Source organism: Kineococcus sp. GCM10028916 (genome assembly GCF_042674865.1).
GTDB lineage: Bacteria > Actinomycetota > Actinomycetes > Actinomycetales > Kineococcaceae > Kineococcus.
In genome coordinates this window covers 453,718-510,529 of record NZ_JBHTFM010000017.1, presented here as the reverse complement: position 1 = coordinate 510,529, position 56,812 = coordinate 453,718, and the positions used below count along the sequence as shown (strand labels likewise).

General features: G+C 72.9%; 57 protein-coding genes (2 of these 57 running past the window's edge). 19 read left to right on the top strand and 38 right to left on the bottom strand.

Translation table 11 applies throughout. From position 1 onward, the window contains the following. The 4 genes from ACFQ46_RS18940 to ACFQ46_RS18925 form a co-directional block, all read right to left on the bottom strand. Positions 1-537, bottom strand: the 5' portion of a protein-coding gene (locus tag ACFQ46_RS18940; protein WP_380260936.1) for a carbohydrate ABC transporter permease. The gene continues 369 nt to the left of window position 1, outside the view; the window shows 537 of its 906 coding nt (coding positions 1-537); the start codon lies at positions 535-537; the stop codon falls past the left edge of the window. Next, entirely contained in the window at positions 530-1,495 is a 966-nt protein-coding gene (locus tag ACFQ46_RS18935; RefSeq protein WP_380260934.1) for a carbohydrate ABC transporter permease, read from the bottom strand. The genes ACFQ46_RS18940 and ACFQ46_RS18935 overlap by 8 nt, the downstream gene beginning before the upstream one ends. Positions 1,496-1,582: 87 nt before the next feature. Then, on the bottom strand, positions 1,583-2,767 hold the full coding sequence (locus ACFQ46_RS18930) for a Gfo/Idh/MocA family protein (RefSeq protein ID WP_380260932.1): 1,185 nt from the start codon (positions 2,765-2,767) through the stop codon (positions 1,583-1,585). Next, the gene (locus ACFQ46_RS18925; protein WP_380260930.1) at positions 2,764-3,825 is read right to left on the bottom strand and encodes a Gfo/Idh/MocA family protein; all 1,062 of its coding nucleotides are present in this window, start codon (positions 3,823-3,825) and stop codon (positions 2,764-2,766) included. Before ACFQ46_RS18925 ends, ACFQ46_RS18930 begins: the two co-directional genes overlap by 4 nt. A 153-nt stretch (positions 3,826-3,978) precedes the next feature. On the opposite strand from ACFQ46_RS18925, the gene ACFQ46_RS18920 reads away from it, so the two are divergent. After that, a complete protein-coding gene (locus ACFQ46_RS18920; protein ID WP_328292749.1) occupies positions 3,979-5,028 on the top strand; it encodes a LacI family DNA-binding transcriptional regulator in 1,050 nt (349 codons plus the stop codon). On the opposite strand, the gene ACFQ46_RS18915 is transcribed toward ACFQ46_RS18920, so the two are convergent. Then, complete coding sequence (locus ACFQ46_RS18915; protein WP_380260928.1) at positions 5,029-6,942, bottom strand: protein kinase; 1,914 nt, start codon at positions 6,940-6,942, stop codon at positions 5,029-5,031. It abuts the gene before it with no gap. Between the two features lie 151 nt (positions 6,943-7,093). Between ACFQ46_RS18915 and ACFQ46_RS18910 the strand changes: the two genes are divergently transcribed. Together ACFQ46_RS18910 and otsB are read left to right on the top strand one after the other, a co-directional pair. Further along, complete coding sequence (locus tag ACFQ46_RS18910) at positions 7,094-8,545, top strand: trehalose-6-phosphate synthase (RefSeq protein ID WP_328292751.1); 1,452 nt, start codon at positions 7,094-7,096, stop codon at positions 8,543-8,545. Continuing rightward, positions 8,542-9,321 carry a trehalose-phosphatase gene (gene otsB / locus ACFQ46_RS18905; RefSeq protein WP_380260925.1) on the top strand — a complete coding sequence of 260 codons (780 nt, stop codon included), beginning with the start codon at positions 8,542-8,544 and terminating at the stop codon, positions 9,319-9,321. Before ACFQ46_RS18910 ends, otsB begins: the two co-directional genes overlap by 4 nt. Before the next feature lie 23 nt (positions 9,322-9,344). Here otsB and ACFQ46_RS18900 read toward each other — a convergent pair whose 3' ends face one another. The 3 genes from ACFQ46_RS18900 to ACFQ46_RS18890 all read right to left on the bottom strand — a co-directional run bounded on the left by ACFQ46_RS18900 (position 9,345) and on the right by ACFQ46_RS18890 (position 11,406). Continuing rightward, entirely contained in the window at positions 9,345-9,605 is a 261-nt protein-coding gene (locus tag ACFQ46_RS18900) for a hypothetical protein (RefSeq protein WP_380260923.1), read from the bottom strand. Positions 9,606-9,669: 64 nt separating this feature from the next. After that, the gene (locus ACFQ46_RS18895; RefSeq protein ID WP_380260921.1) at positions 9,670-10,854 is read right to left on the bottom strand and encodes a cation:proton antiporter; all 1,185 of its coding nucleotides are present in this window, start codon (positions 10,852-10,854) and stop codon (positions 9,670-9,672) included. Positions 10,855-10,923: 69 nt separating this feature from the next. After that, positions 10,924-11,406, bottom strand: coding sequence for a cation:proton antiporter regulatory subunit (locus tag ACFQ46_RS18890; RefSeq protein ID WP_328292755.1), 483 nt, complete (start codon positions 11,404-11,406; stop codon positions 10,924-10,926). Between the two features lie 289 nt (positions 11,407-11,695). On the opposite strand from ACFQ46_RS18890, the gene ACFQ46_RS18885 reads away from it, so the two are divergent. From ACFQ46_RS18885 to ACFQ46_RS18875, 3 genes are all read left to right on the top strand, one after another. Beyond that, positions 11,696-12,772, top strand: a complete 1,077-nt coding sequence (locus ACFQ46_RS18885) for an ABC transporter ATP-binding protein (RefSeq protein ID WP_380260919.1) — start codon at positions 11,696-11,698, stop codon at positions 12,770-12,772. A 97-nt stretch (positions 12,773-12,869) separates the two neighbouring features. Next, on the top strand, positions 12,870-14,129 hold the full coding sequence (locus ACFQ46_RS18880) for a DUF4032 domain-containing protein (protein WP_380260917.1): 1,260 nt from the start codon (positions 12,870-12,872) through the stop codon (positions 14,127-14,129). Between the two features lie 18 nt (positions 14,130-14,147). Then, positions 14,148-15,035 (top strand): NAD-dependent epimerase/dehydratase family protein, encoded by an 888-nt coding sequence (locus ACFQ46_RS18875; protein WP_380260915.1) that lies wholly within the window; start codon positions 14,148-14,150, stop codon positions 15,033-15,035. 47 nt (positions 15,036-15,082) lie between these two features. Here the strand turns inward: ACFQ46_RS18875 and ACFQ46_RS18870 are convergent, their stop codons facing one another. The 4 genes from ACFQ46_RS18870 to ACFQ46_RS18855 all read right to left on the bottom strand — a co-directional run bounded on the left by ACFQ46_RS18870 (position 15,083) and on the right by ACFQ46_RS18855 (position 18,793). Continuing rightward, entirely contained in the window at positions 15,083-15,583 is a 501-nt protein-coding gene (locus ACFQ46_RS18870; RefSeq protein WP_380161083.1) for a MarR family winged helix-turn-helix transcriptional regulator, read from the bottom strand. Positions 15,584-15,687: 104 nt separating this feature from the next. Beyond that, positions 15,688-16,524: a carbohydrate ABC transporter permease gene (locus tag ACFQ46_RS18865; RefSeq protein ID WP_380260913.1), complete on the bottom strand. Its 837-nt coding sequence runs from the start codon at positions 16,522-16,524 to the stop codon at positions 15,688-15,690. Continuing rightward, positions 16,521-17,456 (bottom strand): carbohydrate ABC transporter permease, encoded by a 936-nt coding sequence (locus ACFQ46_RS18860; protein WP_380260911.1) that lies wholly within the window; start codon positions 17,454-17,456, stop codon positions 16,521-16,523. The genes ACFQ46_RS18865 and ACFQ46_RS18860 overlap by 4 nt, the downstream gene beginning before the upstream one ends. Further along, complete coding sequence (locus tag ACFQ46_RS18855; protein WP_380260909.1) at positions 17,453-18,793, bottom strand: extracellular solute-binding protein; 1,341 nt, start codon at positions 18,791-18,793, stop codon at positions 17,453-17,455. Before ACFQ46_RS18855 ends, ACFQ46_RS18860 begins: the two co-directional genes overlap by 4 nt. A gap of 183 nt (positions 18,794-18,976) precedes the next feature. Between ACFQ46_RS18855 and ACFQ46_RS18850 the strand changes: the two genes are divergently transcribed. Beyond that, the gene (locus ACFQ46_RS18850) at positions 18,977-19,732 is read left to right on the top strand and encodes a DeoR/GlpR family DNA-binding transcription regulator (RefSeq protein WP_380260907.1); all 756 of its coding nucleotides are present in this window, start codon (positions 18,977-18,979) and stop codon (positions 19,730-19,732) included. Positions 19,733-19,813: 81 nt separating this feature from the next. On the opposite strand, the gene rlmB is transcribed toward ACFQ46_RS18850, so the two are convergent. Both rlmB and cysS read right to left on the bottom strand, forming a co-directional pair. Continuing rightward, complete coding sequence (rlmB, locus tag ACFQ46_RS18845) at positions 19,814-20,779, bottom strand: 23S rRNA (guanosine(2251)-2'-O)-methyltransferase RlmB (protein WP_380260905.1); 966 nt, start codon at positions 20,777-20,779, stop codon at positions 19,814-19,816. Beyond that, positions 20,779-22,194 (bottom strand): cysteine--tRNA ligase, encoded by a 1,416-nt coding sequence (cysS, locus tag ACFQ46_RS18840; RefSeq protein WP_380260903.1) that lies wholly within the window; start codon positions 22,192-22,194, stop codon positions 20,779-20,781. The genes rlmB and cysS overlap by 1 nt, the downstream gene beginning before the upstream one ends. A 57-nt stretch (positions 22,195-22,251) precedes the next feature. Here cysS and ACFQ46_RS18835 point away from each other — a divergent pair, with 57 nt between their 5' ends. The 3 genes from ACFQ46_RS18835 (at position 22,252) to ACFQ46_RS18825 (ending at position 25,306) form a co-directional block, all read left to right on the top strand. Further along, positions 22,252-23,346: an S-(hydroxymethyl)mycothiol dehydrogenase gene (locus tag ACFQ46_RS18835; protein WP_380260901.1), complete on the top strand. Its 1,095-nt coding sequence runs from the start codon at positions 22,252-22,254 to the stop codon at positions 23,344-23,346. Further along, positions 23,343-23,984, top strand: coding sequence for an MBL fold metallo-hydrolase (locus ACFQ46_RS18830; RefSeq protein ID WP_380260899.1), 642 nt, complete (start codon positions 23,343-23,345; stop codon positions 23,982-23,984). Before ACFQ46_RS18835 ends, ACFQ46_RS18830 begins: the two co-directional genes overlap by 4 nt. Before the next feature lie 95 nt (positions 23,985-24,079). Further along, a complete protein-coding gene (locus ACFQ46_RS18825) occupies positions 24,080-25,306 on the top strand; it encodes an AI-2E family transporter (RefSeq protein WP_380260897.1) in 1,227 nt (408 codons plus the stop codon). Here ACFQ46_RS18825 and ACFQ46_RS18820 read toward each other — a convergent pair. The 8 genes from ACFQ46_RS18820 to ACFQ46_RS18785 form a co-directional block, all read right to left on the bottom strand. Further along, entirely contained in the window at positions 25,303-25,971 is a 669-nt protein-coding gene (locus ACFQ46_RS18820) for a TetR/AcrR family transcriptional regulator (protein ID WP_380260895.1), read from the bottom strand. The two genes, ACFQ46_RS18825 and ACFQ46_RS18820, sit on opposite strands and share 4 nt — an antisense overlap. Continuing rightward, on the bottom strand, positions 25,968-27,653 hold the full coding sequence (locus ACFQ46_RS18815; protein ID WP_380260893.1) for an allophanate hydrolase: 1,686 nt from the start codon (positions 27,651-27,653) through the stop codon (positions 25,968-25,970). Before ACFQ46_RS18815 ends, ACFQ46_RS18820 begins: the two co-directional genes overlap by 4 nt. After that, positions 27,650-31,258, bottom strand: coding sequence for an urea carboxylase (uca, locus tag ACFQ46_RS18810; protein ID WP_380260891.1), 3,609 nt, complete (start codon positions 31,256-31,258; stop codon positions 27,650-27,652). Before uca ends, ACFQ46_RS18815 begins: the two co-directional genes overlap by 4 nt. Then, a complete protein-coding gene (locus ACFQ46_RS18805; protein ID WP_380260889.1) occupies positions 31,255-31,914 on the bottom strand; it encodes an urea amidolyase associated protein UAAP2 in 660 nt (219 codons plus the stop codon). Before ACFQ46_RS18805 ends, uca begins: the two co-directional genes overlap by 4 nt. Beyond that, on the bottom strand, positions 31,911-32,738 hold the full coding sequence (locus ACFQ46_RS18800; protein WP_380260887.1) for an urea amidolyase associated protein UAAP1: 828 nt from the start codon (positions 32,736-32,738) through the stop codon (positions 31,911-31,913). Before ACFQ46_RS18800 ends, ACFQ46_RS18805 begins: the two co-directional genes overlap by 4 nt. Beyond that, on the bottom strand, positions 32,735-34,327 hold the full coding sequence (locus tag ACFQ46_RS18795; RefSeq protein ID WP_380260885.1) for an APC family permease: 1,593 nt from the start codon (positions 34,325-34,327) through the stop codon (positions 32,735-32,737). The genes ACFQ46_RS18800 and ACFQ46_RS18795 overlap by 4 nt, the downstream gene beginning before the upstream one ends. 197 nt (positions 34,328-34,524) lie before the next feature. Then, entirely contained in the window at positions 34,525-35,175 is a 651-nt protein-coding gene (locus ACFQ46_RS18790) for a GntR family transcriptional regulator (protein ID WP_380260883.1), read from the bottom strand. After that, on the bottom strand, positions 35,172-36,164 hold the full coding sequence (locus tag ACFQ46_RS18785) for an isopenicillin N synthase family dioxygenase (protein WP_380260881.1): 993 nt from the start codon (positions 36,162-36,164) through the stop codon (positions 35,172-35,174). Before ACFQ46_RS18785 ends, ACFQ46_RS18790 begins: the two co-directional genes overlap by 4 nt. Before the next feature lie 113 nt (positions 36,165-36,277). Here ACFQ46_RS18785 and ACFQ46_RS18780 point away from each other — a divergent pair, with 113 nt between their 5' ends. Then, positions 36,278-37,606 (top strand): amidohydrolase family protein, encoded by a 1,329-nt coding sequence (locus ACFQ46_RS18780; RefSeq protein WP_380260879.1) that lies wholly within the window; start codon positions 36,278-36,280, stop codon positions 37,604-37,606. Positions 37,607-37,653: 47 nt separating this feature from the next. Here ACFQ46_RS18780 and ispF read toward each other — a convergent pair whose 3' ends face one another. From ispF to ACFQ46_RS18765, 3 genes are read right to left on the bottom strand one after another with little or no spacing between them, the layout of a single operon-like run. Continuing rightward, the gene (gene ispF / locus ACFQ46_RS18775; RefSeq protein WP_380260877.1) at positions 37,654-38,133 is read right to left on the bottom strand and encodes a 2-C-methyl-D-erythritol 2,4-cyclodiphosphate synthase; all 480 of its coding nucleotides are present in this window, start codon (positions 38,131-38,133) and stop codon (positions 37,654-37,656) included. Beyond that, the gene (gene ispD, locus ACFQ46_RS18770; protein WP_380260986.1) at positions 38,130-38,810 is read right to left on the bottom strand and encodes a 2-C-methyl-D-erythritol 4-phosphate cytidylyltransferase; all 681 of its coding nucleotides are present in this window, start codon (positions 38,808-38,810) and stop codon (positions 38,130-38,132) included. The genes ispF and ispD overlap by 4 nt, the downstream gene beginning before the upstream one ends. Continuing rightward, positions 38,807-39,289, bottom strand: a complete 483-nt coding sequence (locus ACFQ46_RS18765) for a CarD family transcriptional regulator (protein ID WP_012084764.1) — start codon at positions 39,287-39,289, stop codon at positions 38,807-38,809. The genes ispD and ACFQ46_RS18765 overlap by 4 nt, the downstream gene beginning before the upstream one ends. A 310-nt stretch (positions 39,290-39,599) precedes the next feature. Between ACFQ46_RS18765 and ACFQ46_RS18760 the strand changes: the two genes are divergently transcribed. After that, the gene (locus tag ACFQ46_RS18760; RefSeq protein WP_380260875.1) at positions 39,600-40,253 is read left to right on the top strand and encodes a hypothetical protein; all 654 of its coding nucleotides are present in this window, start codon (positions 39,600-39,602) and stop codon (positions 40,251-40,253) included. Positions 40,254-40,314: 61 nt separating this feature from the next. Here ACFQ46_RS18760 and ACFQ46_RS18755 read toward each other — a convergent pair whose 3' ends face one another. Both ACFQ46_RS18755 and ACFQ46_RS18750 read right to left on the bottom strand, forming a co-directional pair. Beyond that, positions 40,315-40,995 (bottom strand): response regulator transcription factor, encoded by a 681-nt coding sequence (locus ACFQ46_RS18755; protein ID WP_328292776.1) that lies wholly within the window; start codon positions 40,993-40,995, stop codon positions 40,315-40,317. After that, positions 40,992-42,302 (bottom strand): sensor histidine kinase, encoded by a 1,311-nt coding sequence (locus tag ACFQ46_RS18750; RefSeq protein ID WP_380260873.1) that lies wholly within the window; start codon positions 42,300-42,302, stop codon positions 40,992-40,994. The genes ACFQ46_RS18755 and ACFQ46_RS18750 overlap by 4 nt, the downstream gene beginning before the upstream one ends. A 191-nt stretch (positions 42,303-42,493) precedes the next feature. On the opposite strand from ACFQ46_RS18750, the gene phoU reads away from it, so the two are divergent. Together phoU and ACFQ46_RS18740 are read left to right on the top strand one after the other, a co-directional pair. Next, positions 42,494-43,159: a phosphate signaling complex protein PhoU gene (gene phoU, locus ACFQ46_RS18745; RefSeq protein WP_380260871.1), complete on the top strand. Its 666-nt coding sequence runs from the start codon at positions 42,494-42,496 to the stop codon at positions 43,157-43,159. Positions 43,160-43,233: 74 nt separating this feature from the next. Further along, positions 43,234-43,911, top strand: a complete 678-nt coding sequence (locus ACFQ46_RS18740; protein WP_380260869.1) for a hypothetical protein — start codon at positions 43,234-43,236, stop codon at positions 43,909-43,911. Here the strand turns inward: ACFQ46_RS18740 and ACFQ46_RS18735 are convergent. Genes ACFQ46_RS18735 through mshA form a run of 3 tightly spaced genes read right to left on the bottom strand, consistent with a single transcriptional unit; the run spans position 43,908 to position 47,167 of the window. After that, a complete protein-coding gene (locus tag ACFQ46_RS18735) occupies positions 43,908-45,092 on the bottom strand; it encodes a glycosyltransferase (RefSeq protein WP_380260867.1) in 1,185 nt (394 codons plus the stop codon). The two genes, ACFQ46_RS18740 and ACFQ46_RS18735, sit on opposite strands and share 4 nt — an antisense overlap. A gap of 8 nt (positions 45,093-45,100) precedes the next feature. Beyond that, positions 45,101-45,853 (bottom strand): phosphoglyceromutase, encoded by a 753-nt coding sequence (locus ACFQ46_RS18730; RefSeq protein ID WP_380260866.1) that lies wholly within the window; start codon positions 45,851-45,853, stop codon positions 45,101-45,103. Positions 45,854-45,862: 9 nt separating this feature from the next. Next, positions 45,863-47,167: a D-inositol-3-phosphate glycosyltransferase gene (mshA, locus tag ACFQ46_RS18725; protein WP_380260865.1), complete on the bottom strand. Its 1,305-nt coding sequence runs from the start codon at positions 47,165-47,167 to the stop codon at positions 45,863-45,865. Positions 47,168-47,200: 33 nt separating this feature from the next. On the opposite strand from mshA, the gene ACFQ46_RS18720 reads away from it, so the two are divergent. Next, positions 47,201-48,052, top strand: coding sequence for a class I SAM-dependent methyltransferase (locus ACFQ46_RS18720; protein ID WP_380260864.1), 852 nt, complete (start codon positions 47,201-47,203; stop codon positions 48,050-48,052). 22 nt (positions 48,053-48,074) lie between these two features. After that, positions 48,075-49,178: a LacI family DNA-binding transcriptional regulator gene (locus tag ACFQ46_RS18715; RefSeq protein WP_380260863.1), complete on the top strand. Its 1,104-nt coding sequence runs from the start codon at positions 48,075-48,077 to the stop codon at positions 49,176-49,178. Here ACFQ46_RS18715 and dtd read toward each other — a convergent pair. Next, on the bottom strand, positions 49,141-49,566 hold the full coding sequence (gene dtd / locus ACFQ46_RS18710; protein WP_380260862.1) for a D-aminoacyl-tRNA deacylase: 426 nt from the start codon (positions 49,564-49,566) through the stop codon (positions 49,141-49,143). The genes ACFQ46_RS18715 and dtd overlap by 38 nt on opposite strands. Before the next feature lie 104 nt (positions 49,567-49,670). On the opposite strand from dtd, the gene ACFQ46_RS18705 reads away from it, so the two are divergent. Next, entirely contained in the window at positions 49,671-50,000 is a 330-nt protein-coding gene (locus ACFQ46_RS18705) for a hypothetical protein (RefSeq protein WP_380260861.1), read from the top strand. 3 nt (positions 50,001-50,003) lie between these two features. Here ACFQ46_RS18705 and ACFQ46_RS18700 read toward each other — a convergent pair whose 3' ends face one another. Both ACFQ46_RS18700 and ACFQ46_RS18695 read right to left on the bottom strand, forming a co-directional pair. Next, the gene (locus ACFQ46_RS18700; protein ID WP_380260860.1) at positions 50,004-50,345 is read right to left on the bottom strand and encodes a DUF2516 family protein; all 342 of its coding nucleotides are present in this window, start codon (positions 50,343-50,345) and stop codon (positions 50,004-50,006) included. 19 nt (positions 50,346-50,364) lie between these two features. Next, entirely contained in the window at positions 50,365-51,927 is a 1,563-nt protein-coding gene (locus tag ACFQ46_RS18695; protein WP_380260859.1) for an FUSC family protein, read from the bottom strand. Positions 51,928-51,983: 56 nt separating this feature from the next. Between ACFQ46_RS18695 and ACFQ46_RS18690 the strand changes: the two genes are divergently transcribed. Next, a complete protein-coding gene (locus ACFQ46_RS18690; RefSeq protein WP_380260858.1) occupies positions 51,984-52,505 on the top strand; it encodes a MarR family winged helix-turn-helix transcriptional regulator in 522 nt (173 codons plus the stop codon). Positions 52,506-52,539: 34 nt separating this feature from the next. Here the strand turns inward: ACFQ46_RS18690 and ACFQ46_RS18685 are convergent, their stop codons facing one another. The 5 genes from ACFQ46_RS18685 to ACFQ46_RS18665 all read right to left on the bottom strand — a co-directional run bounded on the left by ACFQ46_RS18685 (position 52,540) and on the right by ACFQ46_RS18665 (position 56,523). Continuing rightward, positions 52,540-53,136, bottom strand: coding sequence for an aerial mycelium formation protein (locus tag ACFQ46_RS18685; RefSeq protein ID WP_380260857.1), 597 nt, complete (start codon positions 53,134-53,136; stop codon positions 52,540-52,542). A 114-nt stretch (positions 53,137-53,250) separates the two neighbouring features. Next, the gene (locus ACFQ46_RS18680) at positions 53,251-54,333 is read right to left on the bottom strand and encodes a YgfZ/GcvT domain-containing protein (RefSeq protein ID WP_380260856.1); all 1,083 of its coding nucleotides are present in this window, start codon (positions 54,331-54,333) and stop codon (positions 53,251-53,253) included. Positions 54,334-54,343: 10 nt separating this feature from the next. Next, positions 54,344-54,766, bottom strand: a complete 423-nt coding sequence (locus ACFQ46_RS18675) for a Fur family transcriptional regulator (RefSeq protein WP_380260855.1) — start codon at positions 54,764-54,766, stop codon at positions 54,344-54,346. Between the two features lie 27 nt (positions 54,767-54,793). Beyond that, complete coding sequence (locus tag ACFQ46_RS18670) at positions 54,794-55,336, bottom strand: FABP family protein (protein ID WP_380260854.1); 543 nt, start codon at positions 55,334-55,336, stop codon at positions 54,794-54,796. 395 nt (positions 55,337-55,731) lie between these two features. Beyond that, on the bottom strand, positions 55,732-56,523 hold the full coding sequence (locus tag ACFQ46_RS18665; protein WP_380260853.1) for a hypothetical protein: 792 nt from the start codon (positions 56,521-56,523) through the stop codon (positions 55,732-55,734). Between the two features lie 167 nt (positions 56,524-56,690). Between ACFQ46_RS18665 and ACFQ46_RS18660 the strand changes: the two genes are divergently transcribed. Beyond that, positions 56,691-56,812 carry the start of a winged-helix domain-containing protein gene (locus ACFQ46_RS18660; protein ID WP_380260852.1) on the top strand. 709 nt of this gene lie beyond the right edge of the window, so the window shows 122 of its 831 coding nt (coding positions 1-122); it begins with the start codon at positions 56,691-56,693; its stop codon lies off the right edge, out of view.

The following is a 56,812-nucleotide window of genomic DNA, read 5'->3' as shown; positions in this document are numbered from 1 at the left end:
GATGAAGAACGAGTCGGTGGCCAGGAACTTCGGCAGGATCAGCGGGACGAACGTGTTCACCCAGCCGAGGTTGTTGAACAGGATGTACTGCGGCACCAGGACGACGTGGACCGGGACCATCACGGTGATGAGCATGACGGCGAACCACAACGTCTTGAACCGGAACCGGCAGCGGGCGAAGGCGTAGGCGGCCATGGAGCAGGCGAAGAGGTTCCCCGCGACGGCACCGACGACCACGATCGCGGAGTTCACGATGTAGTGGCCGAAGGGCTGCGCGAGGGCCGTCCAGCCACCCGTGTAGTTGCTGGTGATCAGGTCGTTGAGCCACAGCCCGGGGGTCCGGAAGATGACGTCCGTGGGCCGGAACGAGGACACCAGCAGCCACAGCAACGGGTAGATCATGATGATGCTCACGGCGATCAGCACCAGGTGCTTCACCACCGAGCGGGCGTTGCGGGACGCACGTCCCGCACCTTCCACGGGCTTCGGCCCGTGGGTCGCGACCTCGGGAGAGGCGGTCTCCTGCAGTTCAGTCATCGTAGAACACCCAGAACTTCGAGAGGAGGAAGTTGACGGCGGTCAGGACACCGATGATGAGGACCAGCAACCACGCCATCGCCGCGGCGTAGCCCATCTGGAACTGACCGAAACCCTTCTGGTACAGGTACAACGAGTAGAACAGCGTGGAGTCCGCCGGACCCCCGGTGCCACCGGAGACCACGAAGGCCTGGGTGAACGACTGGAACGCGTTGATCAGCTGCAGCACCAGGTTGAAGAACACGATCGGCGACAGCAGCGGCAGGGTGATCCGGCGGAACCGGGTCCAGCGGCTGGCGCCGTCGACGGCGGCGGCCTCGTGGTACATGACGGGGATCTGGCGCAGGCCGGCCAGGAAGATGACCATCGGCGAACCGAACGTCCAGACGTGGAGCAGGATGATCGTCCACAGCGCGTAGCTCGGGTCGGAGACCCAGCCCGTCGTGGACTGGATGCCCACGGCTCCCAGGACCTGGTTGACCAGGCCCTCGGTGCCGAACATCTGGCGCCACAGCAGGGCGATGGCGACGGAACCACCCAGCATCGAGGGCAGGTAGAAGATCGAGCGGTACAGCGCCAGACCGCGCATCCCGCGGTCCAGGACGATCGCCACGGCCAGGGCGAACCCCAGCTGCAACGGCACCCCGACGACCACGTAGATCAACGTGACCTTCAGCGAGTGGTGCAGCCGCGAGTCGGTGAGCATGTCGACGTAGTTCTGCACGCCGATCCACTCCGGCGGCTGCAGCAGGCTGTACTTCGTGAACGAGAGGTACAGGCTGGCCAGCATCGGGCCGATGGTGATGACCACCAGGCCCAGGAACCACGGGGCCAGGAACAGGTACGCGGCCTTGTTGTCGCGGCTGTTCTCGCGCCGCAGGGCGGCCTTCTCCTCACGGGTCCGGGGCCGTCCGTCCTTGGCGGTCCGGATGTTGGAGAGCTCGGAGATCGCGCTCACCGCGGCGGCCTTCCGCCGTGGGGTCCATCGAACATGGGAACCACCTTCTCGGTCGTCGTTGAGTCGAGGGGGTGTTGCGGGTGGAGACTACGCCGGGGCGGAGCGAGCGGAACCCAGCCGCGCCGAGACCTGATGCGCGGGAAGGCCGCCGTCGAGACTGCGGTAGAACTCCAGGTCGGGGGTCAGGTCGGAGCGGGTGATGCTGGTGCCCCCGAGAGCCGACGCGTAGAGCGCCGTCACGAACTCCATCGTCGGACGCGTGCTGGCCAGGGTCGTGGCGTGCGGGCGACCCGCGAGCAGGTCGTCCACGAGTTCGTCGATCTGCGCCGCGTGCTGCGAGGGCCGGTCCGCCCCCGCCGACGCCGTCCACACGTCGGTGACCCCGTCGCCCCCGGCGGAGTTCCCACCGGCGAGTTCCGGATCGCTCCCGTTGGCGGCGACCCGGTCGGCGCCCGGCAGCGGGAACCACGACCAGTCCGCGTCGGAGTAGCCGTAGAGGTGCTCGACCTCGAGGGTCCCGGCCGTGGTGTCGATCCGGATGCGGCTGACCTCCCTGGGCGAGAGCAGGCTCGTCACGACCGAGGCCAGCGCACCGTTGGCGAAGGTGACCGTCGCCGTCGCCACGTCCTCGAACTCGACCGGACGGGCGATGCGGGCGGCCGTGGCGTTCAGCGTCGTCCACTCCCCCATGAGGTGCAGCAGCAGGTCGATCTGGTGGATGCCGTGCCCGAGGGTGGGACCACCCCCCTCGCCGGCCCAGTTCCCCCGCCACTCGGGGTCGAAGTAGCTCTCCGGGCGGTACCAGAGCGTCTCGCACACGGCGACGCGCGGGGTGCCCAGCGAGCCGTCGGCCAGCAGGCGGTGCGCCCGCTCGGCCCCGGACCCGTGCCGGTGCTGGAAGACGACGTAGACCGATCCCGTGCTGGCCGCCTCGGCCTGCGCGATGAGGTCCATGTCGGCCAGGTTGACCGTCGGGGGCTTCTCGAGGAGGACGGAGACGCCGAGCTCCAGCAGGGCGGCGGTGGTCGCCGTGTGCGTTCCCGGTGGCGTGCAGACGGAGACGAGCTGCACGTCCTGGGCCACGAGGTCGGCCAGGCTGTCGCACGCGACGGCGCCGAACTCCTCGGCGAACCCCTTGGCCGACGCGGGGTTCACGTCGTGGGCGGCCACGAGCTCCACCCGGGGGTTGGCCGTGTAGGCCCGCCCGTGCGAGCGGGCGATGCCACCGCAGCCCACGACACCCACGCGCAGGGTCGATCGTCCGGCGCTCACGCCGCGAAACCCTTCAGCGTGGCGTCGCGTTGCGCCGTGATCGCCAGGCGCATCACCTCGAACGTGTGCCGCTGCGGGCAGGCCGTCTCGGTGCGGTGGCGCACGTCGTGCACGAGCGCCGGGTAGTACGGGAGGTCGACGTCGGAGCAGTCGATGCGTTCGGTCGTGCTCCCGTCCACGAGGAAGAGGTGGTCGCCCCCTTCTCGTCCGGCGAGGTCGACGTACTTGCGGAGTTCGATGAACCCCTCGGTACCGAGGATCGTCGTGCGCCCGTCCCCCCAGGTGGGCAGACCCTGGGGCGTGTACCAGTCGACGCGCACGTAACCGTGCGCCCGTTCGGCGGCCAGGGTCAGCTCGCCGAAGTCCTGCATCCGGGGCGAGTCCTCGTGCGTGTAGTTCGCGACGGTGCTCGCCACCACCTCGGCGGTCTCGGACCCCGTGTAGAAGAGGAACTGGTCGATCTGGTGGCTGGCGATGTCGGTGAGGATCCCGCCCGTGCGGTCCCGGTCGTAGAACCACGCCGGCCGTCCCGCGCCCCCGGCGAGGTGGGCGCGGTCCCCCTCGCGGTGCGGGCCCAGCCCGATGGTCTGCACGACCTGCCCGATGCGACCCGCCTGGACGAGTTCGCCGGCCTTCACCGCGCACCGGACCTCGAAGCGTTCCGAGAACGTGACCGACCAGAACCGGCCGGACTCCGCCACCGCCTTCTCGACCTCGTCGAGCTGCTCGAGGGAGATGCAGCCGGGTTTGTCGGCCACGACGTCCTTGCCGTTGCGCAGGGCCGTCACGGCGATCGGCCCCCGCCGGTCCGGGACGGCGGCGGTGACGATCAGGTCGACCGAGGGGTCGGTCAGGAGCTGGTCGGGATGTTCGGCCCAGGGGACGTCGGGCCAGCGTTCGGCGACGCCGCGGGCGATCGCGGCGTCGCGGTCGTCCGTGGCGAGACCCACGAGTTCGCAGCCCTGCGCGAGCAGGCCCGCGATCTGACCGAACGCGTGGGCGTGGTCGAGCCCGACGGCCGCGAAGCGCACGGGCCGGTCTTCAAGAGATGTGCTCACCGTTGACCTCATCTGTGGAAGCAGTGCGGACCACGAAAGTGATCGATAATCTTCGTTGACTTCGAGTACTGTAGTTATCGATCACTTCGGGTGTCAACGATGACGCTCGACAGATCGACCACTCGATCCGCAGCACCTCCCGAGAGGCTGACCATGACCCAGGAGATCTCGCCGGTGCGCAAGCGGGCGACCATCTACGAGGTCGCGGCCCTGGCCGGCGTCTCGCACCAGACGGTGTCGCGCTACCTGCGCAACAACGGCGGCCTGAAACCCACGACGACGGAAAAGGTCGCGGCGGCCATCCAGGAACTCAACTACCGCCCCAACCTCATCGCCCGCTCGATGCGGACCCGGCGGACGGGACGGGTCGCGTTCCTGCTGCCGACGACCACGGCCACCCCCGCCCTCCCGCTGCGGCTGATCTCCGAAGCGGTGGGCGTGGCCCACGGCGCCGGCTACACCATCGACCTCATCGGTCGCGAGGGGTCGGCGGGCGAGCAGAGCGAGCGGGTCCAGGAGATCGCCGACTCCGGCGAGTTCGAGGGGATCCTCGCCCTCGGCACGGGGACGCAGGCGCCCACGCCCACGTCGGCCACCCCCGTCGTGACCATGTCGACCTACGACGCGGAACTGCGCGGCACGGGTGCCCTCGCCGACGGCACCGCCTGCGGGGAGATCGTGCGGATGCTGGTGGGTCTGGGACACCGGCACTTCCTGCACGTCAGCGGCCCGCTCACCTACACCTCGGCGCGCAACCGCCGTCAGACCTTCCTGGACGTCACCGCCGAGCTCGGGGTCGAAGCCACCGTCTTCCTGGGCGACTGGCAGGGCGAGTCGGGCTACGAGGCCATCGCCACCCTCCCCCGCGACAGCCCCGTCACCGCCGTCGTGGCGGGCAACGACTACTCTGCCATGGGCGCCATCCGCGCTGCGACGCAACGGGGGTGGCGGGTCCACCGCGACCTCAGCGTGTTCGGCTGGGACGACAACGGGCTGGGTCGGTTCTGCACGCCGACCCTCTCGACCGTCGCGAACGACCTCGAGCGGCAGGGCCGGGAGGCCATGGAGCGGTTGATCGCCCTGATGCGCCACGAGGAACCCCCGGCAGCGGACCCCCGGTCGCTGCACCGGGTCCTGCCGCGCGAGTCCGTCGGGGTGGCGCCGACGAGACGTCCCCGCCTCCGCGCCGTCCCGCGCTCCTGATCAGTTGAACCAGTCGAGGGGCGAGGAGGACAACGGGCGCCAGTCCGGCGCCCCGCCACCGAGGACCATCAGGGCCGCGGCGAAGGCGATGAGCACCAGCACGCCGACGGCGACGCCCGTCTCGCGCTCCCCGCGCAGGGTGCTGCGGACGGCCTTGCGCGCGCCGCGCTGCAACGACCGGCCACCGGGGCCGTGCCAGGCCACCAGCGTCCCGGCGAGACCACCGAGGGCGAGGGTCCAGGAGCTCTGGTAGTCCAGGGCCGCTCCCCGCCCGAAGGTCCCGACGATGAAGACGACGCTGATGCCCACCAGCAGCGGGATGATCGCCGAGAACACCGTGGAGACGGCTGCGCGGAACGCGTGCCACGGGGTGGCCGCACCGACGGCGAGGGCGTCGGTCGCCCGGGGGCCCGCCTCCCACCGGCGACGGAACAACCCCGCCGCCGCGCGGTCCACGGTGCGGGCGACCGTGCCGCCCACCAGCGAGATGACCACGGCCGTGGCGGGTGCGACCGCGAACACGCCGACGAGGGCGAGCAGCGCGGCGAAGATCGTCCACGAACGTTGCGGGCGCGCGGGCTGACCGTTCGTCCCCGTCGGCGCCTGCGCGGCGGGCTGCGCGTTCGGGTACGGCTGGTTCGGGTACGGCTGACGGTTGACGACCCCGGGACCGGGCAGGGTGGGGATCCACCCGGGCGGGGCCTGCTGCGCCGGCGGGTAGGTCGGCGCGGGCGGGCGGGCGAAGGGCGCCGTCGGCGATGCGGGCTGCTGCGGCGGCAGGACGGTCGTGGACTCCGCGGGCGCCTCCCGGTGCGGCGCCGGGGCCTGCACGCGCGGCAGGGCCGCGGTCTCGTCGGCGATCAGCGACTCGAACCGCGACGGCGGCGCAGCCGGGCGGGAGGGGTCGGGAGCGGGGACGGCCGTGGTGGCCGCGACCGGGTCGACGACCGGGTCGACACGGCCCTGGCTGCCCGTCGTCGCGCCGTCGAGCGCGCGCAGCAGCGCGTCCGGGTGCGGCCGGTGGGCGGGGTTGACCGCGAGCGCCGCGAGGATCGGGCCGCGCAGGTCGGCGGGTACGGCGGAGAGGTCGACGTCGGCGCGGCGGACGCGGTCGAGGACGACCTCCATCGGGCCGGACCCGTAGGGCGGGCGACCGCTGGCGGCGTAGGCGACGGTGGCGGCCCAGCCCCACCAGTCGGTGGCCGGGGAGACGAGTCCACCGGCGACGACCTCGGGCGAGAGGTAGCCGGGGGTCCCCATGACGAGGCCGGTGGAGGTGAGCCGGACGTCGTCGGCGACGTGGGCGATGCCGAAGTCGATGACGACGGGGAGGCCGTCGAGGAGGAGGACGTTGCTGGGCTTGAGGTCGCGGTGCACGACGCCGGCCGCGTGGATGGCGTGCAGGGCTTCGGCGAGGCCGTGGCCGAGGTCGCGCAACCGGCTGCCCTGCAACGGTCCCCGGGTCTGGACGACGTGCTCGAGGGAGGGACCGGGCACGTAGCGGGTGACCAGGTGCGGCCACTGCCCGTCGACGTCGGCGGAGAGCACCTCCGCGACCCGCGGCGAGCGGACGCGTTCGAGGGTGGACACCTCGCGGGCGAGGCGCTGGCGGGCCTGGGGATCGGCGGCGATGTGGGGCTTGAGGACCTTCAGCGCCACGGCGCGGTGCTCGTCGTCGAGTCCGAGGTAGACGATCCCCATGCCGCCCTGGCCGATCTCGCGGTCGAGGCGGTACCGGCCGAGCTTGTCCCCGGGTGAGGGCGCGTAGACGTGCGGACGCCACGTCTGCTGGGGGGTCTGCTGAGGGGTGTTCTCGACGCGGAGCCCCTCGAGCGCGCCGTCGGGGCCACCCGCGCCGGGCCCGACGGCGCGGGTCCGCGCGTCGCCGGAGGAGTGCGGGTAGGGGGTGACCACGCCCCCACGGTACGGCAGGGACAGGCTCCCACCAGGGTGTGCACCGCTCCTCCACACGGTGGTGACCGGGCGGTGATGGCGATCACGACGGGTGTTCCGGCCCGGGCCCCGGTAGGGTCCGGCGAAGAGCAACCACTAGGAGGATCACCCCATGGCCGGCGATTACGACCTGGTGGTGGTGGCCAACCGGCTTCCCGTCGACCGCGTAGAGGAACCGGACGGCTCGACGTCGTGGCGCCGCAGCCCCGGCGGTCTGGTGACCGCCCTGGAACCCGTGATGAGGCGTGAGGACGGCGCCTGGGTGGGCTGGGCCGGAACGCCCGGGGACCCACCGGAGCCCTTCGACGCCGAAGGGGTGCGCTGCGTGCCGATCGGTCTGTCGGCCGAGGAGGTCCAGGACTACTACGAGGGCTTCTCCAACGGCACGCTGTGGCCGCTCTACCACGACGTCATCGTCGCGCCGGGCTACCACCGCAGCTGGTGGGAGGCCTACGTGCGCGTCAACGAGCGCTTCGCGGAGGCCACCGCGGCGCAGGCCGCGGAGGGTGCGACGGTCTGGGTCCAGGACTACCAGCTGCAGCTGGTCCCCCGGATGCTGCGGCGACGTCGTCCGGACCTGTCCATCGGGTTCTTCAACCACATCCCCTTCCCGCCCTTCGAGATCTTCGCGCAGCTGCCGTGGCGCAAGGCGATCATCGACGGCCTGCTCGGCGCCGACCTCATCGGCTTCCAGCGGGCGGCGGACGCGAACAACTTCACCCGGGCCTGCCGTCGCGCCTCCAACCTGCCGGCGCGTTCGGGCCGGATCCGGCTCGACGCCGAGGGCGGGCGCGAGGTGCGGGCGGCGTCGTTCCCCATCTCCATCGACTTCAACGCCCTGGACGAACTCGCCCAGCGCGAGGACGTGAAGGCGCGGGCCGCGGAGATCCGCCGCGACCTCGGCAACCCCGAGCACGTCCTGCTGGGGGTGGACCGCCTCGACTACACCAAGGGGATCCTGCACCGCCTCAAGGCGTTCGAGGAACTCCTGGACGACGGCGGGGTCAGCGTGGAGGAGGCCTCCCTCATCCAGGTGGCGACGCCGTCGCGCGAACGCGTCGAGCAGTACATCCAGCTGCGCCAGGACGTCGAGGTCACCGTCGGGCGCATCAACGGGACGCACGGGACCATCAAGAACACCGCGGTGCACTACCTGCACCACTCCTACGGCCGGGAGGAGATGGCGGCCCTGTTCCTGGCGGCGGACGTCATGCTCATCACCGCGTTGCGCGACGGCATGAACCTCGTCGCGAAGGAGTACGTGGCCGCCCGCCACGACGAGCGCGGGGTGCTGGTGCTGAGCGAGTTCACCGGCGCGGCCGACGAGCTCGGGCAGGCGTTGATGGTGAACCCGCACGACATCGACGGCCTGAAGGACGCGATCGTGCGGGCGTTGCGGATGTCGCCGCGGGAGGCGGGTCGCCGGATGCGGGCGTTGCGCCGTCGGGTCGGGGACCACGACGTGCAGCGCTGGGCGGCGTCGTTCCTGCAGGCGCTGGCCGAGCACCGCACCACCGAGGCGTCGGAGTCGGTCGCCGCGGCGGCCGAGGGGGCGGTGTCGTGAGCCCCTCCCCCGAGGTCCTGACGTCGCTGCGGGAGTTCGCCGCCCGCGGCCGCGTGCTGGTGGCCCTGGACTTCGACGGGGTGCTCTCCCCCCTCGTCGACGACCCGTCGGCCGCGCGGCCGCTGCCGGAGGCGAGCGCCGCACTGGAACGACTCGTCGCGACCACGGACGTCGCGCTGGTCTCCGGTCGCGACCTGGACGACCTGCGGGCGTGCGCGAACCCGCCGGCCGGGGTGGTCCTCGTCGGGGGTCACGGGACCCAGAGCTCCCTCGAGGGTGCCGCCGGCGGTCAGAGCCTGAGCGGGGCGGAGACCGATCTGCTGCAGCGTCTCGGGGCCGCGCTCGACGAGATCGCCGCCGGGCGCGACGGGGTGCACGTCGAGCGGAAACCGATGTCGGCGGTGCTGCACACCCGGCGCGCCTCCCGGCCCGACGCCGAGTCCGCGACGCAGGCGGCCCTGGCCGGACCGGCGACGTGGGACGGCGTGCACGCGTTGCGCGGCAAGGAGGTCGTCGAGCTCGGGGCGGTGGAGCTGGGCAAGGGCGCGGGGCTGCTGCGGTTGCGCGAGCGGCTCACCGGCGAGGGCCCCGCGGTCGAGGCGGTGCTGTTCGCGGGCGACGACGTGACGGACGAGAACGCGTTCACCGCCCTCTCCCCCGAGGGCGGGGACCTCACGGTCAAGGTCGGTGACGGCGAGACCGCCGCGGTCCTGCGGGTGGGCTCGCCGGTCGAGGTGGCCGAGCTCTTGAACACGCTGGCGGACCTGCGCCCCTGAGCGTTCGACGGCTCCTCGGGCGCTCAGCGCTCGACGACGCTCGCGAAGGCGTTGAGGGACTCGATGCGCGAGACGTCCACGTGGTGCACGGGTTCGTTCTCCCGCAGCGATCCGCGCACCGTGACGATCCCGCCCTCGACGCCGAGGACGAGGCCCTGGACCTTGTCGCCGCTCACGGTGTGGATGGTCACCCCGGGGTTGTCCCCGACCCCGGGGGCCCAGGTCTGCGCCGCCTGCGCAGCCGCGGTCAGCAGACGCACGAAGGTCTCGGTCGCGGGGTTCACCCGACCACCCTCCCACCGCGCGGACGCCACGGACAGTCCCCCCGGAGCCGTCCCGCAGGGTCGGTCAGCGGGCGGTGGTGGCGGCGCGTTCGCGCTGGCGACGCACGTAGGCGCGGGCCCACGGGTCGGCGAAGCGGGCGAGCACCGGTCCGAGGACCGCCATCGCCAGCACGTAGGCCGCGGCGAGCGCCGCGAGCCGGGGGTCGACCCCGGCGGCCGTGGCGAGGCCGGCGATGACGATCGAGAACTCGCCCCGGGGGATCAGTGCGGCCCCGGCCCGGATCCGGCCCGGGATCGCGATGCCGGCGCGCTTGGCCGCGACCCACCCGGTGACGAGCTTGGTGAGGACCCCGACGACGACGAGGGCGAGGGCCGGCAGCAGCACGGGCGGCAGGCTGCTCGGATCGGTCGAGAGGCCGAAGGACACGAAGAACACCGCGGCGAAGAGGTCGCGCAGGGGTTCGAGGCGCTGGTGGGTCTCCTGCTCGAGGTCGTTGGAGAGGCTGATCCCCAGCAGGAACGCACCCACGGCGGCGGAGACGTGCAGCTGTTCGGCGACCCCCGCGACGAGCAGCGCGAGGCCGAGGACGCGCAGCAGCGTCACCTCGCTGGAGCCCGCCGAGACGAACTTCGAGATGAGCGAACCCCAGCGCAGCGCGACGACGAGAGCGACGGCGAGGCAGGCGAGGGCGATGAGGACGGACCCCGTCGCCTCCCACACCCCGGAGGCGGCGAGCACCGCGGTGAGGATGGGCAGGTAGACGGCCATGCCGAGGTCCTCGAGGACGAGGATGCCGAGGATCGAGGGCGTCTCGCGGTTGCCGAGGCGGCCCAGGTCGGCGAGCACCTTGGCGACGATGCCGGAGGAGCTGACGGCCGTGATGCCGAACATGGCGAGCGCCCCGACGGGCCCGAAGCCGAGGAGCAACCCGAACGCGGCGCCCGGCAGGCCGTTGAGGAACAGGTCGAGGACGCCGACGGGTGCCTGCCGGCGGAGGTTGCCGAGCAGGTCCCCGGCGGAGTACTCCAGCCCCAGGAGCAGCAGCAGCATGACGACGCCGATCTCGGAGGCGGCGTCGAGGAAGGCGTCGGGCGCGTTCAGCGGGATGACACCGCCGGCCCCGAACGCCAACCCGGCCAGCAGGTAGAGCGGGACCGGGGAGATCCCCAGGCGTCCGGCGAGGCGACCGACGAGACCGAGCCCGAAGATGACCGCACCGAGCTCGATGAGCAGAGCAGCGGTGTGCACCTGTCGAGTTCCGTCCTTCCTCAGATCGCGTCGTCCGCACCGGGAGGGCGCGGGGTCGTCCGGGCCGCGTCAGCCCTGGTGCAGCAGTTCGGCGGTCGCCCGGACCCCTTCCTGGGTCCCGACGACCACGATCTTGTCACCGGAGAGGAACGCCTGGGACGGCGCCGGCGACGGCGTCACCTCGCCGTTGCGCACGAGGGCGACGACGGAGGCGCCGGTGCGACTGCGGATCGCGGCGTCGGCCAACGTCTTGCCCACGTAGGGCGAACCGTCCTCGAGGTAGATGCCCTCGGTGGCGAGGCCTTCGATCTGCTCACGCAGCCGGGCCAGTCGCTCGATGACCCGCGGCTGCCCGAGCAGCTCCGCCAGCACCTCGGCCTCGTCGCCGTCGAGGTCGATCACGGCGTGGCAGGCGTCGGGGTCGTCCTGGGAGTAGACGAGCAGCTCGCGCTCGCCACCGCGGGTCGAGATGACGCCGATGCGCCGACCGCGAGCGGTGGTGAAGTCGTGCCGCAGGCCCACGCCCGGCAACTTGGTCTCTTCCAGGTCCACGATCTCAGTGTCCTCCACGATCGCGGGAGCCGACGACCAGGGCGCCAGCTGTCCCCCGGACGCCACGCCGTCGCGACGTCCTGTCGTCACAACACCGTGTGACGTCCAGAACATCCCACGACATCGCGGCGCGCGGCCCTTGCCCTCGTCGGGTTCGTCGTGCATGATCCGAGCACCGCGACGGAGCGACCCTTCCTCCTGGGACCCGGCAGTGACGCCGCGGACAACTGAACACCTCGTTCCACAACGGATCGTCCGGCACGTACCTGCCGGTGGAAGGATTGACACGATGGCTACGGTCACGTTCGACAAGGCGACGCGCATCTACCCCGGGGGCGACAAGCCCGCCGTGGACGCCCTGGACCTGCACGTCGAGGACGGCGAGTTCCTCGTCCTCGTCGGCCCCTCCGGCTGCGGCAAGTCGACCTCCCTGCGCATGCTCGCCGGTCTCGAGGACGTCAACGGTGGACGCATCCTCATCGGTGACCGCGACGTCACGACGGTTCCCCCGAAGGACCGCGACATCGCGATGGTGTTCCAGAACTACGCGCTGTACCCGCACATGACGGTCGCCGACAACATGGGCTTCGCGCTCAAGATCGCCGGCACCCCCAAGGACGAGATCAAGCGTCGTGTGCAGGAAGCCGCCAAGATCCTCGACCTCGAGGCGTACCTGACCCGCAAGCCGAAGGCCCTCTCCGGTGGTCAGCGTCAGCGTGTCGCCATGGGCCGCGCGATCGTCCGTCAGCCGCAGGTCTTCCTCATGGACGAGCCGCTGTCGAACCTCGACGCCAAGCTGCGCGTCCAGACCCGCACCCAGATCGCGTCGCTGCAGCGTCGTCTCGCCGTCACCACCGTCTACGTGACCCACGACCAGGTCGAGGCCATGACGATGGGCGACCGCGTCGCGGTCCTCAAGGACGGTCTGCTCCAGCAGGTCGACACCCCGCGCCGCATGTACGACCACCCGAACAACGTCTTCGTCGCCGGGTTCATCGGCTCGCCCGCCATGAACCTGCTGACCCTGGACGTCACCGACGGTGGCGTGAAGTTCGGTGACACCGTCCACCCGGTCGAGCGTCACCTGCTCACCAACGCCGGCAACCGGATGACGCTCGGCGTGCGTCCCGAGGACCTGGAGATCGGGACCTCGGGTCTGCCCGTGCAGGTCGAGGTCGTCGAGGAGCTCGGCGCCGACGCCTACATCTACGGTTCGCTGGCCCAGGCGGGCAGCGAGGCGCACCAGGTCATCGCGCGCGTCGACGGTCGCCGTCCCCCGGAGAAGGGCTCGACGGTGTTCTTCACCCCCAAGCAGGGGCACGTGCACCTGTTCGACCACCAGTCCGGTCTGCGCATCGAGAACTGACGTCCGACGTCCACACGGGGGCCGTCACTCCTGCGGGGGTGACGGCCCTCCGTCGTGGGGTGGCACGGAACGGTCCCGATGTTGAGAGGATGAGCACGTGAGCACCCCGACGGCGGCGTCCCTGCAGATCACGGCCGCCCGCCCGTACCCCGGACTCCTCGACCTCCCCTGGGAGATCCCGCTGGAGGAGTGGCCCGAGGAACACCTCGCGGCCCTCCCCCGAGGCATCTCCCGCCACATCGTCCGCTTCGTGCGGATCGGGGGCCGCGTCATCGCGGTGAAGGAGACCAACGCCGACATCGCCCACCGCGAGTACCGGATGCTGCGGATGCTCAACCGGCTCGACGTCCCCTCCGTGGCCCCGGTGGCCGTCATCACCGGCCGCGTCGACGCCAACGGCGAGCCGCTGAACGCGGTGCTCGTCACCCGCCACCTGCAGTACTCGCTGCCCTACCGCGCCCTCTACAGCCAGACCCTGCGGCCCGACACCGCCAAGCGCGCCGTCGACGCCCTCGCGGTCCTCCTGGTGAAGCTGCACCTGCTGGGCTTCTACTGGGGCGACGTCTCGTTGTCGAACACCCTCTTCCGCCGCGACGCGGGGGCGTTCGCCGCCTACCTCGTCGACGCCGAGACGGGTGAGCTCTACGACGAGCTCTCCACCGGTCAGCGCGAGTACGACCTCGACCTCGCCCGCACCAACATCGCCGGCGAGCTCATGGACGTCGTGGCCTCCGAGGCGCTGGACGCCGACATGGACGAGGTCATCGCGATCGCCGACCGCATCGTGTCCCGCTACCGCGCCCTGTGGGTGGAGCTCACCGAGGCGGAGTCCTTCGAACGGGGTGACCGCTGGCGCGTCGAGGCCCGCATCCGGCGCCTCAACGACCTCGGGTTCGACGTCGGGGAACTGGCGATCACGACCGACATCGACGGGACGTCGGTGCGCATCGAGCCGAAGGTCGTCGACGCCGGTCACCACTCCCGGCGTCTGCTGCGCCTCACCGGTCTGGACGCGGAGGAGAACCAGGCGCGTCGACTGCTCAACGACCTCGACTCCTACGCCGCGGCCACCGCCCGCCAGGGCGAGGACGAGGAGATCGTCGCGCACGACTGGATGGCCGACGTCTTCGAACCCGTGCAGCGGGCCGTCCCGCGCGAGATGCGGGGCAAGCTCGAGGCTGCTGAACTGTTCCACGAGGTGCTGGAACACCGCTGGTACCTCTCCGAACGGGCCGGCCGCGACGTCGGCCTCGAGGAGGCGGTGAACTCCTACGTGGTGGGGGTGCTGCCGCAGAAACCCGACGAACGGGCCGTGCTGGGTGTGGACACCCAGTCGTTCCGGGTCATCGCCGACTGAAGCTCTGGAAGGACCCTCGTGCCTGCTGCCGAGAAACCCTGCGTCGCACTCACCGGCGCGGCCGGCAAACTCGGGCGGGTCGTCTTGCGCGACCTGCTCGACCACGGATACTCCGTCCTCGCCCTGGACCAGGTGCGCCCCGCGAGCCTGCTCGCGGGGGACGACGGGCAGTTCGTCAAGGTCGACCTCGCCGACCACGGCCAGGTCGTGGAGGCGCTGACCGGCCGGATCGAGGAACGCCCCGGCCCCTTCGCCGGGGTCGTGCACCTGGGGGCCATCCCCGCCCCCGGTCTCGCGTCCAACGCCGCGACGTTCCGCAACAACTCCGCCGCGACGTGGAACGTCTTCGACGCGGCGCGCGCCGCGGGCATCGACAACGTCGTGTGGGCCTCGAGCGAGACCGTCCTGGGTCTGCCCTTCGACGCCGCTCCCCCGCCCTACGCCCCCCTCGACGAGGAGTACCGCGTCCGTCCGGAGTCGACGTACTCGTTGGTGAAGGCGCTCGAGGAGGAGATGGCGCAGCACTTCTGCCGCTGGAACCCGTCGCTGACGATGACCGGTCTGCGCTTCTCCAACGTCATGCACGTCGAGGACTACGCCCAGTTCCCGTCCTTCGACGCCGACGCGACGCTGCGCAAGTGGAACCTCTGGGGCTACATCGACGCCCGCGACGGCGCCCAGGCCGTGCGCCTGTCGTTGCAGCGCAAGGGTCCCGGCGTCGAGGTGTGCATCGTCGCGAACGCCGACACCGTCATGTCGCGCACGTCGGCGGAGTTGATGGCGGAGGTCTACCCGGGGGTCGAGGTCCGTCACGAGCTCGGTGACCACGAGACGTTGCTCTCGATCGACAAGGCCCGCCGGGTGCTCGGCTACGAACCCGAGCACTCCTGGCGCGACCACGTCTGACCCCTGTCCGTGATCTTGCTGGGAGACCCAGCAAGATCACGGCCCGGTCAGGTCTGGCGGGCCAGAGCCGTCGCGGCGAACTTCGCGTCGGGGTCGAGGATGTCGAGCATCTTCACCATCACCTCGTCGAGCGTGGCGAGGTCGCGCTCGTCGAGCGGGTCGAAGACCAGCTGACGGACCCGCTCGACGTGTCCGGGCGCGGCGGTGACGACCTTCTGGAAGCCGGCGTCGGTGAGGACGGCGACCTGACCGCGGCCGTCGTTGGGGCTCTTCTCGCGGCGGACCCAGCCGTCCTTCTCGAGCCGGCTCACCACGTGGGAGATCCGGGACGGGCTCGCGTTGGAGCGGGCGCCGAGTTCGCTCATCCGCAGGCTGCGCCCCGGTTCCTCGGACAGCATCGCCAGCGTGAGGTAGGCCGTCTTGGTGAGGTCCGCGTCGCGTTGCAGCTGCGCGTCGAGGGCGGCGGGCAGGAGTTCCATGAGCGCGCTGAGCCGCAGCCACACCCGGCGTTCGTCGGTGGAGAGCCAGCGAGGCGTCTGCTCGGTCATCCCGGCATCCTAGCAGATAGTTTCATCTTCAACTAATCACCCTGCGACGGCGCCGGTAGGGGCTCATCCTGCCACGGAGGACCCCACCCCGCGAACCCCGGCGCTCACTTCGTGCTGCCGGCCAGCAGCCCGTTGACGATGTAGCGGTTGAACACCAGCGCGAGCACCGCGGGGACGGCGATGGCCAGGACGCCGGCGGCGTTCAGCAACGTGGACGGGACGACGTGGCGCCCCTGCAGCGAGGCGATGACCACGGTCAGCGGCTGCGTCGAGATGTCGCTGGAGAGGACGAGCGGGAACAGGAACTGCGCCCACGCGAACAGGAACGTGATGAGCGCGGTCGAGATGATCCCCGGCCGGGCCAGCGGCAGCAGCAGGTGCCAGAGCACCTGCATGCGGCCCGCACCGTCGACGAGCCCGGCCTCCTCGATGCTGAGCGGGAGGCTCGCGAAGTAGTTGTGCAGGATCCACGTCGCCAGCGGCAGGAAGCCCGAGACGTAGACCAGGACGATGCCGGTGTAGGTGTTCACCAACCCGAAGGTGCTCATGATGCGGTAGAGAGGGATCAGCGTGGTGTACGCGGGGAACGCCATGGTGGCCAGCAACGCGTAGAAGAGGACGTTGCGTCCCCGGAACTGCATGCGTGCGAACGCGTAGGCGGCCAGGGTCGCCAGCACGACGGTGACGATCGTGGCGAGCCCGCACTCGACGACGATGTTCAGGGACGCACGCCGGACCTGCTCGGGCACGTCCCCGGACCCGCTGAGGAGCGAGCGGAAGTTGTCCAGTGTCGGCCGCAGGGGGACGTACTCCGCGGGGCTGCGCCGCGCGTCGCCCTCGTGCTGCAGGCTGGTCTTCACCGCCCAGTAGATCGGCACCAGCGACCACAGCAGGACGAGGGCGACGCCGACCCAGCGCAGGGTCGGCGTACGGCGGTTCACAGGTCCACCCGGCGGTAGACGGTGCGCACGACCACGAACGAGAGCAGCAGGGTGATGACCGTGATGAGCAGCGACAACGCGTACCCCTGCCCGAAGTCGAGGTTCTGGAAGCTGGTGAAGTAGGTCTGCATCATCACCGAGGCACCGGTGTCGGCGGCCCCGTTGAGGACGTAGGGCTGGTCGAAGACGTTGAGGGTGGCGATGACGGCCTGGACCATCGCGACCGCGATCCCCGGACGGGCCAGCGGCAGCGTGATCCGCCAGAACGCCGACCACCGCGAGCACCCGTCGATCTGGGCCGCCTCGTAGAGCTCACCCGGGATGAGCTGCAGCGCGGCCAGGATCAGCAGCGCCGACAACGGGGTGATCTGCCAGACCTGGACGAGTTCGATGAGCGCGATGGTCAGCAACCGGTTCTGACCCAGCAGGATCGAGTCCCCCGACCCCAGGTGCAGCGACGTCGCGACGCTGTTGACCAGCCCCGAGCTCGGGTCGAAGATCCCGCTCCAGAGGATGCCCTCGACGACCCCCGGCAACGCCCACGGGAGGATGACGACGGCGATGACGAGGCTGCGACCGCGGAACGCCTGCTGCAGCACGACCGCGACCGCGACCCCGAAGACCGTTGAGAGGACGACCCCGACGACGACGTAGAACCCGGTGTTCTGCAGGCTGGTGACGACGGCGTCGTTGCGGAGCAGCCGTGCGAAGTTCCCGAGGCCGTCGAACCGGGTCGGCGGGTCCAGCGCGCTGGAGCGGAAGAACGACTGCACGACGGTGAACGCCGCCGGCACCAGGGCCAGGCCGACGACGAACACCGCCACCGGGGCGACGAGCACGTAGGGCAGGAGGTCGAACCGCCTGCGACGCAGCGTCGCGGCCGCCGGGACGTCGGTCCCGTGCGGTCGGTGCGGTGCGGACGTGGAGGTCACGAGCCGCTCGCGAGTTCGTCGGCCTTCTCGGCCATGGCCTTCACCGCGGCCTCGACGCTCAGCGAGCCCGTCGCCGCCGCGTGCAGGCTGGTGTAGACGGTGTTGGAGAACTCCGGGTACCAGGTCGGGGCCCCTCCCCCGAAGACCGGTTTCGAACTCTTGAGCATCGGGGTGAGGACATCACCCTGGACCAGGTTGCCGCCGCTGGTCATGGCCTCGACGGCGCTGAGCCGGGACGGGATCGGGTAGGCGCTGTAGGCCTTGTCCGGGCCGTTGACGCCGGCGAAGTCGGTCTGCTGCTTCTGGGACGTGAACCACTCGATGAACTTCGCCGCCGCGTCGGGGTACTTGGCCTGCTTCGGGATGCCGACGCCGTCGGGGTTGCTGAGGTTGGCCGTCGGCCCGTCCACCCCGGGGGTCGGGACGTAGCGGACCTTGCCCACGACGGAACTCGAGGCCGGCACGTCGTAGAGGGTCCCGACGGTGCCGGAGTAGTCGGAGAAGGTGCTCGCGACCAGCCCCTGGGCCATCTGGGTCTGCTGCCCCTGGCTGTCGGTGACGTTGATGTTCCCCGGGGCGACGAGGCCCTCCGTCAGGGCGTCGACCATCCACTGCGCGGCCTCGTACCCGCCGGAGCCGGCGTCGGCGAACTGCGGCTTCCCGTCCGCGTCGAGGACCGTCCCCCCGAAGGCCGCGGTGGTCTCGTACCAGTAGGTCGAGAGTCCCTCGGCCGCGGCGAAGGGGATGTTCAGCGGGTGCTCCGCGATGCCCTTCGCCTTGATCCGGCGCAGGGCGTCGGTGTACTCCGCGATCGTCGTCGGAGCCGGGTTCGCCCCCGCGGCCGTGAACATCTCGGTGTTGATCGTCGTCACCATGAAGGAGGCGTCGTAGGGGATGCCGACGACGTGGCCGTCGGTGGTGAAGGAGGCCAGCTGGGGGACGTCGGCGGCCATCCCCTTCGTGTCCAGGTAGGACTCCATGGGGTAGAACCAGCCGAGCTTGCCGAGTTGCCCCACCCGGGACCAGTCGACGTTCGTCGCGTCGGCGAAGTAGGTCTTCGCGGTCGCTGCGGCCGAGATCTTCGTCTGCAGGCTGTCCCAGTCGAGGTTCACCCACTTCACGGTGATCCCGGTGTCGCTCCGGAACGCGTCGAGAGCGGCCTGCGGCAGCGGTTCACCGGCCAGCGCGACGGTGATGGTGACCCCGCTGGTCTGGGTGGAACCACCCCCGCCGGACCCACTGCCGCCGCCGCACCCGGCGCCCAGGAGACCCACCCCGGCGACGGCGGTGACGAAGCTGCGCCGGGACCAGGAACCCGGAAGTGTCGACCGCGGCATGGCGCCTCCTCGTTCACGAACGGCACGGAGAACGCTCACCACGCTGTGAGCAGTTCTGCGCATTTGTCGAAGTGAACACTAGGAGTCGCGTCCGGCCGCGTCAACGGGTTCCCGCACACGCTCGTCTCGCGGTCACGTGGATGGTCGAACGCGCAGAAGTGCTCAGCGAGCTAGGCTGTCCCCGTGCGGAAGGTAGAACGACTCAGCGCGATCCTGGACCGCGTCTCGGACAGCGGGAACGTCGACGTCGTCGAGCTCGCGGAGGTCCTCGGGGTCTCCGGCGCCACCGTCCGGCGCGACCTGCAGTCCCTCAGCACGAGCGGTCTGCTGGTGCGCACGCACGGCGGAGCCGTCGCCAACGACGTCGGCGACGAGCTCCCGGTGCGGATGAAGGCGGCGCGACGCCAGAGCGAGAAGCGACGCATCGGCGTGGCCGCGGCGGCGATGATCCCCGAGGGCGCCGTCGTCGGGATGACGGGCGGGACCACCGCTCTCGAACTCGCCCGCGAGCTGCGGGCCCGGCGCGGCATCACGGTGGTCACCAACGCCCTCGACATCGCGGTGGAACTCGCCGGCCACAGCGGCATCCGCCTCGTCGTCATCGGCGGGATCGTGCGGCACTCCCTGGAACTCGTCGGGCCGGCCGCGGAGTCGATGCTGTCCAACTACCACCTCGACATCGCCTTCGTCGGCGTCGACGGGCTCACCGTCGAGGACGGCTGCAGCACCTACGACGAGATGGAGGCGCAGACCGACCTCGCCTTCCTGCGCCGCGCCCGGCGCAACGTCGTCATCGCCGACAGCTCCAAGATCGGGAAGGTGACGTTCGCCCGGATCGCCGGCCTCGACGAGGTCGGTGAGCTCGTCACCGACCGGGGCGCCGACCCCGCCCAGCTCGACGCCCTGCGCGCGGCCGGCGTCACCGTCCTCACCGTCTGACTCCCCCCCGCGGAAACAACACTCTCCGCCCTCCCGGTGGCCCGTGAGAGGGCGGAAAGTGTCGTTTCCACGGGGGTGGGGTCAGCGGTGGCGCGCGACCTCGTAGAGGGCGATCCCGGCGGCGACGCCGGCGTTGAGCGACTCGAAGGCACCGGCCATCGGGATGCTGACGACCTGGTCGCACTTCTCGCGCACGAGGCGCGACAACCCGGCGCCCTCGGCGCCGACGACGAGGACGATCGGGCCGTCGGCCAGCTTCAGCTGGGGCAGCAGGACGTCACCCTCGGCGTCGAGACCGACGACGAACAGACCGGCCTTCTGGTACTCCTCGATCGCGCGGACGAGGTTCGTCGCCCGCGCCACGGGGGTGCGGGCCGCGGCACCGGCCGACGTCTTCCACGCCGAGGCGGTCATGCCGGCCGCCCGACGTTCGGGGACGACGACACCGTGACCGCCGAACGCGGCGACGGAGCGGACGACGGCCCCGAGGTTGCGGGGGTCGGTCACGCCGTCGAGCGCGACGATCAGCGCCGGACGTCCCGAGTGCGAGGCCCGGTCCAGCAGGTCCATCGGGTGCTTGTAGTTGTACGGCGGGACCGTGGCCGCGACGCCCTGGTGGACGGCGTTCTCGGTGTGGCGGTCGAGTTCCTGACGCGACGCCTCGAGCAGGGGGATGCCCTTGTTCCCGGCGGTGGAGAGGATCTCCTTGATCCGCTCGTCGGACTCGACCCCGGACGCCACGTAGATGCCGGTGATCGGCAGTTCCGCGCGCAGCGCCTCGACGATGGAGTTGCGGCCCGCGATCCACTCCGTCTCACCGGCGGGTTTGCGCCGCGTCGGCGGACGACCGCCGGGACGGGCGTTCGTCGTCGCCGCCCGGTGGGCCGCCTTGCCGGCCGCCTTCGCCGCCGGGTGGTAGGGACGCTCGGTCGCCTTCGGCGTCGGCCCCCTCCCCTCGAGGCTTCGGCGGTTCTTGCCCCCGGAGCCCCCGGTCGGACCCTTCTTGCCCTTGCTGACAGCGCCGCGACGCTGAGAGTTCCCTGCCACTAGTGCTCACCCTCCAGAACCCACCGAGCCCCGGTGGGGGTGTCCTCGATCACGATGCCCGCATCCTTCAGGGAATCGCGCACCGCGTCGGCGGTGGCGAAGTCCCGTGCGGCACGGGCGGTTGCCCGGTCGTCGAGCCGTGCGCGCACCAGCACGTCCAGTGCGGTGCGCGCGGTGTCCGTGCCGCCTGCCTGCGAGGCCCACGGTTCCGCGAACGGGTCCAGGCCCAGCACGTCCAGGCCGGCCCGGACCTGTTCGTAGGCGCTCTTCAGCGCCGCGTCGTCGCCCGCCGCGAGGGCGGAGTTGCCCGCCCGCGCCGTGTCGTGCAGGACCGCGAGCGCCGCGGGGGTCGCCATGTCGTCGTCCATCGCCGCGGCGAACTCGGCGGAGACGTTCGCGACGGCGGTCCGGCCGAGGCGTTCGGCGGCCCGGCGCACGAAACCCTCCAGCCGCGAGTACGCGGCCTCGGCCTCCACGAGGGAGTTCTCGGAGTACTCCAGGTGCGTGCGGTAGTGCCCGGCGACGAGGTAGTAGCGCAGCACGACCGCGCGGTGGGTCTGCAGCAGGTGCGGGACGCCGAGGACGTTGCCGAGCGACTTGCTCATCTTCTCGCCGGACATCGTGACGAAGTAGTTGTGCAGCCAGTAGTTCGCGAACCCGTCGCCGGCGGCGCGCGACTGCGCCTGCTCGTTCTCGTGGTGCGGGAAGCGCAGGTCGAGACCGCCGCCGTGGATGTCGAAGCGGGGGCCGAGGTAGCGCCCGGCCATGGCCGAGCACTCCAGGTGCCAGCCGGGCCGGCCCGGGCCCCACGGCGTCGGCCAGGACGCCGTCGCGGGTTCGCCGTCCTTGCGTCCCTTCCAGAGGGCGAAGTCGCGGGCGTCGCGCTTGCCGCGGGGGTCGGCGTCGGTGGCCGGTTCCATGTCGTCGAGCTTCTGGTGGGTGAGCTCGCCGTAGTGGGGCCAGGAGCGCACGTCGAAGTAGACGTCGCCCGACCCGTCGCCCGCGGCGTAGGCGTGACCGCGCTCGATCAGGCGCCCGATCAGCTCGACCATCTCGGTGACGTGGCCGGTGGCGCGGGGCTCGACCGTGGCGGGCAGGACGCCGAGGGCGTCGTAGGCGGCGCCGAACTCGCGCTCGAAGCGGTACGCGTGGGCCCACCACTCCGTCCCGGCCTCGGCGGCCTTGGTGAGGATCTTGTCGTCGATGTCGGTGACGTTGCGGACCATCGTCACGGCGTAGCCGCTGCGGGTGAGCCACCGGCGCAGGACGTCGAAGGCGACCTGGGCGCGGACGTGGCCGAGGTGGGGTGACCCCTGCGGCGTCGCGCCGCAGACGTAGATGCCGACCTGCCCGGGGACGAGCGGCGCGAACTCGCGCACCGCGCCGGCGGCGCTGTCGTGCAGGTGGAGGGTCACGGACTCCAGGATACCGGGGCTCGCGCTGTCTCCGAGCCCGTCGTTAGTGTCCTTCCCATGGCTTGGACCGTTCCCGGAGTGATCTCGCGCGCCAAGGGCGCCCCCGTCGAGACCGTCGACATCGTGGTACCCGACCCGATCGCCGGTGAGGTCGTCGTCGACGTCGCGGCGTGCGGGGTCTGCCACACCGACCTGCACTACCGCGAGGGCGGGATCAACGACGACTACCCGTTCCTGCTGGGCCACGAGGCCGCCGGCACCGTCTCCGCGATCGGCGAGGGCGTCACCAACGTCACGATCGGCGACACCGTCGTCCTCAACTGGCGCGCGGTGTGCGGGCAGTGCCGCGCCTGCAAGCGGGGCCGGCCGCAGTACTGCTTCGCCACCCACAACGCGTCGCAGAAGATGACGCTGACCGACGGGACCCCGCTCTCCCCCGCGCTGGGCATCGGCGCCTTCACCCCCAAGACCCTCGTCGCGGCCGGTCAGGCCACCAAGGTCGACGCGGGGATCGACCCCGCCGTCGCGGGCCTGCTGGGCTGCGGGGTCATGGCCGGGATCGGCGCGGCGGTCAACACCGCCCCCGTCCAGCGCGGCGACACCGTCGCCGTCATCGGGTGCGGCGGGGTGGGGTGCGCGGCGATCGCGGGCGCGGTCCTGGCCGGGGCCCGTCGGGTCATCGCCGTCGACCTCGACGACAAGAAGCTCGGGTGGGCGAAGCAGCTCGGCGCGACGCACACCGTGAACTCGCGGGGGCTCTCCGAGGACGAGGTCGTGAAGGCCGTGCAGGACCTCACCGACTCCTTCGGTGCGGACGTCGTCATCGACGCCGTGGGCCGCCCGGAGACGTGGCGGCAGGCGTTCTACGCCCGTGACCTCGCGGGCACCGTCGTGCTCGTGGGTGTGCCGACGCCGGAGATGCAGCTGGAGGTGCCGCTGCTGGACGTGTTCGGTCGTGGCGGGGCGCTGAAGTCCTCCTGGTACGGCGACTGCCTGCCCGAGCGGGACTTCCCGCAGCTGCTGGAGCTGCACGCGAACGGCCGGTTGCCGCTGGACGCGTTCGTGTCCGAGCGGATCGGGCTCGGCGACGTCGAGGAGGCCTTCGCGACCATGAAGTCCGGTGACGTGCTCCGGTCGGTCGTGATCCTGTGAGCGCGCGGATCGAGCACCTCGTCACGTCGGGCACGTTCTCCCTCGACGGGCAGACCTTCGACGTGGACAACAACGTGTGGATCCTCGGCGACGACCGCGAGGTCGTCGTGCTGGACGCCCCGCACGACCCGGACGCCATCGCGGCCGCCGTGGGCGAGCGGACCGTCCTCGCGGTGCTGTGCACGCACGCTCACGACGACCACGTGCGCCAGGCTCCGGCCCTCGCCGAGCGGTTCAGCAGCAGCGAGCACCAGGTGCCGATCCTGCTGCACCCCGCCGACCGCGAGGTCTGGGAACTGACCCACCCGGGCGTCCCCACGACCGACCTGTCCCACGGCGAGATCGTGACCGTGGCCGGGACGGAGCTGCACGTCCTGCACACCCCCGGGCACACCCCGGGCGCGGTGAGCCTCTACGCGCCGGAGCTGTCGACGGTCTTCACGGGCGACACCCTCTTCGCGGGCGGCCCGGGGGCGACCGGGCGGTCGTTCTCGAGCTTCGCGACGATCGTCGACTCGATCCGCGACGTGCTCTTCGAGCTCCCCGCCGACACCCGCGTCCACACCGGCCACGGGGACGACACGACCATCGGCGACGAGTCCCCGCACCTGCAGGAGTGGATCGCCCGCGGCCACTGAACCCTCCGACCTGAGATCGTGCCGGGAGACCCGGCCCGATCTCGGGTCGGGAAGTGCGGGGTGCCCGACCGTGGATCTCCTGAGAGCATCCCCGGGTGAGTGACCAGCAGGACAGCCCGCCCACCGCCTTCTCGCGCGGTCCGCGGGAGCGCCCGACCCGAGTCGTCGAACGAGGGATCAACGAAGCGTCGCGCTGGGCGTTGCGCCTGCTGATCCTGGGCATCGGGTTCGCCGGTCTGATCTGGCTGCTCGGCAAGGGGTGGTCGCTGCTGCTGCCGCTGCTGCTCGCGATCCTGCTCAGCGCGATCCTGTGGCCGCTGGCTCAGGTGCTGCGCGCGGTGATGCCGCGTTCCCTGGCGGCGCTGCTCTCGATCGTGCTGCTGATCGCCGTGGTCGTCGGGATCTTCGCCGCGCTCATCCCCAACGTCGCCGGTCAGGCCGGGGACGTCGCGGACTCCGCGGTCGCCGGGTTGGACAAGGTGCAGGTCTGGGTCACCGGGCCCCCGCTGAACCTGGGTGACGACCAGATCGGGAACCTCATCGATCAGGGCATCACCGAGCTGCAGACCAACGCGCAGAGCATCGCGCTCAGCGTCGTCGGCGGCGTCGGCACCGTCGGGGCGAGCGTCGGGTCCGGACTGGTGACGTTCCTGCTCGTCCTCGTGCTCTCCTTCTTCTGCCTCTCCGACGGCGACCGGCTGCTGCCGTGGTCGCGTCGGTGGATGAGCGAGGGCGCGCACCGCCACGCCACCGCGCTGGGCGGGCGGGTGTGGGCGGCGATCCGCGGCTACATCCTGTCCCAGGCGGCCGTGGCCCTCGTGGACGCCGTGTTCATCGGGGTCGGGATGGCGATCGTCGGGGTCCCGTTCGCCCTGCCGCTGGCCGTCGCGATCTTCTTCGCCGCGTTCATCCCCATCGTCGGCGCCGTCGCGACGGGCGTGCTGGCCGTGCTCGTCGCCCTGGTCACCCTCGGCTGGGTGCAGGCGCTGATCGTCCTCGGGATCGTGCTGCTGGTCCAGCAGCTGGAGGGCAACGTCCTGCAGCCGCTGCTGGTCGGCCGTTCGCTCGCGCTGCACCCGGCGGTCGTCATCGGGTCGGTGACCGTCGGCGGGACCCTGTTCAGCATCACGGGGGCCTTCCTCGCCGTGCCGGTCGCGGCCATCGTGACCGTGGTCCTGCGCTACGTGCACCACGAGCTCGTCCCCGACGAGCCGGAGAACCCGAACGTCCACGAGGGCTCGAAGAAGCGACGCCGTCGCGTGCCGTCGCCGGACGACACCCCCGCGCAGCCGAATCCCGGGGCGGAGTCCGACCCGGCCTAGCGCAACGACCCGGCCAGCCCCGAACGCGCCCGGTCGCCGCCCCGAGCGGCGGCCGCGGCGCGTTCGCCGTGCAGGCCCAGAGCGCTGAGGCAGGTGAGCGCGACCTGCTCCGCGAGACCCGGCGTCGGGGGCAGCGTCGCCACCATCTCCACCAGGTGCAGGCAGGCGTGACCGGCCACCTCCGCCGACACCGGGTGGCCGGCGGGCAGGAGCTCCCGCGCCAGGTCGGAGTAGACCGCCAGCAGCTGCCGGCGGTGCTCGCGGAACTCCTCGAACCGGGGCTGCTGCACCTCCGGCGCGACGTAGAGCGCCGCGATCCCCAACGGTCCCGCCAGCAACGTCGCGACGTCCACGACGACGAGGGCGTGCAGCGCCGCCGCCGGGTCCGGGGCCGCTGAACGCAGCGCGTCGACGACGTCCAGGGTCGGGCGGACCGAGGCCTCCAGCAGTTCCAGCAGGATCTCGTCCTTGCCGGCGAAGTGGTAGTACAGCGACGCCTGCCGGATCCCCACCCGGTCGGCGATCGCCCGCGTCGACGTCGCCGCGTACCCGGACTCCCCGAACAACGCCGCCGCCGCGTCGAGGATCTCCTGGCGCGCCGAGCGGCCGGAACCGTCCCCGGCGCGGGTGCGCGGACGACCCACCCGACCCGCACCGCTGCTCACGGCGCCGATGCTGCCACCACCGCCCGCGACGCCGGGCCCCGGGCGTGCTGCGCCGCGGGCCAGGACCCGAACCCGGTGATCTCCTCCGCGCCCACGAGCGCCGCGGGTTCGGCCAGGAACCCGCGCACGGTCGAGCCGTCCTCGAGGGTCACCGTGCCGATCGTCATCGGTTGCGGCAGCCCCGCCACGAACGTCCCGAACCCGACCGCGGGCAGGCGCCACACCTCCCCCGCGATCGAGGCCCCGTCGGCGTCGCGCACCATGCCCGGCTTCGGCGGGACGGTGTCGAGGGCGAAGAGCCGGTACCCCGGGGCCGTCCGCACGGCGCGGACCAGGCTGGCGCCCGCGGCGACGAGCTGGTGGTTCAGCGGGTGCCCCCACAGGTGCGCCCCGACCACCAGAAGGTCCACCGACGGGTTCGCCCACCGCGCCGCCAGGACCGCGAGCGAACGGTCGCTGAACGCCGGACCGGTGAGCATGACCCCGAACGGCAACCCGCCCACGGTCCCCGCCGGGACGGCGAGGGAGGCCAGGTCGAGCAGGTTCGCGAAGTTCGTGAACCGCCCCATCCGGGAGTTCGCCCCCACCGGGTCGGCCGCCACCTCCGCCAGGGTGGGGTGCCACGTCGTCGTCGGGGTGAGCAGGGCGTCGAACCCCGCCAAGAGCTCGCGGGAACGGGCCGCGAGGACGTCGAGGCGCTCGCGGTCGCGGAAGACCTCGACGGCGCTCACCGACTCCCCGGCCGCCACGATGGCCGCGACGGTGGGGTCGAGGTCGGTGCCGACCAGATCGGGGTGGGCCGCGACGTGCGCGCCCACGGCCGCCGTCCGCTCGGCGACGAAGGCGCCGCCGTAGAGCAGGCCCGCGACCTCGAGCAGCGGGGCGATGTTCAGTTCCACGACCTCGGCGCCGCTCGCGCGGACCCCCGCGACGCAGGTCGCGAACGCCTCGGCCCAGCCGTCGGCCAGACCCGCCAGGTGCTCCGGAGTCGGGACGGCGATCCGCGGTCGTGCGGGTGGGGCAGGCAGCGGTTCGTCCACCCGGGCCAGGGGGTCGAGACCGTCGGGGCCCGTGAGGAGTTCCGCCGTACGCCGGGCCAGGTCGAGGTCGCGGGCGAAGACGGTGACGCAGTCGATGCTCCGGCAGGCCGGGACCACCCCGGTCGTCGGGACCAGACCGCGGGTCGGTTTCACCCCGACGATCCCGTGCAACGCCGCGGGAACCCGTCCCGAACCCGCGGTGTCGGTCCCCAGGGCGACGTCGACCAGCCCCAGAGCGACGGCCACGGCGGACCCGGAGCTCGACCCGCCGGAGATCCGGTCCGGGGCGAAGGCGTGCCGGACCGCCCCGTGCGGGCTGCGCGTCCCCACCAGGCCGGTCGCGAACTGGTCGAGGTTGGTCTTGCCCAGGACGAGCGCCCCGGCGGCCCGCAGTCGGGCGACGGCCGTGGCGTCGCCCGACGGTGCGTAGGCGAAGGACGGGGCTCCCGCGGTGGTCGGCAGGCCCGCGACGTCGATGTTGTCCTTCACCGCGACGAGGACGCCGGCCAGCGGCGCGTCCGGGTCGATCCCGGCGGCCTCCGCGAGCACGTCCTCGAGGGGACGCAGGCTGATCCAGACCTCCGGCCGGTCGACGGCGGCGATGCGGGCGTAGGCGTCACGCACCTTCTGCTCGAGGTTCACGCGGCGACCTCCTGGGCGGGACGGACGGCGAAGAGGACCTGGCCGGCGGTGACGGCCTCCCCGGGTCTCACGTACACCTCGAGCAGTTCCCCGTCGGCGGGTGCGGTCACGGCGGTCTCCATCTTCATGGCCTCCAGGGCGAGGACGCGGTCCCCGTCGGTGAGGGTCGCGCCGGGTGCGGCGGACACCTGCCAGACGGTCGCGGCGAACGGGGCCGGCACCCCCACCGCACCGGCGGGGAGGTCGACCGGCCCGGCCGCGACGGCGGGGGCGGGTTCGGGGCGGACGTCGAACTCGCCCGAGGCGCGCCAGCGTTCCTTCTCGGCCGCGAACGCGGCGGCCTGCTGGGCGCGGAAGACCTCGATCTCGCCCGCGTTCTCGGCGAGGAAGCGTTCGTGCTCGGCGAGGGAGAACTCGCCCTCCTCCGTCTCGAACTCCCCCCGCCCGGCGTCGGTCTCCGCCCGCAGTTCGAGCAGTTCCTCGGCGGACACCGGGTACCACTCGATGCGGTCGAAGAACCGCAGCGCCCAGGGGGCGTCCTGGAACAACCCACCGCGCCGGAACCGGTTCCAGACCTGGACCGTGCGGCCCACGAACTGGTAACCGCCGGGTCCCTCCATGCCGTAGACGCAGAGGTAGGCCCCGCCGATGCCGACGGAGTTCTCCGCCGTCCACGTCCGCGCGGGGTTGTACTTGGTCGTGACGAGGCGGTGCCGCGGGTCGAGCGGGGTCGCCACCGGGGCGCCGAGGTAGACGTCCCCCAGGCCGAGCACCAGGTACTGCGCGTCGAAGACCGTCCGGAAGACGTCGTCGACGGAGCCGAGACCGTTCATCCGGGCGATGAACTCGAGGTTCGACGGGGTCCACGGGGCGTCGTCGCGGACCCCCGTCATGTACCGCTCGATCGCGAGCTTCGTCGCGGGGTCGTCCCAGGACAACGGCAGCCGGACCCGGCGCGAGGGGACGACGAGGTCGTGGGTCGCGGGGAGGGCGTCGTCGAGTTCCCGCAGCAGCCCGACGAGCTGCGAGGCCCGCAGCACCGAGGCGTCGGTGTGGACCTGCAGCGAGCGGATCCCCGGGGTCACGTCGAGGATCCCCGCGGGGCGGTGGTCGTCGAAGGCCCGCATGAGCGCGTGCACCCGCATCCGCAACCCGAGGTCGAGCACCTGCTCGCCGTACTCCACGAGCAGGTTGTCGTCGCCGTCGCGGCGGTAGGTCACCGCGGGACGCCCGGGGGCGGCCGGAACGCGAGCCAGGACACCGTCGTCCCCGTCGCCCGCGAGGTCACGCAGGTCGTTGCGCTGCAGCCGGGGCCGGGCGGCGTCCACCTCGCGGACGGGGTGGAAGCGCACGCGGTCCCCCGGTCGCAGTTGCCCGAGCTTCCACAGGTCCCCCGAGGCCACGACGGCGGGGCAGACGAAACCCCCCAGCGAGGGTCCGTCGGGGCCGAGCAGGATCGGGGTGTCCCCGGTGAAGTCGACGGCGCCGACGGCGTAGGGGGTGTCGTGGATGTTGGAGGGGTGCAGCCCCGCCTCGCCGCCGTCGCTGCGGGCCCAGCGCGGGCGCGGCCCGATGAGCCGGACCCCGGTGCGCGCGGAGTTCAGGTGCACCTCGTAGTCGGTGGCGTAGAACTCGTCGAGGTCCGCGCGGGTGAAGAACTCCGGGGCGGCGTGCGGGCCCTCGGTGACCGCGATCCGCCACTCCCCCGTGTGCTCGGGGCGGCGCTCGAGCGGGACCGGACCGGCGATCCGGGAGAACCCGGTCCCCTCGGGAACCCCGGGACGCAGGACGTCGCCGGCCTGCAGCGCACGGCCGCCGTGACCACCGAAACCCCCGAGCGTGAACGTCGAGGAACTCCCCAGGTACTGCGGCACGTCGAGACCGCCCCGGACCGCCAAGGCCAGGCGCAACCCCGGACCCGCCGCCGTGCCGACGCTCAGCACCGAACCGGCGGCCACCTCGAGAGGTTCCCACATCGCGACCTCGACGCCGTCGACGCTCACCCGCGCGGGAGCTCCGGTCACGCACACGACCGACGCGGTGGAGAAGCGCAACGTCGGGCCGGTGGCGGTGATCTCGAGACCGGGTGCGCCCACGGGGTTCCCGACCGCGAGGTTCGCCTCGCGCAGCGAGAGCGGGTCCATGGGCCCCGACGGCGGGACCCCGACCTGCCAGTGCCCGAGCCGGCCCGGCAGGTCCTGCACCGTGGTCATGGCCCCGGGGGCGAGGACGTCGATGCGCGGGTCGGGGTCCTCGGTGACGTCGAGGGTCGAGGTGGAGTGCGTGGCGCAGCGCAGGGGCAACTCGTCCACGAGGTGACGCAGCAGGCCGAGGTTGGTGACGACCCCGTCGATCCGGCTGCCCTGCAACGCCTCACCCAGCAGGTCGAGGGCCGCGTCGCGGCCGGGGGCGGAGGCGATCACCTTCGCCAGCATCGGGTCGTAGAAGGGGGTCACCTCCAGCCCGGTCTCGATCCAGCCGTCGACCCGCACCCCGGACAGTTCCGGGAACTCCGCCCGCGTCACCAGACCCGGGCTGGGGGCGTTCTGCCTGGCCGGGTCCTCGGCGTAGACGCGGGCCTCGACCGCGACGCCCCGCGGTTCCCACTCGCGCTCGAACGCGTCGGTGACGGCGGGGTCGGTGTGACCGTCGCGGGCGAGGCGGAGCATGAGGTCGACGAGGTCGACGCCGTAGGCGAGTTCGGTCACGGGGTGCTCGACCTGCAGCCGGGTGTTGACCTCGAGGAACGCCGCCTCCTCGCGCACCGGGTCGTAGACGAACTCGACCGTCCCGGCGGAGCGGTAGCGCACCGAGGCCATGAGTTCGGCGGCCGTGGTGGCGATCTCGGCGCGGACCGCGGCGGGCAGCGCGGGGGCGGGAGCCTCCTCGATCACCTTCTGGTTGCGACGCTGCAGCGAGCAGTCGCGGTCGCCGATGACGGCGATCCGGCCCTGCCCGTCGCCGAACACCTGGACCTCGACGTGGCGGGCCGGGCGGACCAGGCGTTCGAGGAACACCCCGGCCGAACCGAAGCTGGCGGTCGCCTGCCGGACGACGCGGTCGTAGGCGTCGCGCACCTCCTCGACGGTGGCGCAGGCCTGCATGCCGATCCCGCCGCCACCCCCGGTGGCCTTGAGCATGACCGGCAGGCCGACGGTCTCGGCCGCGGCGACGGCCTCCTCGACGGTAGCCAGCAGTCCCGTCCCGGCGAGCAGCGGGACCCCGGCGGCCGCGGCGAGTTCCCGGGCGGTGTGCTTGCTGCCGAACTTCGTGATCTGGTCCGGGGTGGGTCCGACGAACGCCAGACCCGCGTCCTCGCAGGCCCGGGCGAACCCGACGTTCTCGGAGAGGAACCCGTACCCGGGGTGCACGGCTCCGGCGCCGGTGTCGAGGGCGGCCTGCAGGATCGCCTCGGTGCGCAGGTAGGACTCCCGCGCCGGCGCGGGCCCGAGGCGGACGGCCGTGTCGGCCTCGCGGACGTGCGGCGCGGCCCGGTCGGCGTCGGAGAACACCGCGACGGTGCGCAGCCCGAGGGCGCGGGCGGAACGCTGGATCCGGCGGGCGATCTCGCCGCGGTTGGCGATCAGCAGGGTGTCGAAGCTCACGAGGGAACCGTCACGATCATGCGCAGGGGCGTGGGGTCGAAGTCGTTGCAGGGGTTGTTGACCTGGGGGCAGTTGGACACCACGACGAGGACGTCGACCTCGGCCCGCACGGCGACGCGCTTGCCCGGAGCGGAGATCCCGTCGACGATCCCCAGAGAACCGTCGGCCTCGACCGGGACGTTCATGAACCAGTTGAGGTTCGACACCAGGTCCCGCGCGTCGAGGCCGTTGCGGGCGCCCTCGGCGAGGAAGTTCTCCCGGCACCCGTGCTGGTGGGCCGTGTGGTGGCCGTAGCGCAGGGTGTTGGACTCCTTGCCGCAGGCGCCGCCGATGGTGTCCTGGCGTTCCACCTCGTTGCCGACCACCGTCATCAGCGGGTTCCCGTACTGGCTGCGCAGCACGGTGCCGGTCCGGACGTAGGCGTTGCCCTGCCAGGCCAGGGTGTCGGGCACGCTGTAGCGCTCGGACCGGTCGGCGTCGGCGAAGACCAGGCAGTCGGCGGACTGGTTCCCGCCGACGTCGACGATCGTGAGCACGTGCCCGGCGCGCACGACGGCCGACCACGGGGCGCGGGCGGCGACCCGGTCGTCGCGGACGACCTCGCCCGCCACCAGCGGGGAACCCCAGTCCCAGCGGGTTCGCGTCGTGACGGTCATCGTGCCTCCACGTGGTCCAGGGTGTTCAGGTACGCGCGGTGCAGTTCCGGCGTCGCGGTGAACCGCGCGTCGGCCGGGCCGGTGGGGGTGCTGCGCCAGGCGTGCACCCGCAGCGGGCCCACGGTGAACTCCGGGCGCGGGTCCAGCGGGTGCGCGGTGTTCGCGACGAGGACGGTGAGCGGCATCTCGGCCAGCAGGTCGAGGGAGGTCCCCGGACCGGCGGAACCCAGCCAGCGGAAGCTCCCGTCCTCCTCGACCCGCACGCCCTGGAAGAACGACACCGACGGGGGCAGGTCGCGCGGGCCGAGGCCCTGCTTGCTCGCGGCCAGGGTGAGCAGACCGCGGCCGGAGGGGCTCGGTCCCTCCGGAGCCGAGTCGCCGTACTTCCGCACGTTCCACGCGTCGGAGGTGGTGCCGCAGAACGCGTCGTGCCGGCCGGCGGAGTCGGCGACGACGGTCGCGAGCACGCGCCCGTCGCCGGAGAGCAACGGGTGCCCGGCCCCGAGGTAGGCCTGCCACGGGATCTTCTGGGTGTCGGCGACGTTCAGCCGCTCCCAGGGGGAGAGCGCGGAGAGCAGCACGACGTTCGCGCACGCGTCGCCGGTGACGTCGGTGAGACGGATCCGGGTCCCGCGGGCCAGCACCTTGGAGGTGTAGCCGCCCGGCGCGACGGTCTCGGCCCACGTCAGGTCCGCGGGGTCGACGTCGTCGGGGGCGAACGGTGAGCTCGAGGCGGGCAGGTAGGGCATCCACTCGGCGGTGGTGCCGGCCTGGGCGCGCGCGTCACCGCGGGCGGCCAGCACGGTCGAGGTGTCGCGGGTCACGCGGGTTCCTCCACGGGGTGGGGGCGGGCGCCGGCGACCTGCCGCGCGCCCAGGACGATGGGCCCCTGGTGGCGGGCCCGGTTGCGACGGTGGACGAAGAACCCGACCACCAGGGTGGTGGCGATGAAGAGCAGCGCGCTGTACTGCAGCCACCAGGTGCCGTCGGTGAGGTCGTAGACGGCGGCGCGCGGCCAGGCGAGGTTCACGACCATGACCACCTGGTAGGCGACGGCCAGGACGTTCACGACGATCCCGAACCGGCCGAGGGAGAACAGCGGCCGGCCGAACTCGTCGACCCCGTCGGGCAGGCCGCCCCGGAACCGGCGCACCAGCAGCGGCACGGTCACCCCGAGGTAGGCGAGGTAGAGCATCGCGATGCAGAGGCTGGCGAGGGCGGTGAAGACGGCGCTCTGGTGCCAGTTCACGGCCAGTGCGATCGCCGCCCCGGCCCCGACGAGCACCGAGGCGCCGATGGGGGTCCCGGTGCGCGGCGACACGCGACCCAGCACGGTTGCGAACGGGAACGCCCGCTCCCTCGCCATCGAGTAGACCATCCGCGAGCCGGAGGTCTGGACGGCCAGGGTGCAGACCGCGACGGCGATCGCGACGCAGACGAGGAGGAGCCGGCCGCCGACGTCACCGAGGCGGGAGGTGAGGACGTAGGCGAGGCCCTGCGAGGCCAGGGTCCCGTCGGTGAGGCTGGGGGCGGCGACGAGTCCGGCGATCAGCAGCAGCGCCCCACCGACGCCGGAGACGACCAGGGCCCGCACGATCGTCCGGGGCGTCGTGGCCCGCGGGGCGTGGGTCTCCTCGGAGAGTTCCCCGGCGGAGTCGAAACCGACCATGACGTAGGCGGCCATGAGGGAACTCGCGAGCCACATCGAGAGGTAGGGGCCGTCGGCCGCACCCGTCGTGGTGGCGACGACCGCCGGACCGCGCTCGGCGTGGGCGAAGAGCGCGATGACCAGGGCGATGACGCCGACGATCTCGATGGCGACGCCGGCGGAGGTGATGACGGCCATCAGCCGGACGCCGATCACGTTGATCGCGGTGGTGACGACCAGGAGCAGGAGGCCGAGGACGACCGCGTTCTGCGCCCCCGTCGCGGACGTCGGCGCGGACTCCGCACCGGGACCGCCGACGAGCTGGAACCCGGACCAGACGCTCGGGAGGACGGCCTGCAGCGCGATGGCGGCGGTGGCCACCGTGAGGACCTGACCGACGACCATGACCCACCCGGTGAACCAGCCGAAGTCGGTGCCCGCCAACCGGCTCGACCACTGGAACACCGCACCCGAGATCGGGTACCGCGCAGCGAGTTCCGCGAAGCAGAGGGCGACGAGCAGTTGCCCGGCGAACACCGTCGGCCAGGTCCAGAAGAAACCCGCCCCGCCGAAGCTGAAACCGAGGCCGAACAGCTGGAACACCGTCGTGAGGATCGACACGAAGGAGAAACCGGCGGCGAACGAGGCGAACGGTCCGACGCTGCGGTGCAGCTGCTGGCCGTAGCCGAAGCGGCCGAGGTCACCGGTCTCGGAACCCCGACCGTCGCCGGCGCCGGGGTGCGTGCGTGGTGCGGGAACGGTCATCAGTCGGGCCTTCCGCTCGGTGACTCACCACCTCTACCTGTCGGGTGACAGGTATGGGGACGAGTCTGGCCGGAGCCGTGTTTCGAGCGTGTTTCCCCGTCGTGAAACCTGTGTTGCGGCTCCCCCCCGAACCAACTTCTGGGGACTTCCCCACCCTTCCCTGGCTCGGGAAGGGTGGAGAAGTCCCCAGAAGTTGGTCAGGCGAGGGTGAGTTGGGCGCGGCGGAGGCGCACACCGATGGCGGCGACGTGGGCAGCGGCGGCGAGGCGGGCCGCCGCGACGTCACCGGCCTCCACCGCGGCGAGGATGCGACGGTGCTCGGCGACGGCGAGTTCGCGGTGGCGCTGCTCGGCCCACAGTCCGGCTCCGGACAGGTGGGCGCGGACCTCGAGGCGACGCAGGGTGTCGGCGAGGGTCGCGTTGCCGGAGAGTTCACGCATGGCGCCGTGGAACTCGAGGTCCAGTCCGGCGTCGCGCGCCGGTTCCGGGGTCCGGGTCAGGGCGGCTTCCTCGGCGTCGACGAGCGCGGCGAGCCGGGCCAGCCCGTCCCGGTCCACGCGCTCCGTCGCCTCCGCCGCGGCCAGCCCGTCGAGGACCTCGCGGACGCGGAACACCTCGGACAGGTCCTCGGCCGTCACCGTCGCGACCTTCGCCCCCGCGTGCGGGGCGGACACCGCGATCCCCTCGGCGACCAGTCGCTGCACCGAGTCGCGCACGGGACTCCGGCTCACGCCGAGTTCCGCCGCCAGCGCGGGAACGCTGAGCGGGGTCCCCGGGGGCAGGCGACCGTCGAGGATGCGGGCGAGCAGGGCGGTGTGGACGGTGTCGCCCAGCAGTTCGACGCTCACGCCGCGGGGGTGCCGTAGTTCGCGCGGATCCGCTCGGCGATGTAGTCGGCGGCGGTGATCGGCGGGTAGCTGCCACCGGGGGTCTCGATGAGGACCTCGCGGTTGGCCTGGGCGAAGAACGGCATGCTGTAGCGCGCTCCGGTGTACTCCCCCGCCCCGGGCATCCGCACGCGGTGGAAGGTGGACCGCAGCTGGTCGTCGCTCCACCGCATCAGCATGTCCCCGATGTTGCAGGTGATGGCCTCGTCGGAGGGCACGACCGACGTCCACTCCGGCGCGTCGAGGTCCCGGCCCGGGCAGACCTGCAGTCCCCCTTGACCGGTGCGCTGGAACAGCAACGTGAGGCAGTCGAAGTCGGTGTGCGCTCCGGCCCGCCAGACCCCGGGTTCCACGGCGACGTCGCCGGGGAGCTCCGGGTAGTGCAGGATCCGCAGGGTCGACTGGTAGGTGTCGGCGGAGGGGTCGTGGGCGCCGGTGAAGAACTCGCGCGCGAAGCCGAGCTTCTCCGCGAAGCAGGACAGCACCCGCATCGCGAGTTCCCAGCACCGCGTCTCGAACCCGAGCATGAACTCGCGGAACTCCGGGAGTTGCGCGTCGGAGGGGAAGAGCGGGCCCATGTGCGGACGGGTGATCTGGTAGGACTCCTTGCGGTCCGGGGTCCCCACCGAGGGACGGACCTGGGTCCCCGACTCCCAGCCGGAGTTCTTGGGCCGGTCGAGGGGGTACCGCTGCTTCACCTCGACGGGGAGGTCGAAGAACGCCTTCGCCATCGCGAACGCACGGTCGACGGCGGCCGCCTCGATGCCGTGGTTCACGATCTGGAAGAAGCCGACCTCGGTCGCCGCGGACCACAGCTGCTCGGTGATCTCGCTGCGGCGGGCCTCGAAGTCGGAGAGGTCGATCTGCGGGATGGCCCGGTCGCGTTCCGTCCCGAGGTCGCCCATGCGGGACTCGCGGTCGAGCTCGGTCATCTGCTGGGGAGCGGTCATGACCCCACCGTGGCGGTTGCATGCAATCCGACGCAAGAGCCGCCGTGTGAACATCGTGTTGCATGTGATCCGGAGGTCTTCCGCGGGCCACGCTCCTCGGTCAGAGTTCAGGGGTGAACCTCACGACGAACGCCCCCCGCACGTTCCCCACCGCCGTCACCGACGTCACCGTCTGGGACGGCGCGACCTGGCGGGAGCACCAGGACGTGCTCCTGCGCGACGGAGCGGTCGCGGCCATCCGCCCGCACGAGAACGGCACCGAGGGTCTCGACGGCACCGGCGCCCACCTGCTCCCGGGGTTCGTCAACACCCACACGCACCTGCAGCAGGCGACGTGCCGCGGGGTCGGGGAGGGGCAGCCGCTGCTGTCCTGGCTGCTGGCCGTCGGGCAGCACATGGCCGCCGTCACCCCCGAGTCGGCCTACCTCGCCGCCGTCGCCGGCGCCCTCGACGGTCTGCGCAGCGGGTCCACCACCCTCGTCGAGCACATGTGGCCGCACCCCTCGGAGGAGGTCCACGCCGCCGTGCTGCAGGCCCTGGAGGACGTCGGGGTGCGGGCCCTGCTCGGCCGCGGCGTCGCCGACCGCCCCGACCCCAGCCGGAAGTGGGGTTTCGACCCCCGGCTCATGCAGCCCCTGGACACCGCCCTCGACCACGTGGAGCGGTTGGCGGCCACCACCCGGGGGACGCGGGTCACCCCTGCCCTCGCGGTGCCGAACCCGCGCAGCCTCACCCCGGAGGGGCTGCGCACGGTCCACGGGTTCGCGCTCGAACGCGACCTGCGGATCTCGATCCACCTGCTGGAGACGAGCACCGACGAGGACATGTGCCGCGAGCACGCCGGAGTCGGTGCGCTGCAGTACCTCTCGGACGCCGGGTTCCTCAGCGACCGGCTCCTCGCCGTGCACGGCGTCGCCCTCACCGCGCACGACGTCGCGGCGCTGGCGGCGGCGGGGTGCGCGGTCTCGCACAACCCGGTCTCGAACATGCGGCTGGGTTCCGGGGTCGCCCCCGTCCCCGACCTGCTCGCCGCCGGTGTCGCGGTGGGGCTGGGCGTCGACGGTGCGGCCTCCAACGACCGGCAGGACATGCTGGAGACGATGCGCACCGCCGCCTACCTGCAGCGGGCCACCCACCGTCGCGCGGACCTGCTGGGCTTCGCCGACGTGGTCGCCCTCGCGGTCGACGGGGCCTCCTCGGTGCTGGGCCTGGCGCAGCGGCCCGGTGGAGGCGTCACCGTGGGCACTCCGGCGGACCTCACCCTGGTGCGCTTCGACCGCGACTTCGGGTGCCTGCCCGTCCTGGACCCGGGGGCCGGCCTGCTCACCACGGGAACCCCGCGGATCGTGGACACCGTCCTGGTGGACGGGGAGGTCGTGGTCTCCGACGGTCGCAGCACCCGCATCGACGAGGAGGAGCTCGTCGCGGCGCTGCTGGCGTGAGGTCGGTCAGCCCAGGCCGGTCAGTGCAGCCGGTCAGCGGAGGCCGGTCAGCGCAGGGCGACGAGGGCGGTGGCGATCGCGGCGATGCCCTCGCCCCGCCCGGTCAGGCCGAGGGCGTCCGTCGTCGTCCCGGCGACGGAGACGGGCGCGCCGCAGGCGGTGCCGAGCGCGGCCTCGGCCTCGGGGCGGCGGCGGCCGATCTTCGGCCGGTTGCCGATCACCTGGACCGAGACGTTGCCGATCTCGAACCCGGCCGCCCGCACGAGGCGGGCGGCCTCCGCCAGCAACCGCGCCCCGGAGGCACCGGCGAACTCGGGACGGGCGGTCCCGAAGTGGGCGCCGAGGTCGCCGAGACCGGCCGCCGCGAACAACGCGTCGCAGCAGGCGTGCGCGGCGACGTCGCCGTCGGAGTGACCCTCCGGGCCGAACTCCTCGCCCTCCCAGAGCACACCGGCGATCCAGCACGGACGGCCGGCGACGAGCTGGTGCACGTCGACGCCGGTCCCGACGCGGGGCAGGGGGGTCACGGGGCCTCCTGGGCCAGCAGCGCGTGGGCGAGGACGAGGTCGACCGGGCGGGTGACCTTGAACGCGTGCTCGTGGCCGGGCACCGTGCGCACGGGGTGACCCAGGGATTCGAGCATCCCGGCGTCGTCGGTCGCGGCGGCACCGGGGAGCGCGGTGGCGTGCGCGGCGCGCAGAGGGCCGGCCGCGAAACCCTGCGGGGTCTGCACGGCGACGAGCTCGCTGCGGTCGACGGTCTCGACCACGAGCCGGCCCGCGACCCGCTTGATCGTGTCCGACACCGGGAGCACCGGGATCACCGCGGGCGCGCCGGCGCGCACGGCCTCGACGACGGCCGTGAAGACGTGGGGAGGGGTGAGGCAGCGGGCGGCGTCGTGGACGAGGACGACGTCGACGTCGTCGGCGAGCGCTTCGAGGCCCAGCCTGACCGAGTCCTGCCGCTCGGCCCCGCCGGCGACGACGACGACGTCACCGTGCAGGGGGGCGAGCAGGGACATGACCTCGTCGCACGCGGCGGCGGGCGCGACCGCGACCACGACGTCGATGACGCCGGAGGCCGCAGCGCGCCGCACCGCGTGCACGAGCAGCGGTTCACCCGCCAGTGGAACGAGAGCCTTGGGACGTGAGGCCCCGAGGCGGTCGCCCCGACCTGCGGCCGGGACGACGAGCGCGGATCTCAGGAGGCCAGGACCTCGTCGAGCAGCGACTCGGCCTTGTCCTCGTTGGTGTTCTCCGCCAGTGCGAGCTCGGAGACCAGGATCTGCCGCGCCTTCGCCAGCATGCGCTTCTCACCAGCGGAGAGACCGCGGTCCTGGTCACGTCGCCAGAGGTCGCGCACGACCTCCGCCACCTTGACCACGTCACCGGACGCGAGCTTCTCGAGGTTCGCCTTGTAGCGGCGGGACCAGTTCGTCGGCTCCTCCGCGTACGGCGTGCGCAGGACCGAGAACACCCGGTCCAGCCCCTCGCGACCCACGACGTCACGAACGCCGACGAGGTCGACGTTGTCCGCAGGAACTTCGATGGTGAGATCGCCCTGGGCCACCTTCAGCACGAGGTAGAGCTTGTCCTCGCCCTTGATGGTCCGGGTCTTGATCTCTTCGATCAGTGCCGCCCCGTGGTGGGGGTAGACAACCGTTTCGCCGACCGTGAAAGCCATAGAAATTGACCCCTTTCCCTGGTTCCAGATTACCACGGCGATCGGGTTGTGGACAGTCCCGATCGGAGCGTTTGCGCAGGTCAGAGGCTCACAGTCGGCGGTCGGGGGCTTGACAGACCCCGCATCGCATGCTTCGCGCACCGGATCACCCCTCGCCCAGGGTGATCATCGGGACACTCTCGGCACGTCCGCCGCGGGCCCCACGTCGTGACGGGAGCGTGATCGGCACGTGACCGGATCGCACCCCGTCATCGGGTGCGACGCCCCGCTCCGCTGCGAACACGGCTACGACTGCCGGTAGTCTGAACGCGTGAAGCTCCGCCTGCGCCGAACCTCCTCGCGCCGCCCCGTGGCCCAGCGCTCCGCCTTCGCGGTCGTGACCCTCGCCGCCACGATGGGTGTGGCCGGCTGTGCGGTCTTCTCGCCCGCCACGGTGCTCAAGCCGTACGAGCCCAGCGACGGGACGGGCACGACCGTCGGCGCCGTGACGGTCCGCAACGCCCTCGTCGTCTCCTCCGGGGTCGACGAGCCCGGCGTCCTGTCCGTCGTGCTGGTGAACCCCGGTCCGGACCCCGCCACCGTCTCGGTGTCGGTCGACGTCGACGCCGGCGCACCCGCGGCGCAGTCGTTCTTCCTCGCGGCCGGTTCGTCCCTGCACCTGGGTGACCCCTCCGCCGTCGCGGACGACGCCGCCGCCACCGACGACGACTCGGGCACGCAGTCCCAGGTCGGCTGGGTCCAGGTCCCGCAGGTCCCCGTCACCCCGGGCGAGACCGTCCCCGTCACCTTCCGCGTGGACGGGCAGGCGCAGGCCGTCCAGGCGCCGGTCGTGCTCCCCTGCTTCGAGTACGCGGCGATCACGCCGACCGCTCCCTCGGACACCGCGAGCGCCTCGGCGACGCCGTCACCGTCCGTCACCTGCGGCCCGGCCGTGGGCGAGGAGCCGTCGGCCGCCGAGGGCTGAGCACCGCGTCACGCGAGAGAGGGGGTGGCCCGATGGGCCACCCCCTCTCTCGCGTCCGGGCTCAGCCCTCGAACTTGTAGCCCAGCCCGCGCACGGTCACCAGGTGCCGGGGGTTCGCGGGGTCCGGTTCGATCTTGGCCCGCAGCCGCTTCACGTGGACGTCGAGGGTCTTGGTGTCCCCCACGTAGTCCGAACCCCAGACGCGGTCGATGAGCTGCACCCGCGTCAGGACCCGCCCGGCGTTGCGCAGCAGCAGCTCCAGCAGCTCGAACTCCTTGAGCGGCAACGGGACCCGCTCGCCGCGCACGGTCACGACGTGGCGGTCGACGTCCATCCGGACGCCACCGGCCTCGACCGTCGTCTGCACGAGGTCCTCGGGTTCGGCACCACGACGCAGCACGGCGCGCACCCGGGCCAGCAGCTCCCGCGAGGAGTACGGCTTGGTGACGTAGTCGTCGGCACCGATCTCCAGGCCCACCACCTTGTCGATCTCGGAGTCCTTCGCGGTCAGCATGATGACCGGGACGCTGGAACGCGTCCGCAACTGGCGGCAGACCTCGGTCCCGGGCAGGCCGGGCAGCATGAGGTCGAGCAGCACGAGGTCGGCACCGGCCTTGTCGAACTCCTCGAGCGCGTCGTTGCCGTTCTCGGTGACGGCCACGTCGTAGCCCTCCCGCCGCAGCAGGTAGGACAGCGGGTCGGAGAAGGACTCCTCGTCCTCCACCACCAGGATGCGCGTCACGGTCGGACCTCCAGTTGCGAGTGCGGCGAGGGGTTCTGCGCCGTGTGTTGCTGCGGGTGCGGTTGCGGGTGCGTCTTCGGGGTGTGCGGTGCGGCGTCCCCGACGGCGCCGGCCGTCGTGGACGTGGGGCCGGCGTCCGCCGCCTCCGGCGGCGGGCCCGGCAGTCGCAGCGTGAAGGTCGACCCCTCCCCCTCGGCGCTCCAGACCTTGACCTCGCCACCGTGGTTGCCGGCCACGTGCTTGACGATCGACAACCCGAGTCCGGTGCCGCCCGTCGAGCGCGAACGGGCGGGGTCGACGCGGTAGAACCGTTCGAAGATGCGGTCGAGGTCGGCGGCGCTGATCCCGACCCCGCGGTCGGAGACCGCGATGTCCACCGTCGAGAGCTGCTGTCCCGCGAGCTTCCCGGCGATCCCACCGGAACCCCTGCGCACCTCGACGACCACCCGGCTGCGTTCCGGGGAGTACGCCAGGGCGTTGTGCACGAGGTTGCGCAGCGCCGTGACGAGCAGTTCGCGGTCACCCCGCAGCTGCAGCCCGCGGACGCCGGCGACGACGACCTCCGACCCGCGCCCCTGGGCCAGGGTGCCCACCCGGTCCACGGCCTCGGCGACGAGGCCGTCGACGTCCATGACCTCCGGCTGCACCACGTTCTCGGCGGCCTGCAGGCGCGAGAGGTCGATGATCTCCTGCACCAGGGCCGTCAGGCGCTTGGCCTCGCGGCGCATCCGACGGGAGAAGTGCCGCACGGCGTCCGGGTCGTCGGCGGCGTCCTCGACGGCCTCCGACAAGAGCATCAACGCACCCACCGGGGTCTTCAGCTCGTGGCTGACGTTGGCGACGAAGTCCCGTCGGACGGCCTCGATGCGCCGCGACTCCGTCCGGTCCTCGAGCAGCAGGAGGACGTGGTGCAGGCCCAACGGCGTGACCCGGGCCAGCACGACCGCGGGCGGGCGGCCCAGCCCCGCGCCCAGGTCCGTCTCGACCTCGCGGACCCGGCCGTCACGTCGACAGGCGCGCACCATGTCGCGCAACTGCGCGTCGGTGAGCTCGTTGCCGCTCACGACACCCGTGGCGTAGGAGGCGGCACTGGCCTTCACCACCTGGTCGTCGGCGGAGAGGACCACGGCGGAGGAACGCAACGCCATCAGGACGTCGCTGACCCCCGCGGGCAGCCCGCTCGCCGGCGGGGCGGGGGGCACGGACGGGTGCTGGAGGCGTTCGGAGACGCGGAAGGCCAGCACCCCGGCCGCGCCGGTCAGCACACCGACCACCGCGGCGATCGACACGGAGACATCGCCCAGCACCCCGCAAGCCTACGGTGACCGGGGGACCACCCCGAGCCGTCGACGCCCGGACGCGGCCCGGCCACGCAGATGTTCACCTACGGGGAGCCGCTCGTTCACCGGGCCCTGCGAGCCTGCCCGGGTCACCATTGACCGAGGCGTCTCCAGAGCACGGGACGTCCGGCCGTCACGAAACCCCGGAGGACCTTGCCGTGCGCAACGTGTACCACGACGAGCTGGCAGGTCTCGTCGAGACGCTGGTCGAGATGACCCAGCTCGCCGAATCAGCCATGACCCGCGCGACCAGCGCCCTGCTGGACGCCGACCGCGAACTCGCCGAGACGGTGATCTCCGCCGACAAGCGCATCGACCAGCTCCAGCGCGACCTCGAGGAGCGGGCCGTCGACGTCCTCGCCCGCCAGTCCCCCGTCGCGACCGACCTGCGCGTCGTCGTGACCGCGCTGCGGATGAGCTCCAGCCTCGAGCGGATGGGCGACCTCGCCCGCCACGTCGCCAAGCTGGCCCGGCTGCGTCACCCCGAGCCCGTCGTCCCGCCGGAACTGCGGGCCACCGTCCTCGAGATGGGTCAGGTCGCCGAACGGATCGTCGCGAAGGCCGGCAGCGTCATCGCCACCCGCGACGTCGCCATGGCCGCCGAGATGGAGGTCGACGACGACGAGATGGACCGCCTGCACCGCCAGGTCTTCGAGCAGTTGCTCTCCCGCACCTGGGACCACCCCACCGAGGTGGCCGTCGACCTCACGCTGTGCAGCCGCTACTACGAGCGCTTCGCCGACCACGCCGTCTCGGTGGCCAAGTCGGTGCTGTTCATGGTGACCGGCACGCGTGAGGAGGACGTTGCGCCGCAGACGGTCTGACCGTCCCAGCCCGCCGCGACGCCGCGGCGGGCTCGGACGCGCCCACCACCCCACCGGGGTGTAGCGTCGATCGCGTGATCACGCGGGGGGGCGCACGCCGGTCCCTGCTGGGGCTGGTCTGCGGTGTCCTCTCCACGGGGGCCGTCCTGGCCGGTTGCGGAGGTGGCGACAGCCCCGATCCGGCCCCCACCACCACCACGCGCAGCCCGACCGAGACGACGACGTCCCCCGCGAGCGCCGTGACGGAGAGCCCCACCAGCAGCGGCCCGACCTTCGACTGCGCCTCCGTCGACGCGGCCCAGAAGACCCTCGACGACGCCTACGCGGCCGAGCTGAGCCGACTGGGCATCCGTCGCGGCGACTCCCAGGCGCAGTCCGTGCTCACCCTGGTCACGACGACCGAGGGACCGGGCTACTACGCCGCCGTCCTGGCGGCCTCCCCGCCGGAGGAGTCGCAGGACGCCCAGCTCGTCCTGGACTACTACCAGCGCCTCGCCGCCCAGGCGGGTGACCTCACCGCGGGCAGCGGATCGGCGGAGGACCTGGCCGCGGCCATGGACCGCCTCGACGACGCGACCCTGGCGGTGAGCCCCGACGCGAACTCGGCCGCCCAGGTGGTGTCTGCCCAGGAACGGTTGCAGGCCGCCGTCGAGGACGCCTGCTCGAGCGGCTCGAACGCCAACCCGTCGAACCCGTCGAGCTCGCCGAGCCCCTCGGGACCCACGAGCCCTGCGAGCTCCACGAGCGGCTAGCGCCGGACGAGTCCGGCGAGGACGGTCGCGACCTCCAGCGCCGCGGCGTCCTGGTCGAAGTCCCACGCCCGGCTCACCGCACCGGAGGCCTTGCGACGCAACGGCTCCGGGTCGCGGACGAAGGCCGACAGCGCGTCGGCGAGGGCGGTCACGTCCTCGGTCGGCACCAGGTCGCCGAGTTCCCCGCCCCGCAGGACGTAGCGGGGTCCCGTGGGGCAGTCGGTGGCGATCACCGGCCGGCCGTGGGCCAGGGCCTCGAGCAGGACCAGGCTCCCGTTGCCCTCGTAGCGCGAGGACAGGACGAACGCGTCGGCGCCGGCGAGACGGGCCTGGAGGTCCCCGACGTGGCCGGCGAACTCCACCCGGTCCCCGAGACCGAGCAGCTCGGCCTGCGCCCTCAGGTCGGCGTCGAGCTCCCCCGCGCCGACGATCTCCAGCTCGACGTCGTCCCCCGCGGCGACGACCCGGGCCACCGCCTCGAGCAGGACGTCGAAACCCTTCTGCTGCGCGAGGCGGCCGGCGGCGACGAACCGGGTGCGGCCCGACGTCGGACGACGGGGGCCGCCCTGGTCGAGCACGGCCTGCCGGGTGGCGGCCACGTCGATGCCGATGTCGGCGACGTGGATGCGCTCGGCCGGCAACCCGACCTCCACGACGTCGTCGACGAGGCCCGGCGAGACGCAGATCGCCGCGTCGACCCGTTGGTGCACCGACGTCAGCAGGGGGCGCAGCCGCGCCGGGGTCCAGGCCGCCACCGCGCGCGGCAGCGAGCTCTGCACCAGCACGACGAACGGCTTCCCGGCGATCTTCGCTGCGGCCCAGCCGATCAGCAGGCCGTAGCCGACCTCGCTGCCGGACACGACGACGTCGGCCCGGCGGGCGTGGCGCACCGTGGTGGCGACGATCCGCGGGACCGCGCTGCGGAAGCGGCGCACCTGCGCACTGCCCCAGCGGGTGTCGAGCGCGGGATCGGGCTGGAGCATGGGCCCGTCGGGCTCGACGTTCTCGAGGACCAGGAACCGGACGCGGGCACCCATCGCCTGCCAGCGGCGGGCCAGGTCGAGGGAGACCCGGAGACCGCCGTTGTCCCGCAGCGCACCCTCGATCACCAGGACCCGCGGACCGGGCCCCGTGGTCCCCGAGGTCGGCGAGGTCGGCGAGGTCGGCGAGGTCTCCGTCACCGGGCGGCTCAGCGACCCTGGTTCGCGACCGCGGCGACGGCAGCGGCGGCAGCGGCCGGGTCGAGGTACTCCCCGCCCGGGACGAGCGGCTTGAGGTCCGCGTCGAGGCGGTAGACCAGGGGGATGCCGGTGGGGATGTTCAGCCCGGCGATGTCGGCGTCGGAGATGCCGTCGAGGTGCTTCACGAGCGCGCGCAGCGAGTTGCCGTGGGCCGCGAGCAGGACGGTCTTGCCGGCCTGCAGGTCCGGGACGACCTGCTCGCTCCAGTAGGGCAGCATCCGCGCGACGACGTCGGCCAGGCACTCGGTGAGCGGCGCGTCGGCGCCGAGGTCGGCGTAGCGCGGGTCGGCGTCCTGGGAGAACTCCGAGCCGACCTCGATGGCCGGCGGCGGGGTGTCGTAGGACCTGCGCCAGAGCATGAACTGCTCCTCGCCGAACTCGGCCAGCGTCTGCTTCTTGTCCTTGCCCTGCAGCGCACCGTAGTGGCGCTCGTTGAGGCGCCAGGAACGCTTCGTCTCGATCCAGTGCCGGTCGGCCGCGTCGAGGGCGAGGAACGCCGTCGTGATGGCCCGGCGCAGCAGCGAGGTGTGCACGACGTCGGGCAGGACGTCGTTCTCGACGAGCATCCGCCCGCCCGCGGCGGCCTCGGCCCGCCCCTTCTCCGAGAGGGCCACGTCGACCCAGCCGGTGAAGAGGTTCAGGGCGTTCCACTCGCTCTCGCCGTGCCGCAGGAGGACGAGGGTGTGCGCCGCTTCAGTCATGGGACGAGCCTACCGAGCGCCGCGGGCCCGTTCGAGCGCCCTCTCCTGCGCGGCCCGCCGGTACACCTCGAGCGTCGCCTCCGCGGTGGCGCCCCAGCCGAACCCCTGGGCCCGGCGCGCGGCCCGTTCGCCCATGGCCGTGCGCCGGGCCGGGTCCTCCAGCAGCGTCCGCAGGGCGTGCGCCCACGTGCGCGGGTCGTGGTCGGGGACGAGCAGCCCCGTGCCCCGGCCCTCGTCCTCGCCCCGGTCGTCGCGCACCGCCGTGCGCAGCCCGCCGACGGCCGCGGCGACGACGGGGGTCGCGCAGGCCTGGGCCTCCAGGGCGACCAGGCCGAAGGACTCGTTGTACGAGGGCACCGTGACGACGTCGGCGGCCCGGTAGTGGTCGGCCAGTTCCCCCGGGGGCACCGGGGCGGCGAGGCGGACGACGTCCTCCAGCCCGAGGGAGCGCACGAGTTCGGCGAGGGAGTCGGGGTGCGCCGTCCCCGAACCGCTCGGGCCACCGAGGACGACGACCTTCAGCCGCGAGCGCCGCCAGGGCTGTTCGCGCAGCAGTTCGGCGCTCGCCCGCACGAGCAGGTCCGGGGCCTTCAACGGCTGGATGCGGCCGACGAAGAGCAGCACCTCGGCGTCCTCGGGCAGCCCCAGGCGACGACGCGCGGCAGCGCGGCCGGGCCGCGCGGTGAACGTCGTGAGGTCGACCCCCGGGGGGACGACGACGACCTTCGCGGGGTCGGCGCCGTAGAGGTCGAGCAGGTCCTGGCGTTCGGCGTCGGTGTTGGCGACGAGGCGGTCGGCGGCGTCGACGACCTGCTGCTCGCCGATGACCCGGCCGGCCGGTTCGGGGGTGTCCCCCTCGGCGAGCGCGGCGTTCTTGACCTTGGCCATGGTGTGCATGGAGTGGACCAGCGGGACGTCCCAGCGGTCGGCGGTGAGCCAGCCGACCTGGCCGGAGAGCCAGTAGTGGGAGTGCACGAGGTCGTAGTGGTGCTCGGCGTGACGGGCCTCGGCGTGCAGCATCCCGGCGGTGAAGGCGCAGAGCTGGCCGGGGAGGTCGGCCTTGTCGAGCCCTTCGTAGGGGCCGGCGTCGACGTGGCGGCAGCGCAGGCCGTCGGCCAGCTCGACGACGGGCGGCTGGTCGGAGGAGGTGCGACGGGTGAAGACGTCGACCTCGATCCCGCGCCGGGCGAGCTGGCGGGCGACCTCGACGACGTAGACGTTCATGCCCCCGGCGTCACCGGTACCGGGCTGGGCGAGCGGGGAGGTGTGCACGGACACGAGGGCGACCCGCTGGACCTGCGACGTGGCACGCACCCGTGGTCCTCCCGGCTGAAATAGTCTTCCGACGTGCCCCGGCAGTCTGCCTCCCGCGTCCGCGTGGACGCCTCCGGGGTGCACCCCGCCGGCTCCCCCGTCGGTGCGGTGACGCGCGGGACCACCGGTCCGGACCGCCTGCGCCGCGTGGAGCGCTGGCTCGCGCAGACCCAGGACGGGCGGTTGCGCCGGGCGCGGACGCCCCTGGTCGTGGACCTCGGGTACGGGGCGTCGCCGGTCACCGTGACCGACCTGCAGCGCTGGTTGCGCCGGGTCCGCCCGGACGTGCGGGTGGTGGGCCTGGAGATCTCCCCCGAGCGCGTCGAGTTCGCGCGGGCGGGGACCGCGGGGATCGCCGGGGCGCCCGAGTTCGCGGTCGGCGGCTTCGAGCTCGGCGTCCCCGGGGGTGGTGCACCGGTGCTGGTGCGGGCCTTCAACGTGTTGCGGCAGTACGAGACCGCGGAGGTCCTGGCCACCTGGGACCTGATGCGCTCGCGGTTGGCACCGGGCGGTCTCGCCGTCGACGGGACCTGTGACGAACTGGGGCGGCGTGCCTGCTGGGTGGCCCTGGACCGCGACGCGGGTCCGGTGTCGCTGACGATCTCGGTGCGCCTCGCGGGTCTCCCGCAGCCCTCGGCGGTCGCCGAGCGCCTGCCGAAGGTGCTCATCCACCGCAACGTCGCGGGTGAGGGGGTCCACGACCTGCTGCGGGCGGCGGACGCGGCATGGGCCCGGGCGGCCCCGGCGGGGACGTTCGGGGTGCGTCAGCGCTGGATCGCGACGTGCCGCGACCTGGCGCGGGACTGGCCCGTCCTCGACTCCGTCGCGCGCTGGCGCCTGGGCGAGCTGAGCGTGGCGTGGGAGTGCGTCGTGCCGCGTGGGTGAGGCGTCGGGGGAGGATGCCGTCGTGACGGGACCGGTGGAGCCGCCCGCGGGGGCCCCCGCCCGCCCCACGATCAACGACATCGCCCGGCTCGCGGGCGTCTCCAAGGCCTCGGTCTCCTACGCCCTCAACGACCTGCCGGGCGTCTCGGAGCAGACCCGGGAACGCATCCGGGCCGCGGCCGGGCGGCTCGGGTGGCGTCCCAGCGCCGCGGCGCGGTCGCTCTCCAACGCGCGGGCGGGGGCCATCGGTCTGGCCATCGCGCGCGACGTGCGGCTCTTCGAGGAGGAGCCGTACTACATGCGGCTGCTCGCGGGGATCGAGAGCGTCCTGGCCCGGGAGGGGTTCTCGCTGCTGCTGAGCGTCGTCCCGGACGCCGCGACGGCCGTGGAGGTGCTGCGCGACTGGTGGGCCGAACGCCGGGTGGACGGGGTGATCCTCACGGACCTGCTCGTCGACGACCCCCGCCTCGCGCTGGTCACCGCCCTCGGGATCCCCTGCGCGTTCCGCGGCGGCATCGACGACCGGTTGCCGGCGGGCGGGCACCTGGCGTTGACGCTGGAGGCCGAACGCGAGGCGTTCTCCGCGGTGGTCGCCCACCTGGCCGAGCAGGGCCACCGCGACGTCGCCCGGGTCAGCGGACCGCGGGAGTTCCTGCACACCCGTCGTCGCGACGTCGTCTGGGGCGAGGTGACGACGGCCGTCTTCGGTGCGCCGCAACCGGTCCTGGTCTCGGACTACACCTCCCAGGGCGGGTTGGCGCGCACCCGGGAACTGCTGGCGCGCGCGGTCCCGCCGACGGCGGTGGTCTACGACAACGACGTCATGGCCGCGGCCGTCGTCGCCGAGCGGCGCGCGCTGGGCCTGCGGATCCCGGAGGACCTCGCCGTCGTCGCCGGTGAGGACTCGATGCTGTGCCGGCTCGCGAGCCCGGCGATCACGTCGTTGCAGCGCGACGTCGTGGCCGACGGGGCCCGGAGCGCGCGGTTGCTGCTGGACGTCCTGGGCGGCCACCCGTCGACCGCGACGGTCGGGGAACCCCGGCGGCTCGTGGTGCGTGCCAGTTCCCAGGGCTCCGGGGAAACGGGTCTCACGCCTCCAGGAGGATCGTCGTCGGCCCGTCGTTGACGAGTTCGACCGCCATGTCGGCGCCGAACCGGCCGGTCTCGACCTGCAGCCCGTGCCCCCGCAGGGCCTGCGCGACGGCGTCGACGAGGGGCTCGGCGACCGGTCCCGGCGCCGCGGCGTTCCAGGTGGGACGGCGGCCCTTGCGGGTGTCGGCGTAGAGGGTGAACTGGCTGACGAGGAGCACCGGGGCGCCGACATCCGCGGCGGCCTGCTCACCGCGCAGGATGCGCAGCTGCGCGACCTTGCGCGCGACGAGCTCGACCTGGGCCGGGCCGTCGTCGTGGGTCACGCCGAGCAGGACGAGCAGACCGGGCCGGTCGAGGGCGCCGACGACCTCGCCGTCGACGGTGACGCTGGCGCGGGTGACGCGCTGGACGACTGCCCGCACGGGCTGCTCCTCGGTTGCTCCGTCCGGGTGGACGGATGGTGACGATCCGGTGGACCCGGGCTGAACCTCACCCGACGTGAAGGTTGCGAGCTTACGATCGGCGGGTGCTCCAGACCCTCATCGACGGCCCCGTGGTCATCCCCGTGACCCTGCTGGCGCTGGGGGTCTGTGCCCTGGGGGCCCTGATCCGCCCGCGGGTCGACGTCGCGCTCGTGCTGGGCCTGCTGGCCGCGATCTGGAGCCGGGTCAACACCCCCGTGGAGGGGCGGGTCCTGCACACCTGGACCGCCGACCGGGGCTTCACCGAGGCGGACCTGCTCTCGGTCGCCGCGCTGCTCGTCGTGGGGATCACGTTGCTGCGCTGCGGCTACCGGTTCCTGCGCCGCTCCACCCGCCGCCGCGACACCGAGGACACGGTCGTCGCGGCACGCTGAAGGTCACCAGGGGCCGTAGGGCCCCTGGTTGCGCCCGCCCTGGCCCCCGCCCCGCGGACCGCCGCCGTACTGGCGCACGGCGGGACGGACGTCGGCGAGGTAGACCGCGGCACCGACGACGGCGATGACCCCGAAGATGCCCAGGACCGAGAAGATCGAGACGAACCCGACCGCGGCGGCGACGGCGACGATCGCCGTCCAGAACGTCTTCGTCCGCTTGCCCGCGGCGACGAACGCGCCCGCCGGCCGGCGCAGCACGTCGATCAACGCCCACAGCTCGAGGGCGAACGCCGCGATCCCGAGGATCAGCAGGACGCCGTTCTGCAGGTTGCTCAGCAGCTCCACACTGGAACTCTACGTGTGATCACGCCGAGAGGTTCCGGCCTTCACCGGAGCGCCGCAGGAGGTCCCCCAACCGGCGGTAGCCGACCTCCTCGGCCTCGTCGAGGGCTGCGCGCGGCGCGGGGAGGCGCCAGTCGTCCTCGCAGAGCCGCGTCCGCGCCTCCCGCAGGCCGAGCAGGTCACGGCGCAGCGCCTGCGGGTCGTGCCCGGCGCTGGAGCGGTGGAGCGCCCCGGCGGCGTCCTCGAGCGCCGCGCCGGCGTGCCGGTTGCGCACCAGGACGGCGACCAGGACCCCCACGAGGACACCGACGCCGGTGTCGGCGACCCGGTCCGCGATGAGCGTGGAGATCCCCGTCCCGTTCGTCCCCAGCCGGGTCAGCAGCAGCGAGAGGGCCGTGATGGAGACCGAGCCGAGGGCGTAGTTGCGGGGCATGCAGAACTCGACGCCGAACATGCAGACGACGGTGAGCAGCCACAGCCGGGCGTCGTCGGTGGCGAGCGGGACGAGGACGGCCGCCACGCCGACCCCGAGCAGCGTCCCGGCCGAGCGTTGCAGGGCGCGCTGGGCGGTGTTGCGGCTCGACTGCGACTGCAGGGCCGCGGCCGCACCCACGGCGGCCCAGTAGGTGTGCCCGAGGCCGAGGACCGAGGCCACGACGACGGCCGCGGTGCAGGCGATCCCGACGCGCAGCGCGGGGACGACCAGCACGCGCTCGGCGCGCAGCGCCCGGACGGCCCGCCAGCGCGGCAGGGCGCTCTCCCGACCCAGCAGCTCCGCCCGGACGCCCCGGGTCAGCGGCGCCGACGGGAGGCTCCCCCGACCCTCCAGCGCGCTGAGCGCGGACGAGAGCGGACGGGGGTCGGCCCCCGCGTCGAGCACCCGCTCGGCGTGGGCCAGCCAGCCCCCGTGCCGACCCGCGCAGCCGAGGGCGCTGAGCGAGAGCACACCCCAGGCGGCGTGCAGGTCCGCGGAGGCGCGTGGTCGCACCCGCGGGTCGGCGAGGGCCGCCAGCACCGAGCGCAGCGCCCGGGCCACGGCGTTGCGTTCCGGGCCGTCCGGGCGCAGCACCCCGGCCGCGCAGCTCAGGGCGACCGCGAGCGCCGCGCAGGTCAGGGTGACGACGGCGACCAGCGGCAGGTCGCGGAAGCCCAACGGTTCGACGGTGAGGGTGCCGGCGGCGAAGACGGGGATGAGCCCGCCGGGCGGGCCGGTGCGCACGGCGTCGGTGACGAACTTGGCGACCACGGCGACGACCGCGACGGCCAGGGCGGGGACGAGGACGTCGAGCCAGCCCGTGAGCGGCAGGGCGGCGGCGACGCCGCCGAGGAGCACGGCCCCCGTCAGCCCGAGACCGGTCCAGGCCTGGGTCCGCCAGCGGCGGGCGTAGGGCTCGGTGCGGCCGTAGAGGTTGGCGAGGGCGCCGAAGGTGGCGGGCGCGGCGAGCAGGGGCTGCCCGGCGGCGAGGGTGACGGCGAGCGGGACACCGAGGGCTGCGGTCGCCACCCCGGCGGCCCACCACGGGTGCGGTCCGGGGGCGATCCGCTGCCACCCGTGGACGGAGGAGCCGAGGTGTCGGAGGAGCACCCGGAAGACGTTAGCAGGTGTTTCACCCGCGAAGCAGTTGCGACTACGCTGTCCCTGTGAGCACCCGCCGGGACGAGCCGACCGACGCCATCGACGCCATCGACGCCATCGATGTGGCCCGACAGGAGTGGGCCCGGGTCCACCCCGACCTCGACACCACCCCGATGGACGTCTCCGGACGGCTGCGCATGGTCGCGGCGGCCCTGGCCCGCGCCACCGAACCGACCGTGCGGGCCGAGGGCCTGACCCGCCCCGAGTTCGACGTGCTGAGCGCGGTGCGCCGCGGTCGCGTCCCGCTGACCCCCACCGGCATCGCCGCCGCGACCCTGTCCTCGGGGGCGGCGACGACCAAGCGTCTCGACCACCTGACGGGCGTCGGCTACCTGCAACGGACCCCGGACGAGCGCGACGGCCGGGTGACCCGGCTGTCCCTGACCCCCGCGGGGGCCGAGCTCATCGACCGCCTGCTGCCGCAGGTCCTCGCCGCCGAGCACCGCTTCGCCGCCGACCTCGACGAGGACCGGCAGCGGGACCTCGCGTCCGGGCTGCGGGTCCTGCTGCGCGGCAACGGCTTCTGAGCGACGGCTTCTGAGCGACGGGGCGACGCCCCGCTCAGCGCGTCGCGCGCAGGGCGTCGTCGATGGTGACCACGCCGTCGCGGTAGCGGCGGGTGATCTCCTCGGTGCACGCGTCCATGGCGACCTGCACGCGGTGGCGGTCGGCCGACAGTTCCTGCTCGAGGTCCTCGAGCCGCCCGCGCGCCGCGGCGAGCTGGTCGTCGTCCATGGCGGTGAGGTTCGACATCGTCGGGTCGGCGACGGCGAGCTCCGCGCGACGACGGTGCTCCCCCACCCGGCTCGGCTCGACGGAGGTGTAGCGGCCCATGCCGTGGTCGGTGCGTCGCGGGTCGGCCAGCACGTCGGTCAACGAGGCGACGAGCTCGGCGTCGGTGCGGACGCGGGTGACCGCCGCGGGGGCACCGTCGGCACCGACCCGGCGGGCCTCCTCGGCCCCGAGCAGGTCCAGGCGCCCCTGCAGCAGACGTCGTGCGTAGGAGAGGTCGGCCTCCTCCTGCTCCGCGACGGTGCGGTGTTCGCGCAGCGTCGGCAGGTCCATCCCCTGCAGGTCGTCGAGGAAGTCGGGCGCGAGCACCCGGTCCAGGGCCCGTCGGCCCCCCGCCTGGTACCCGCTGACGTTGTCCCCCGTCATGACCGTCTCCCCCTCGATCGGAACCGCTTCAACACCCTGCGCAACACCTGCACCACAGAGCGTGCTGCACCCGAGTATGACCCACGGGGCGCGGGAGCGGGAGGGGAAGGCGCCTCAGGGCGCGACGACGACCTCCTGGGCCGCGGCCAGCGGACGGCTCTCACCCTTCGCGGACCCGGCCACGGCGAACAGCTCGGCGTCGACGGGCAGCGAACGCTTCAGCACCGCCAGCGCCACCGGCCCCAGCTCGTGGTGGCGGGCGGCCGTCGTGACGACCCCGACCTTCTTCTCCCCCAGCACCACGTCGTCGCCGTGGGCCGGCAGGTCGTGGGAGGAACCGTCCAGGTGCAGCAGGGCCAACCGGCGCGGCGGCCGGCCCAGGTTGTGGACCTTCGCGACGGTCTCCTGCCCGCGGTAGCAGCCCTTGTGCAGGTGGACCGCCGTGCGCAACCAGTCCAGCTCGTGCGGGAGGGATCGCTCGTCGGTGTCCAGACCCAACCGCGGACGCCACGCCTCGACGCGCAACGCCTCGCTCGCCCAGGTCCCGGCGAGCCGTCGACCCCCGACCGCGGCGAGCAGGTCCGCCCGCGGCACGAGGACCTCGCGCCAGGGACGCTCGGCGCCGGGGTGCTCGAGCGTGGAGACCGCGGAGTAGCTCGCGGTGTCCGCGCTGCCGCCCTCGTTCGCGGGGGTCGCACCCGGCCACGGGTCGACCCACACCGTGCCGAGCGGGGAGTCCGCGTCCCGGCTCGGCTCGCCGAGCACGGCGAAGTCCGCGCTGACGTCGGCGATCTCGACCCGCAACATGAAGCGCATCCGCTCCAGCCACGTCCGCAGCGGGTCGACCTGACCCGGCTCCACGGTGATCCAGAGGGCCTCACCGTCGTCGACGAGGTGCAGCGAGTGCTCGATGCGACCCTGCGGGCTCAGGACGAGCGTCTCCGTCGACACCCCCGGAGCCAACCCCGTCAGCGCCTGGGTGGTGATGGAGTGCAGCCAGCTCAGCCGGTCCGGCCCGGACAACCGCAGGACCCCGCGGTGGGAGAGGTCGGCCACGGCCTCCCCGCGCACCAGGGCCCGCTGCTCGCCGTGCGGGTCGCCGTAGTGCCAGGCGACACCGGCGTCGGGCCCCTCCGCGGCGACCGCCCCGGGGGTGTCCAACAGCGGCGACCTGCGCGCCTGCGTGACTGCGCTCACGGGGTTCCTCCTACTGCTCGCGACACGCGGCGCACCGCCCACGGAGGGCGAGGTGACCGGTGTCGACGGCGAAGTCGTTGCGGGACAGGATGTCCGCGGCCAGGGACGCGGCGAGCACCGAGGGAGCCTCGCTCACCTGCCCACACCCCTCGCAGACCAGGTGCAGGTGCCCACCGTGCTCCACGGCGTGGAACGAGGGACCCCTGCGGTCCAGCTGGGTGCGGGCCAGCAGCCCGACCTCCTCGAGGACCGCGAGCGCCCGGTAGACGGTCGACGGGTCCACCGGTGACGAACCCGGTTCGCGGGCCAGGTGTTCCGCGACGTCGTCGGCCCCCGCGTGCCCCAGGGCCCGGACGGCGTCCAGGACCCGACGGCGCTGCGGCGTGAGCCGCAGCCCGCGAGCGTGCAACGCGGACCCCAGGTCGGCGCTCACCCGTGGCTCACCGGGGACCCGTCCGGCTCAGGAGACGCGCTTGAGCCGGGCCGAGGCGTAGCTGCGCATCGGGTGCCCCTCGAGCGTGACGTCCAGCGCCCACAGCAGGTCGCCCTCGACCATCCCGTACATGCGCCTGCCCGCGGTGTACTCGTGCGCCGTCGTCGTGCGTGCCACCACGTCGGTGGAGAGGTCGATGCGCGGACCGCGCGCGGTGCCGACGAGCACCTCGACCACGCCGGTCGGGTGCGCCAGCAGCACCTCGAGCTCCACGGGACGCGGACCCTCGGCCGGCGCGGGGCTGTCCAGGTCGACGGCCTGCGGGCGCCAGTAACCCGTCTCCACGTCGAGGGGTTCGGTGGTGTTCCCCTCCTCGTCCAGGGCCCACGTCGTCGAGGAGTAGGTCAGGAAGTCGCGACCGTCGTGGCCGAACTCGACGACCTGCCCGAAGCGGGTGTCGGCCTCACCGACGGCCGGGTGGCCGAGGACACCGGCCCCCTCCCAGCGGCCGAGCAGCCAGGAGAGCGGGACGAGGGCGAGCGGGGTGTCGGTGCGCAGGGGAAGGACCACGGGTCAGCGCTGACCCTGGAAGAGGCGGTACACCACGTACCCGGCGAACCACATGATCACGATCGAGACGACGATCAGCAGGACGAGGAAGAAGACTTCGAGACCATGCACGGGTCGAGCCTACCCGCGCCGCGCGGGGCTGGACCGTCGACGTGTGGGGGGTCACTCCTCGGCTGGGTCTCGAGCCGGGTGCTGCGCTGGTGGGGTCGCCGGATACTCCGTTCGCGCTGGTGATCGCACATGCTCGAGAACCGCGTTGGCGCTCACTTCGGACATCCGGCGACCCCACCACCGCAGCACCCTTCGGCGTCACCTCGGGCGTGGCCCCCGCGTCGACGGCCCGGCTGTGCGGGCGCGGTGGGCTGGACGCGGCAGTGGTCCTCAGCAGGGGCGGGTCAGAGCAGGACGAGGCGGCCGACGAGGTAGGCGGCGGCGCCGGAGGCGGCGACGGGGACGGCGGCGACGGCGAGGGCGGCGGGGAGGGAGTGGACGCCGGGGAGGCGGGCGGTGAGGGCGCGCCAGGCCGAGACGAGCAGGCCGACCCCGAGGCCGGCGACGATCCCGGCGACGGCCCAGCGGAGCTCGCTCACGACGCCGCGACCGCCCAGCAGGACCGTCACCGCGCCGGCGAGGTAGCCGGTCGCGGCGCCCACCAGCAGGTTCACGGGCCCGACGACGCGCAGCGGCCACGTGGTGGCCGACACCGCGCTGGTGGCGACGACGGCCGCGAGGACGACGGGGGCGAGCTGGGCGCCGGCGTAGGTCGTGGGGACGGCCACCCACGCCGCGGCGAGCACGACGACGGCCTGCCCGGCCACCACCGCGGTGACCGACTCCACGAGCCGCGGACGCCCGTCGCGGCGCAGCAGCTGGTGCACGAAGGCCAGCAGCAGCGCCAGCGCGGCCACCACGGGCAGCTGCCCGAGGACCCCCGCGACCTGCGTGCCCAGGTCCCGCGCGTCGAGGGCGGCGGCGGCGGCCACGATCACCGTGACGAGCGCCGCGACCACCACGACGGCGGTGCTCCCGCGCCGCGTCGGCAGGTCCAGCAGGTCCGGCCAGCCGACCGCGACGAACGCGCCCACGAACAGCACGGCGAGCCCCAGGACCCACGTCGGCCCGAAGGAGGCGAGACCCACCAGACCCGCCAGAGCGAGGGTGGTCGTCGCGGTCGCCGAGGAACTCACCGGGTGATCCTCGCAGAGGCGCACCACCGCGGCGGGGGCGCTCTCCGTCGCTTCGGCGACACGCGTAGGCTTCGCCCCGTTATCCTGCACACCTCGTGGGATGCGCCCGCCCGTGCGGCGACGCGCTACCCGCGGTTCCTGACTGGAGACGGAGGGCAGGACGCCGAGTGGCCCAGATCCTCGTGCTCACCAACGCGCTCGCCCCTTCGACGGAGGTCCTCCCCGCCCTCGGACTGCTGCCGCACAGCGTCCGGGTCCTGCCGGCGGAAGCCTCCGTCCTCGTCGACGA

Excerpts from the sequence above, each read along its gene's own strand:
- ACFQ46_RS18920 (WP_328292749.1), top strand. The coding sequence starts at position 3,979 with ATGACCCAGGAGATCTCGCCGGTGCGCAAGCGGGCGACCATCTACGAG.
- ACFQ46_RS18910 (WP_328292751.1), top strand. The coding sequence starts at position 7,094 with ATGGCCGGCGATTACGACCTGGTGGTGGTGGCCAACCGGCTTCCCGTC.
- ACFQ46_RS18885 (WP_380260919.1), top strand. The coding sequence starts at position 11,696 with ATGGCTACGGTCACGTTCGACAAGGCGACGCGCATCTACCCCGGGGGC.
- ACFQ46_RS18870 (WP_380161083.1), bottom strand. The coding sequence starts at position 15,583 with ATGACCGAGCAGACGCCTCGCTGGCTCTCCACCGACGAACGCCGGGTG.
- ACFQ46_RS18855 (WP_380260909.1), bottom strand. The coding sequence starts at position 18,793 with ATGCCGCGGTCGACACTTCCGGGTTCCTGGTCCCGGCGCAGCTTCGTC.
- ACFQ46_RS18835 (WP_380260901.1), top strand. The coding sequence starts at position 22,252 with ATGGCTTGGACCGTTCCCGGAGTGATCTCGCGCGCCAAGGGCGCCCCC.
- ACFQ46_RS18805 (WP_380260889.1), bottom strand. The coding sequence starts at position 31,914 with ATGACCGTCACGACGCGAACCCGCTGGGACTGGGGTTCCCCGCTGGTG.
- ACFQ46_RS18795 (WP_380260885.1), bottom strand. The coding sequence starts at position 34,327 with ATGACCGTTCCCGCACCACGCACGCACCCCGGCGCCGGCGACGGTCGG.
- ACFQ46_RS18785 (WP_380260881.1), bottom strand. The coding sequence starts at position 36,164 with ATGACCGCTCCCCAGCAGATGACCGAGCTCGACCGCGAGTCCCGCATG.
- ACFQ46_RS18765 (WP_012084764.1), bottom strand. The coding sequence starts at position 39,289 with ATGGCTTTCACGGTCGGCGAAACGGTTGTCTACCCCCACCACGGGGCG.
- ACFQ46_RS18730 (WP_380260866.1), bottom strand. The coding sequence starts at position 45,853 with ATGACTGAAGCGGCGCACACCCTCGTCCTCCTGCGGCACGGCGAGAGC.
- ACFQ46_RS18685 (WP_380260857.1), bottom strand. The coding sequence starts at position 53,136 with ATGACGGGGGACAACGTCAGCGGGTACCAGGCGGGGGGCCGACGGGCC.